Consider the following 55,569-nt stretch of genomic DNA (forward strand, 5'->3'; position numbering starts at 1 on the left):
ATGGACACACAGAAAGGGCAGCGGCCGATCGATGTGCAATCGGTTGCCGTTGCCAAATTCGCGGCGGATCGGCTTGCCGTCGCGGAAAAGCGCGTCGAGGTCCGCTTCGATTTGCACCAGTGGAGAGGTGGGCTCGACAAGCTTGGGATTCATCGCATGGCCCGCAGCGCCCCGACCAGAACGGGCATCGTCGACGCAAGGGCGGCGCGCAGTTGGTCGATTGCTGCCCAGTCGGGTTCGCCGCTCCATTCGTCCATGAAAATCTTCTTGAACTCCACCGCGATGGCACAGCCGGTCTCTGGAAAATTGGTGTGGACGAAACGCGTCTGTTCGCCCTTGCCCTGGAAGGACACGTTCTCGCGCACATCGATCGGCCCGCCGTTGAGAAGGTGGCCGCGAAGCGTCTCGATGAACGCGTCGACGATGGGCGCCCAGCGCTCGCGGTCCATGGAAGACGTGCCGATGTTGATGTCGGGAGCGAGGTCGCGAGACGTCGGCGCAGCCTGCGGCCCATCGCGGCGGTGATTGTAGCTGTGGACGTCGATGAGAACGAACCGGCCGTAGAGCTTCTCGATATCGGTGAGGACACGCTTCAGCTCGCTGTAGAAAGCGTCGTGAAAGGCGAGAGATTCCTGCACGATGGCCTCGGCCGGCGGCTCGCGCCAGACTTTGAGCCCCCACGACTGGTCCGGGGACAGGTAGATCGCAGCGTCGCGCGCGCGGTTCAGATCGACCTGGAAGCGCGATCGATGGACGATGATCTGGGTCGGAAAATCGGCGATGAAGCGATCGGTAAACGGGTCTTCTTCCCGAAGCCGGTCTGGATCGGAGAGAGACATGAGCGATCGAGAAGCGCTGCCAACGTCGGTGCCGCTGTGGATGGCTGTACCGATGACAGGACTGTCTCCGAGCTTGATCGTCCAGCCCGATCCACCCATGTCGGTGTTGGAAATCGCCTTGTCCATGCTCCGAAATGCGCGGAGCGTGCGGACGGTTCCGCTTCATCGAACAAGCGAGGCTTCAATCAAACGTCGCCAGCGGCTCGGCTTTGATCTCGACCCAGTCACAGCGCCGGCTGTCGTGGTAGAAGGACTGGAAGGGCGGCGGGAAGGACGGGTCGGCGAAGGCGCCGACGGGGATCGCGATAACACCGGGCTGCGTGTCGATGCGGTAGTGGACGCTGGTGCCGCACCCCGGACAGAAGCTGTAGATGACGCGGCCGCCCTGATCGCCGATGCGTGTGAACTGCTTCGCGCGTCCCTCGATCGATACATCGCCTTCCACAAACCGGACATTGTAGCTGAAGGCACTGCCGGTGCGGCGCTTGCAGTCCAGGCAATGGCAGACCGAGATGCGCACCGGTTCGCCCGAACAGATTGCCGACAGTTGGCCGCAGAGGCATTGCGCGCGGCGCGTGACCATGGCTTGCTCCTCCCGAGCCTGTTTCATCCCGATGGAATCGGAATGGGGCTCTATCTTTTGATCTTCTCCGAAACCGGGTTCCGCTTTTCGCTTCGCTGACCTTCGGTTCGGACACGTTATTGCGTGTCAGCGCCGGCCCTCAACTCCGTACGCTTCTCGTCCGACACGACAGCCAGATCCAGTACCTTTTGCAGTTCGGCGGCGTGGTGGAAAGACGGTTCGGCCTGCACGCCGCTCCTGACGGCATCGACGAAGCGCTGATAGTTGGTCGGCACAGTGCCGGCGTCGATCACCTGCCATTTGGCGGTCTCGATGTCGTCGCCGATGCACGCCTTCAGTTCCGAACCCTCGAGATTGTGCACGACCTCGATGCCGCCCTTGTCGCCATAGATGCGCAGGCGCAATTCGTTCATGTGGCCGGTCGCCCAGCGGCTGGCATGCACCACACCGAAGGCGCCGTTGGAAAAATCCATCGTCATGGCGAAACTGTCATTGGCGTCGAGGTCGTATTCGCCGATGCGGTTGCCCGGCGCCTTGTCGAAGGCGCGCAGCCGGCAGAACACATGGTCGATGTCGAGCGCCGCGCCATAGCTGGCGAAATCGAGGATATGGATGCCGACATCGCCCAACACGCCGTTGGAACCGTGGCCGCGCGACAGCCGCCACAGCCATTTCGGATCGGTGCGCCAGTCGCCCCAGAATTTCGACACCAGCCAGCTCTGCAGATAGGACGCCTCGACGTGGCGGACGGTGCCGATTTCGCCGGCCAGCACCATCTGCCGCGCCTTCTGCAGGGGAGCGACGTTGCGATAGGTGAGGTTGACCATGTTGACGATGCCGGCGGCTTCGGCGGCGTCAGCCATCTCGCTGGCATTGCCGAAGTTTTCGGCCAGCGGCTTTTCGCACAGCACCGGCTTGCCGGCGGCGATCAGAGCCATGGTGGTCGGGTGGTGAATGCGGTCCGGCGTGACGTTGGCCACCGCATCGAAGCTGCCCCAGCCGAGCGCTGCCTCCAGGGATGTGAAGCGCTTCGGGATCTTGAAGCCGTCGGCGAATTCACCGACGCGCTTTTCATCGACATCGACAGCGCCGACGATCTCGACGCCGTCGATGGCGCCAAAGCGGCGGGCATGCTCCTGCGCCATCCAGCCGGTACCCAATATCAAAAGCCGCATATTCTACACTCCGAGCGCAATTGGTTCGATTCAACCATATGGGACGAATGCGGTCTAGGCAAATCCATGGGGAGGCCGCAGCGCCTTTTCCTGGGTTTGTTTTAGCGGAAACCCGCCTCGCCGGAGGCATGCAGCTTGCCGCCGCGCTCGACGATCGGCTCCAGCGCCTTGTCGACCGGCACGTTCGGCGCATCGAGGATCGCGGACTTGGTACCTTGCGGGTTGTGCGCCCACTTCACCGCGTTGCGCAGCACCTTGTGCACAGTGGCGTCGTGATAGGTCGGATAGGTCTCGTGGCCCGGGCGGAAGAAGAAGACGTTGCCGGCGCCGCGCCGATAGGTCAGCCCGGAGCGGAATACCTCGCCGCCCTGGAACCAGGAAATGAAAACGGTCTCCAGCGGCTCCGGCACGGCGAACTGCTCGCCATACATTTCTTCGTTCTCGAGCTCGAAATATTCTCCCACGCCTTCGGCGATGGGGTGGCTGGGGCTGGTGACCCAGAGCCGCTCGCGCTCGCCTGCCTCGCGCCATTTCAGCGTGCAGGGCGTGCCCATCAGCCGCTTGAAGATTTTGGAGAAATGGCCCGAATGCAGAACGATCAGCCCCATGCCTTCAAAGACGCGGCGGGCGACGCGCTCGACGACCTCGTCGGCAACGGCGCCATGGTCCTTGTGGCCCCACCAGACCAGCACGTCGGTCTCGGCCAGACGATCGGCCGGCAGGCCATGCTCGGGCTGTTCGAGTGTGGCGGTCGAGGCGGAGATCGCCTTGTCAGTGTTCAGCGCCTTGGCGATGGTCGTATGCATGCCCTCGGGGTAGAGGGCGGCGACCACCTCATTGGTCCGCTCATGGATGTTCTCGCCCCAAACGACAGCGCGTATTGTCATTAATACCTCGTGGAATTCCAGGCCGACCCGCCGTGAGATCAGTCATAGACCGTCAGAGATGGAAAAGGGAATAGGGCAGTACGGCAGTAGGGGAATAGGTGAAAAAGAAGGGCAGAGAGCGCTCACTGCCCTACTGCCCTACTGCCCTATGCCCCCCGGCCGTCCTGAGCGACCCGCGTCAGCGGCTTCGAAAGCCGCGGCACGACGACGAGACGCTTGATCTTGCCCTTCTTGTAGGCGGAGAGGAAGCGGGCATAGTCCTTGAAAACGACGCAGCCATTGGATTCGGCACGGCCGCCGCGCAGCATGTAGGTGTGGGCGAGCAGGCCGTCGCGGCCATATTTGTTGCCGCCGCCGACCGGGGTGAGACGGATCGCCTCGACGCCGTGGAAGCGGGATTCGCGCAGCTTCAGATCATAGGTGTTGGGCGGCGTCGGGCCGACATTCTTCTTGTTGACGAAGCGTGGCTGGTCGACCATCGAGCCCAGTCCCGAATGCGCCTCCAGCCGCGAACCATCCGGCATGTAGACGGTCTTGGCCGAGATGTCGTAGACGGCGACGCCGCCGCCCATTCCGGGCGTGGCGAACAGATCCTTGAAGGCCCGGCCGACACCGCCACCCGGGACATCCGGTTTAGCATAGGCCAGCATCTCGCCGGACTGTGCCTTCACCCGCTTGCCCGGCTTGGTGCGGATGGTCTCGCTGCCTGGCACGCCCGGCAATGCTGCGACTTCAGAAGAACTCCGCGGCGAGCGCGGCGATGCAATGGCCGGTGACTGGGGTGCGGTAGTCTCAGCCGCCCGGTCGGCCTGTGGCTTGGCTTCCTTGGGTTTGCTGTCCTGGAGTTTGCTTGCCTGCGGCTTGCTTGCCTGGGGCGCCTCGGCAGGCTGAGCGGTTTCGGCGCGCGGACGCCGACCCGGCAGTGCAATGCTGTCCGGCAGATCGTCCTGCGGCGGCAGCGAGGCGACCTGAACCTCGGCCTGCTCAGCATCTTGCGCTCCGACGATTGCCGCGACGGCCGGCGGCGGCGCCAGCATGTCAGCGCCCTGATCCGGCAAGGTGTTGGCCAGCGCCAACGCCAGGCGGGACGAGCGTTCGATTTCAGCCACTTCCGGCCCAAAGCGCTCCGAGGCCGGCCCATGCTGGTCGGGCATGCGCACTTCGGCGAAACGGGCAGCCGCTGGAAGTCTGGCAAGCATGAAGGGCGCGTTCGAGGCCTTGGCGAAGGCGGCAGCCAGCTTTTGCGGCGACAGCTTTGCCTTGGCCACCACGCCGTCGAAGCGCATGCCGCGCGAAGTGGCGAGTGCGATGCTGGTGTTTGGCGCGATGGCGACACCGGCCACAGCAGGCGTAGCCGGCTTCAGCCGTGCCATCTTGCCATCATGCGCGAAGCTCGCGGCGGAATGCGCGCAGCCGGCGTCGCATTGGCTGAGCAGCGAGGCCTGTAATTTTTGCGCAGAAAGCCGCGGCGCCCACGAATTGGCAAGGTTGCGGCGTGAATCGGCAAGCGTGATCGTGCGCGGCAGAAGCAGGCTTTGCGGCAAGGAGTTGGAAGCGGCGGTGAGCGAGGTTCCCAGCGAATAGAGGCCGGCCATGGTCGCCACCGACCACAGCGCAAGGGCCGCGCCGACAGCCGGCACCACCACCCAGCGCTTGCCGGATCTCTTCGAAGTCAAATCCCGTTCAGGATTGTCGCCCCGGTCTTTCAAACGCAAAAACGCCATACAACCACTCTCAATCGGCATGCAGGCTTGCGACCCTCGCATCCGTGACATCCACAGTTCGCTGGTGCCCCCTGCACCTTTCGCGTCTGTTGCCGATTGAATCAAAAGATGGACAAAGTTGGTTAACCAATCCCTCCATCAGCCACCGATTACACGGTGCCCGATACGAAAAAAGAGCCCCTCCATGGTCTACGCCACGGTAAAAATGCTCTCCCTCACCCGCCTTGCTGCCCGTTTTTGTGATCCAAGTCAAGAAAACGCTACGTCAGTTTTCTGCAAGGTCAGGATGATCGCCCGGTGATCGGCCGTTTCGAGCGGTTGACCTTCCAGCAGCTGGAAGGTCTATGCGCAGTAAAATGGACACCTTCAATGATAGACATCGACCGATGAGCAGCGGCATCGCGACCGAAGAATTCAACCTGCGGGCGAAGTCCCGCTGCGCGCTTGTCGACGGATGGGTCAGCATGGGCGCCGTGAAATGGGCTCTGGGAGCGGCGTTGCTGTCGCTGGTCTGTGCCCTCGCGGTGGCCGCCTCTGCCGGCGACGGACCGATCGTTGCGGCACGCCAGGTGTCGATGAAGGAGATGGCGGCGGCGGCGAAAACCATCGCCGGCATGTTCGACGGCAGACAAGCCTATGACGCCGCGTCCTTCAAGGCGGCGGCGGACGCCCTTCGCGCACGCACCGGCCCTGTCCTGATCGGCGAGTTTCGGAGCGCATCGCTGGGGCCACCTTCGCAGGCCAGGCTGGAGATCGCTCCAGCGCGTGCGGAGTTCGAGGCGCTGGCAAATCACATCGGGATGCTGACCGACGCTCTCGCCGCCAAGGCCGAGCACGCACCGGCAGTCATCACCGACGACATGCGCATGGGTGCCGGTCTGGCAATGGGCGGCGGCAGCCTGCTCGGCAAACGGCCGGGCGCAGTGGAGGTCGACCCCGCCAAACTGCCGGCTGAGCATCTCCTGCATCTCATCCTGCAGGATTGCTCGAGCTGCCATTCGAAGTTCCGGCAGATGACCGAGTAAGGCTGCCGATCACGCCAGCCATTCCTTGATAGCCGGGCGGGCGAGAACGGCGCGCATCCGGTCTTCGGCGTCCTTGACGGCTGGCGCCATCGGCGCGCGGGTCGGGCCGCAATCGACGCTGATGACCCGGAAGGCCGCTTTCATACCCGGCAGCACGCCGGTTTCGAGCAGCGCCTCGACAAAATCCTGCGACACCATCTGCAGGGTTTTCGCCCGTGCCAGTTCGCCGGCACGGACCGCCCGGTCGATCGCCACATAGAGCCGTCCGAGCAGATTGTAGGTCGTGCCGATGCCGCCCTCGGTACCGAGCATTCCGGCGGCGGCGTAGATCTCATCAAAACCGTAGAAGAACAGCTTTTGCGGCTGCCGCTTGCGCAGCAGCGAATATTTGAACAGGTCGGTCGAGGTGTATTTGATGCCGACGACATTGCCGAGATCGAGCAGCCTGACCAGCAAGGCAAGCGGCAAGGGACGGCCGGTGCGCAAGGGGATTTCGTAGACGATGAGCGGCAGGTCGGTCGCCGCCGCCAGTGCCTGGTAATAGCCGAATACCTCCTCATCCGAGAAAGGATAGGAATGCGGCGGCAGCGCCGACAGCGCATGATAGCCAAGCTTCTTCGCGTGCCGCGCCAGGCGGATGGAATCGCGCAGGTTCGGCATGCCGACATGGGCGATCAGATTGATGCCCGACCCTGCGGCGCCGGCGAAGACCACCTCCTGCTGGGCCAACAATTCGTCCACCGTCAGCAGGCCGGACTCGCCGCTTGAGCCGCCGACATAGAGGCCGGCCAGGCCCTGCCGCAGCACGTACTCGTTGATGTTGCGCTGGCGTTCAGGGTCGAACTCGCCGGCGTCGCTGAGGCCGGTCATCAAGGCAGCGTACATGCCCGCCAATTCTCTGGTCATTGCTTACGTCCTCGGTGTTGTCGGGATTGTCTCGGGGAAATCGGCGCCTGAACCACTGATTCCGGTTCCGGCTCCATGGCGTTGTATCGGCATGATCTTTTTCGACAGCCGGCTTTTGCTCGGGCGCATTGATTACGCCTCGCCGGCATGGTGGCAGGCGACGAGGTGCCGGCCTGACGCGACCGATCCGAAATCGCGCGGTTGCGGATCCTCTTTGCTGCAGATGTCGGTCGCCTTCGGGCAACGCGGATGGAAATGACAGCCGGACGGCGGCTTCGACGGATCGGGCACATCACCGCCGAGCACGATGCGCCGGCGCGTGCCGCCGGCCTTCGGATCGGGCACAGGGATGGCCGACAGCAGCGCGCGCGTGTAGGGGTGCAGCGGGCTGCCGAACACCGCCGCCGTGGTACCGATCTCGACGATGCGGCCAAGATACATCACTGCGACACGATCGCTGAGATAGCGGATCATCGACAGATCGTGGCCGACAAACAGATAGGTCAGGCCGAGGCGCGACTTGAGGTCCTCGAGCAGGTTGACGATCTGCGCCTGGATCGAGACATCGAGCGCCGAGATCGGCTCGTCGGCGATGATGAATTTCGGATTGGCGGCCAGCGCGCGGGCAATGCCGACGCGCTGGCGCTGGCCGCCGGAGAGCTCGAAGGGGTAGCGGTTGCGCAGCGCTTCCCTCAAGCCGACCAGCGCCAGCAACTCGCTGACCCTGATATCGCGCGTGGCACGGGTGCCGATCTTCTGCGCACGCAGGCCCTCCCCGATGATGCGGCCGACGGTCATGCGCGGATTGAGCGAGCCGAACGGGTTCTGAAACACCATCTGCATGTCGCGGCGGTGCTGCTTGAGCTCTTCGCCGGTTGCGCCGGCATAATCCCTGCCCTCGAACACGATGCTGCCGGCGCTTGGCCGCTCGAGACCGAGCACGGCGCGGCCGGTCGTCGACTTGCCGCAGCCGCTCTCGCCGACCAGCGCCAGTGTTTCGCCGCGCAACACCTCGAAGCTGACGCCGTCGACGGCATGTACCGCACCGACCTGCCTCCGCAGCACGCCGCGCCGGATCGGGAAATGCACCTTGAGATCGCTGACAGTGAGCAGCGCTTCCTGCCCGGCCGCACCAACCGCCTTCACCACCGGTGCAGCCGCCGGTGACCGTGGCAAATGATCGACCTCCCGCCAGCGCCAGCAGGCGGTGGTGTGGCCAGCGTTTGCCGTTTCCAGCGGCGGCTTTTGCTCGCGGCAGCGTGCCTGGGCATAATCGCAGCGCGGCGCGAATGCGCAGAAGGTCGGCGGCAGCGTCACATTGGGCGGCGCGCCCTTGATCGGCACCAGCCTGGTGTTATCAGCCGTCAGCGACGGGATCGAATTCAACAGGCCGATCGTATAGGGATGCGTCGTTGCCGAAAACAGTGCATCGACCGGCGCGCATTCGACGATCGAGCCGGCATACATCACCGCAACGCGGTCGACGAAGCCGGCGACCAGGCTGAGGTCATGGCTGATCCAGATGATGGCCATGCCGAGCTGTTTTTGCAGGCGGCTGACCAGCTCGACGATCTGCGCCTGGATGGTGACGTCGAGCGCCGTGGTCGGCTCATCGGCGATCAGGATCGAGGGCTTGCAAACCAGTGCCATGGCGATGCCGATGCGCTGCAGCTGGCCACCCGAGAACTGGTGCGGAAACGCGCGCATGCGCTGTGGCCCGTTGGCGATGCCAACCAATTCCAGCATGTCGAGCGCCTGGCGTTCCGCCTCGGCTTCGCTCAGGTCCTGGTGCTCGCGCAGCGCCTCGGTCAGTTGCAGGCCGATGGTCAGCACCGGGTTCAGCGACGACATCGGGTCCTGAAAAATCATGGCGATGTCGCGGCCGCGTATCTCACGCAGTTCGCTGTCGGGCATGGCGAGGAGATCGCGGCCACGAAACAGCGCCCGGCCGGCGGTGACGCGGCCGGGTGGCTTGCGGATCAGCCCCATCAGCGTCTGCACCGTGACCGATTTTCCTGAACCGCTCTCGCCGACAATGGCCAGCGACTCGCCTTCGGCAAGCTCGAAGGAGACGTCGTTGACGGCGTAGACGGCGCTACCTTGCGGACCGAACTGGACGCTCAGTCCTTGCACCGAAAGCACAGGGGCTTGCCCCGGCGGTTCACCAGGCTGACGATGGGCCAGTTGGCCACTGGACAATGAATCCGGCCGCATCATTTGCGGCCCATGATGTGCTGGGGGTCGAGCGCATCGCGCAGGCCGTCACCGACGAAGTTGATGCTGAGCACGGCCATGGCGATCATGGCGCCTGGCGGGATCCACATCCAGGGCTGGCTCTCCAGGATCGATAGCGTGCGCGCATCGCGCAGCATGTTGCCCCAGCTGGCCGCCGGCGCCTGCGCGCCGAGGCCAAGGAAGGAGAGCGAGGCCTCGAGCAGGATGACGGTCGCCACATCGAGCGTGATCGCTACCAGGATCGGGCTCAGCACATTGGGCAATATGTGTTCGAGGATGATGGCCGATGGCGAAGTGCCGAGCGAGCGCGCGGCCAGGATGAATTCCTGGTTGCGCAGCGCCAGAATCTCGCCACGCGTCAGCCGGGCGATGGACGGCCAGCTGAGAAGCCCGATCACCACCATGGTGTTGAAAATGCTGGGGCCGACGACGGCGACGAAAGCGATGATGATGACCAGGCGCGGAAAGGTCAGTACCATGTCGATGAGGCCCATCAGCACGAGGTCGACCTTGCCGCCGAAATAGCCGGCGACGCAGCCGATGAAGATGCCGATCGCCGCCGAGATCGCCACGGCGACGAAGCCGACCGTCAGCGAGATGCGGCCGCCATAGAGGATGCGGGCGAAGATATCCCTACCGGTGCCGTCGGTGCCCAGCCAATGCATGCCGCCGGGCGGTTGGTTGCGGCCCCTGAGGTCGATGTCGTTCGGCCCGTAATGCGCAATCAACGGCGCCAGCGCACAGGCAAGCACGATGATGGCGAGCATGATCAGGCCAAGCGTCGCCAGCCGGTGTTGCAGGAAGCGGCGCGCCGCCTCGCCCCACAGGCCGCGCGAGGCGCCGGCAGTAATCGTCATGTCGGCGGCGGTGGCGTCAGTCATAGCTCACCCTGGGGTCGAGCACGCTGTAGGCAAGGTCTGTGGCGAGGTTGGCCAGCATGACGATGATAGCGGTGATCAGCACGTAGCCCATGATGACGGGGCTATCCCGGTTCACCACGGAATCGATGAACATCAAGCCGATGCCCGGCCACTGGAAAATGGTCTCGATCACCACCGAACCGCCGAACAAGGTCGGCAGTGCGAGACCGAAGACGGTGACCAGCGGGATCAGTGCGTTGCGCAGGCCATGGCGCAGCGTGATCGTGCTCGGGCGCAAGCCCTTGGCCTTGGCTGTGCGCATATAGCTCTGGTTCAGCACTTCGAGCATGCCGGCGCGGGCATAGCGCATGAAGATGGCGGCACGGAACAAGGCAAGGGCTGCCGCCGGCAGGATCAGGTGCTTGAGATTGTCGAGCAGCGAGAAGCTGTCGCCGGCGGTCGAGATACCCGACGACGGCAGCCAGCGCAGCTCCAGCGCAAAGACATAGACCAGCAGCAGGCCCATGAAGAAATCCGGGATCGAGACGCCGACGAAACCACCGAGCGTCAGCGAATAGTCGGTGAACTTGTATTGCCGCAGCGCTGAGATCACACCCAGCGTGGTGCCGATGAGGAAGGCCACGAGAAGTGCCACGCCCATCAGTTCCAGCGTCATCGGCAGCCGCTCGCCGATGATGTCGCCGACGCTGCGGCCGTTGACGAAGGAGCGGCCGAGATTGCCGTGCAGGATCTGGCCGATCCAGTTGAGGTACTGGATGTAGACCGGCTGGTCGAGGCCGAGTTCGCCGCGCCGCATGGCGATCAGTTGCTCGCTCGACGGCGCTTCCGCCGTGATCATCGCCAGCACAGCGTCGCCCGGCATGGCGTGCGCGATGGCAAAGACGATCACGGTGACGCCGAACAGCACTGGAATGCTGAACAGCAGTTTTCGCAGGAGATAGCTGAGCACCGGCCTCTCCTATGGCTGAAGGCGGCTCTGAGACATCGGATCGTGAGGCTCCGGCGGAGCTCCACGATCGGCAAGGGTTTGCGCGGCGGCTATTTCGCCACTTCCCACTTCTCGATTTCGTTGTAGACCGGGTGATTGAAGATCACGAGCGGCTGTTGCTTGAAGTGCTGGGCCAAGCCAACGATGCGGTTGTTGAAGGCGAGCGGCCGCACTTCGTTCCACAGCCAGGCCTTGGGCAGCTCCTGGTTGAGGATGCGCGAGGCCTCCTGGTAGCTCACGGCGCGCACCGCGCGGTCGTTCGATTCCAGCCCCTTGTTGAAGAGTTCGTCGACCTTCGGGTTGCAGTAGCCAAAGCCGAGCGGCTTGGCGCCGCAGACCACCAGCGGCGAGCCGAGCGAGGGATCGAGCCCCATGCCGTTGGCGAAGAAACCCATCTGGAAGCTGCCATCGGCATAGACCTGGTTGATCGCCGCCGGATCGAGCAGGCGCGGCTGGATGTTGACACCGACGGCGGCCAGGTAGCTCTGGATGGCCGTTACGGTGTCGACGTTCATCTGGTCGGAATAATAGTAGATGAAATCGACCGGCTGGCTGGCGTCCCAGCCGGCGTCGGTCAGCAGCTGCTTGGCCTTGTCGGGATTGAAATCGTAAGGCTCGAGGTCCTTGGCGCGCGCCCAGTCCTGCGGGAACAGTGTGTTCAAGAGTTCGCCGGCGCCCTGCTTGATCGTCTCGATGATGGCCTTGCGGTCGATGGCGTAGAGCATCGCCTGGCGCACCCGCACGTCGGCGAAGCGCTTGTTCTCCAGGTTGAACTGCAAATAGGTCGGCAGGCCGGCGGAGAATTTCGGCAGCACCGTCAGATAGTCGAGCTTCTGCAGACGCGGCAGTTCGGAGATCGGCACGCCGCCGCCCTCATAGGACATGGCGTCGACCTCCTGCGTCTCGAGCGCCGCGATGATCGGCGGCACATCCTTGTATATCTGGTAGATGATGCGGTCGAGCTTCGGCGCGCCGAGGAAATAGTCGGGGTTGCGGTCGACCTCGACATACTGGTCGCTCTCGTATTTCTTCCAGATGAACGGACCGGTGCCGACCCGGTTGACCCAGAAGGCGTTGCCCTTGATGTCGCCGGGTGCAACCTTGCCGAGGATGTGTTCGGGAAAGATGCTGATGGCGATAAGCTGCAGCTCGACCCAGAGCGGCTTGGCGCTGTCGAGCTCGATCTGGACGGTCATGTCATCGAGCGCTTTCACTCCGGCAAGCGAGGAGGCCGAGCCATCCTGGAAAGCCTTGTAGCCGGCGACCGCGCCAAGCTTCTGCGCCCAGGGCGAGCCGACCTTGGGGTTGGCGTAGAGGTTGAGGCTGAACACCACATCCTTGGCGGTGAAGGGCATGCCGTCATGCCATTTGACGTCATGGCGCAGGTTGAAGATGTAGGTCTTGCCTCCGTCGGGCGTCTTCCAGCTGTCGGCCAGCATCGGCTGCACGCCGTCGCCCGTCCATTTGATGTGGACAAGGCCCTGCAGAACCGTCTCGTCGAGCCTGTGGCCGCAAGTCGTGTGCAGCGTGCCCATCTCGATGCAGCCGGTGCGCATCGCCGAGCGGAACGTACCGCCATCCGCGGCCTTGGCGAGGCCGGCGGCAAACATCATGGCCAGAGCCGGCACAAGGCTCATCAGCAATCGTCTCATGGAATTCTCCTCCCTTGCGTTCTTCCTGCCGGCCTTTTGTCGGTCTTGGCCGAATATCGGGGCGCCCTCCTCCGGGCGGTACAGGGTCCAGACCCATCTGCGCGTTGCGATTGCCTCCAACCCTTGAGATCGGGCCTTGCGGGTCCGGCCACGTCAACCTAACGACCAAGTCATCGCTTGCGGCGACTGGTCTAATAGCTTAAAAGGTACACCATGCACAATATGCCGGTTCGAAAAAAATTGTCGGATGAAGTTCGTCTCCGCCTGGAGGCGATGATCCGCGACGAGGTCTATCCGGTCGGCGCCTCGCTGCCGTCAGAGCGCGACCTGATGTCGATGTTCGACGTCGGCCGCCCCTCGGTGCGCGAGGCACTGTTTGCGCTGGAGAAGATGGGGCTGGTGCGCATCAACAGTGGCGAGCGGCCGAAGGTGACGCGGCCGACGCCGAAGAACATGCTGGAACAGTTGACGGGTACGGCGCATCTGCTGATGGATCAGCCCGACGGCATCGGCCATTTCGAGCAATTGCGGCTGTTTCTCGAAGTCTCGATCGCCCGCCATGCCGCCGAGGTGGCGACACGCGAACAGATCGACGCGCTGGCCGCAGCCCTGGCCGAAAACGAACGCGCCATTGCGCGGGCGCGGGCCTTCGCCACCACCGACGTCGCCTTTCATCGCGTGCTGACCGTCATCCCCGGCAATCCGATCTTCCTCGCCGCGCATGAGGCGCTGGTCGAATGGCTGATCAACCAGCGCATCCACGTGGCCAATACGGAGATCGAAAACCGCAGGAGTTTCGCCGGCCACCAGGCGGTGTTCGAGGCGATAGAGCGCCACGAGCCCGAAGCGGCCGGCCAGGCGATGCGGGCGCATCTGGAAAACGCCCGGCGCAAATTCAATTCAGGTTCGGACAGACTGGACTAGCCGGCTGACGCCGCGGGTGGCTTTGCGCGACAGCGCTCTGGCGCAAAGCAAAAAGCCCGCCGTTCCAAGCCGGCGGGCTACTGTCAAATAATCGGTCCGGCTGTCACTAAAGCCAAGACAACCGAATTTCAGCCTTCAACGGCCGGCGGCTCAGGGGGCCGGCTTCGATGAGATCGAGGCGACCAGCGATCCGAGCTTTCCCGCCTTGGCCAGGCTCGGCTTTTCGTAGGCTTTTTTCATAGATTCCCTCCTCGAAATGTCGGTGCATGTTTCCATTGCCGGGCCTGCTTTGTCAAATATGCGGGGAAATAGCACTAACCGGTCAAGATTCCCGCCCTTACGCCGGCTCGCGCTTCAGCGCCTGCGCCATGCAATGGATGCCGCCGCCGGTTTTGGAGATCTCGCTCATGTCGATCGCCGCGACCTCGAAGCCCCGCGCCTTGAGCTGGCCGATCAGCGACTGGCTCGAGGTCGGCGCAATCACCCTGTCCTTGCCGAGCGACATGAAGTTGCAGCCGAGCGCCATCGTGTCCTGGAACGGCACGTCGATGATCTCATGGCCCTTGCCCTTCAGCCAGTCGACGATGCCGGGCTCGGTGCAGGCGAGGCAGACCGCGGTCAGCTTTTCAGCGATCGGCACCACCATCAGGTCGATATGGACGTAGTATTCGTCGATGAAGGCTAGCCGGGTTTCCCAGCCTTCCTTATCGAACCAGGCCTGCACCTGGCGGGCGCCCTCTTCCTGGGTGCGGGCGCCGCCGCAGCCGATCAGCACCACGCCCTCCTCGATGACATTGAAGTCGCCACCCTCGAAGGTACCGGCGGTGACCATGTCGTAGATCGGGATACCGAGTTTTTCGTAGGTGCGGATGGCGGCATAGTTCTCGCCGCGACGCCACCAATTGGCCATGGCGGTGATGAAGGCGCCATAGGGCGTCATGACGCTGGAGTCGCGCGAATAGACCTGCATCGGCAGTTCCGGGGTCGGCTCATGCCAGTGGATGTTGACGCCGAAATGCTCGTAGGCCGCGACCAGATCCTTGTGCTGCGCCTGCGCGATCTGGACGTTGCACGGCGCCTCGCGCAGGTGCTTGCGCGACAGCGAGCTGGTTGACAGATGCCGCAGGAAATTGGGCGAGCCGAGCAGCACGTCGGTCAGCACGTCGGTCTCGTTGGCGAACCCCCAGGCAGTCAGCGGCTTGGTGCCGCCATTGGGATTGCGGCGTTGCAAGGAAAACGGTTCGGCGACGATACGGTCATGGACGGTCATGGGGTTCTCCTCGTGGTGATATCAGTGGTGATCGGTGCCGGCGGAAGGGATCCACCAGTCGCGCCCGCGCGCGGTGGTGACATATTCCGGCCAGCGGAAACTGATCGGCGGGTCATAGTCGCAAAGCGGCGCGATCCAGTTCGAGCCGCCGATGCCGCCACCGGTTCGGGTGGTGAATTCGTCCATCGCCGCATCGCGCGCAGTCTTGTCCTCGAGCAGGCGAAGGGCGGCAAGCGCCACCGTCTTGGCGGCACAAATGACCATCGGATCGATGGTGGCGGCGATGCCGCCCAGCGCATTCATCGCCCAGGACGGATAGGCGTGGCCGTTTGAGGAGCGCAACGCCGGGCGGGCGACATAGAAGCGTGCGGTCGGCGCGTGCCAGCTCATATCGGTGTAGTCGTCGGAGGTCGAGTTGATCTGCGACGGTGGCAAATCGCGGCGCAGGATCGCCTCGGCCTCTCGCGGCGCAATCAATCGCTCCATTTCGTCGATGAACGGGTTTTCGGTCGCGGTGCCGCCGGCATTGACCTGCACCTCGCGGGCGATCGTCTTCGCCGCCTCATCCCAGTGCGGCGGGCCGACCGTGGACAGCGCTTCATAGGCAATCCCTGCCATGGCGTGGTTGGCGAGGCCGGGACGTGACTTCGACACCCAGTGCCGCTCGTAGCGGCAGCCGCTGATGGCGGCGGCCGCCGCCGCATTGCGGTCGAGCACTGATGTGACCTGCTCGGCCATGGCAAGGGTCGGCACCCGGATCATGTACTGGATCTCGGCCAGCCCTGCCGGCAGATTGTCGGCGGTCGCCTGCCCTGCAGTCAGGATCGCCTCGCTGATCGACCAGCCGCCCTGGTGCGGCAGCATGGAATCGCGCAGCGCCTTGGAGGCCATGTACATCGTCATCAGCGCATCGTTGGCGCCGGGCGCCCTGACAGCCGAATGCGCCTGCGGGATCGGCGCGCCGTCGCCGGCCCGCACCCAGCTTTCAGGTTCGTCGCAGATAAAGCGATAGATCATCGCATAGGCCGCGCCGCAGTGTGTGTCCCAGCGCGCCGTGTTGCAGAGCGGCAGCATGTAGAAGGGGTGGAAGGAGATCATGCCGGCAAGGCTGTCATAGTAGCCTTTGGCCGCATGGATCGGCTTCGAGCCCCTGACCTTCTCGGCCGGCTCGCCGGTGAAGCGCAACGTGCCCTCGATGCCGTGGCGCTGCATTGCCGCTTTGGCGGCCAGAAGGCCGCCGAGGCTGGCGATGCCAAGCCCGGAATGCGGATCGGTATGGCCGCCGGCCTCGCTGCCGAGGCCCGGGCGCGGCCGCTTCACCGTTGCCGCATCCTGGCAATTGCCGGGCACGGCGTCATATTCGGCGTACATGCCGATGGTCGGACCGGGACCGTTCGTCCAATGGGCGCAGAAGGCGGTCGGCATGCCGGCCGAGCCTTCCTCGACGGAGAACCCCTCATGCTTCAGCCGCGCGATATACCAGGCGGCCGACTGGTATTCGCGCCAGGCGGTCTCGCCGAAATCGAAAATGGTGCGCGTCCACGCCGACAGCGACGGCTGGATGCCATCGACACAGGCAAGCGCGGTGGCTTGCGCCGAGGTCGTCACCGGTTTCTCCATGCCATTCAAGAAAGCAGTGAAGCGGCTTTGCAAAAAGTGATATGTTTTCCCGGCTCGTGCAAATTCGGTTCACCTGAGGCCTCTTGCGAATACCTTCCACACAGGCACTGCGCGCCCTCGACAGTTTTGCCCGCCACGGCAGCGTCTGGCGCGCCGCCGATGAACTGCACCTTACCCGCAGTGCCGTCAGCCATCAGCTGCGGCTGCTCGAACGCGACCTCGGCTTCGACCTGCTCGAGCGCATCGGCAAGGGCGTGGCGCTCACCCCGCGCGGCCAGCGTTATGCCGCCGATGTGCGCAAAGCGTTGACCGTGCTTGGCGACGCGGTGACACGCCAGGCTGGCACCGGCGTGGGCGGCTCGTTCGCCGTCTCCTGCACGCCGGGCTTCGCCTCGCTGTTTTTATGTACCCATATCGGCGAGTTCCGGCAGATGTATCCGGATGTGGCGCTGTCGATCCTGACGCCACGGCGGCTCGACGATGTCAGCAATCCGGACGCTGATGCCTTCATTGCCTTCGGCGTCGGCAACTGGCCGAACCGGGCAGTCGAGTTGCTGTGCGAAATTTCGTTCACGCCACTCTGCAGCCCGACCTTGCTCAACAAGGTCGGCGGCTTTTCAAAACCGGCCGACGTGCTGCGCGCCAACCTCCTGCACCTCGGCGACACCGAGGACTGGGCGCGCTGGCTGGCGCTGTCCAAGGTGGAAAACCCCGACACCGAAGGCGGCATCTTCTTCTCGGACATGAACCTCGTCTTCTCGGCCGCAATCGCCGGCCAGGGCATCGCCATGGGCGACGAGCTGACCAGCCGCCGGGCACTGAGCGAAGGCCGACTGGTGCGTCCCTTCGACATCGCGATCCCCTCGCCGCGCTCGTATTTCCTGGTGTCCGAGCACGCCAAGGCAAGCCATCCGGTGCTGGAGGCCTTTGCGGGGTGGCTGCGGTCGAAGCTATCGGAGAACCGGATCAGCCCGTACTAGCCTTCCACCCGTGAATCAAATTTGCCGATCAGGCGAAAACTATTCGGTTGCGGTGAGCCGCCGCCCTGCCCTACGCTCAAGCCACGACCAAGGAAAGAGGCAGGATGCAGCAACCCGGCCGGGCCGCAGAGATCAAGGCAATCGGGATCGGCAAGAGCTTCGGCTCGTTCCGTGCGCTGGACAATCTGTCGCTCAACATCGGCCGCGGCGAGTTCCTGACCCTGCTCGGTCCCTCCGGCTCGGGCAAGACCACTTTCCTGATGATCCTGGCCGGCTTCGTGCAGCCGACCGAGGGCAAGCTTTTCAGCGACGGCGTCGACATCACCGAGCGGCCGGCCGAGCAGCGCGCCGCCGGCATGGTATTCCAGGGCTATGCGCTGTTCCCACATATGTCGGTAGAGGCCAACATCGCCTTCCCCCTCAAGGTGCGCAAGAAATCCGCAACCGAGATCAAGCGCCGCGTCGCCGAGATGATCGAGCGCGTCGGCCTGAAGGGCCACGAGACAAAGCTGCCTGCGCAGCTTTCTGGCGGCCAGCAGCAGCGTGTGGCGTTGGCTCGAGCTTTGGTGTTCGAGCCAGGCGTGCTGCTTCTCGACGAGCCGTTCTCGGCGCTGGACAAGAGCTTGCGTGGCCAGATGCAGGCCGAGATGAAACGGCTGCACCAGGAGACCGGCACCACCTTCGTCTTCGTCACCCACGACCAGAGCGAGGCGCTGGCGTTGTCGTCGCGCGTCGCCATCTTCAACCACGGCAAATTGCTGCAGGTCGGCGCGCCCGACGAGGTCTACGACCGGCCGGCCAATCGCTTCGTCGCCGAGTTTTTGGGCGAGATCAACATGCTGCCGCTGAAGGGCGTGAAACGCGCCGACAATGGCGCCACGGCTCTATGCGAGGACCGCGCGATCACGCTGCGCGGCAATGCCGAAGCGGTGAACGGCAACGCCATATTGGCGATCCGGCCCGAGCATATGTCGATCGCGCGCGAAGCAGCCGCCGACGAGAACGGCATTGCCGCAACCGCCGTCGGCTCGACCTATCTCGGCGCCGCAACCAAGCTCGATCTGACGACGCGGCAAGGCGCCAAGGTAACCGTGTCTGTGCCGAACGAAGTCGCGGCCGCGGCGCTGAGCAAAGGCAATTCCGTCTGGCTGACCTGGCCGGCGGAAAAAGGTTTCCTCCTTCCGGACGGAGGATGAGGACCAAACCGGCGAAGTCTTCCAGCAGAGAATCTGGAGCGCGCCACAACCACCGAAACTATCAACAACAAAAAGGGGAACTGACATGACAAACGAAACCAAAAAACAAGCCATGGACGGCCTGACCGCCAGGGCAGCGCGCGGCGAGATTTCGCGCCGGCAATTCACGCAGCTTGCCGCCTTTGTGCTGGCCGGCACGCCGATGCTGCTGCGCTCGAGCGGCGCCTTCGCGCAGGCCAAGGAACTGGTGCTGGTCAATTGGGGCGGCGACGCGCTGACCGCTTACGACGCAGCCTATGGCCAGGCCTTCACCAAGGAGACCGGCATCACCGTCAAGATGGACGGCTCAGGCCCGACCGAAGGCGCGATTGCCGCGCAGTTCAAGAGCGGCGCGCCGACCTGGGATCTCGTCGACGTCGACCCGTTCTCGGCCATCACGCTCGGCGCCCAGGGCGCGCTCGAGCCGATCGACTACGCCATCGTCGACAAGAAGAAGATGCGCGAAGGCTTCGGCTGGGAATACGCCGCCTCGACCTATTTCTTCTCCTATGTCATCGCCTATGACTCGGAGAAATACGGCAAGGACGCGCCGACCGGCATGGCCGATTTCTTCGACGTGAAGAAATTCCCGGGCAAGCGCTCGCTCTACAAATGGGGCGTGTCGAGCTGGGAAGCCGCGTTGCTCGCCGACGGCATCGCGCCGGCCTCGCTCTACCCGCTCGATTTGAAGCGCGCGCATGACAAGATCGCCGCCTTCAAGGAAAACGTCGTGGCCTATTGGGGCGGCGGCGCCGAGAGCCAGAGCGTGCTGCTCAATGGCGAGGCCTCGATGGCGATCGTCTGGTCGACCCGCGCCTCGCTGATCGAGCAGGACTCGGGCGGCAAGATCAAGTTCATCTGGGACCAGGGCCTGATCTCGCCCGGCGCGCTCGCCGTGCTGAAGGGCAATCCGGGCGGCAAGGAAGCGGCGATGAAGTTCATCGCCAGCACCCAGGATCCGCAAAAGGAGCTGGTCATGTTCGACAAGCTCGGACAGGGTCCGGCCAATCCGGCCGCCGACGCGCTGATCCCCGCCGACAAGAAGCGCATCAACCCGGTCGATCCCGAAAACATGAAGAAGCAGATCGCGCTCGACATGGATTGGTACGCCAAGAATTACGGGGCAGCGCTCGACGAATATACCAAGATCATCTCGGCCTGATCAGGCCGGGACGATCGGACCCAGATGAGAGGCATCCTCTCCGACAGGATGGGCGCGGCGCTGTTGATGGCGCCGCTGCTCCTGTTCCTTGTGCTCGCCTATGCATGGCCGTTCCTCGGCGTCGTCAAATGGAGCGTCACGCTGCCGACGCCGGGGGTCGGCCAGTATGGCGCGCTGGCCACCGACGCGCTGGTGCAGTCGGTGTTCATCCGCACGCTGCGCATCGCGCTGATCGTTACTGTGGTTTCGGTGGCGGCGGCGTATGCGATCACCATGGTATGGGTGCGCGGCAGCCCGGCACAGCGCGTGATCGCTGAATTCTGCATTCTCGTCCCCTTCTGGATCTCGGTGCTGACGCGCGCCTTCGGCTGGGTAGCGCTGCTCTCCAATCGCGGGCTGATCAACACCTGGCTGCAATCGATCGGCTTCATCTCCGAGCCGCTGGCACTGGTGCGCAACGAATTCGGCGTCATCGTCGGCATGACGCATTTTCTGATCCCCTTCGCGGTGTTTCCGCTGGCGTCGGCGATGCGAAGCCTCGACGAACGCGTGCTGCTGGCGGCGCGCGGGCTCGGCTCCAGCCGCATGCGCACCTTCTGGACAGTGTTCGTGCCGATGACGCGCTCCGGTATCATCGGCTCGGCGATGATCGTCTTCGTCTTTTCGCTCGGCTTCTTCGTCACGCCCGCCATCCTCGGCGGCGGCCGCAGCGTGATGATCGCCGAATTGATCTATCTCAGGATCTTCCAGAGCCCGGACTGGGGACTGGGCGCGGCGATCAGCGTCGTGCTGGTGCTGTTCGCCGGCGCGCTGATGGCGCTGCTGTTCCGCTATGTCAGACCGAAGCAGTTGATCTGATGCCGACCTATCGCCCCGGTCCCGTCTCGCTCGCCCTCGCCGTGCTGGTGGCGCTGTTCCTGCTGCTGCCGCTGCTGGCGGTCATACCTGTGTCGCTGACGCCGAGCCGCATGCTGGCGATGCCGACGGGCGCACTGTCGCTGCGCCACTACCGCTCGCTGATCGAGGACCCGCGCTGGCTCGACGCCATCCTGCTCTCGATCCGCATCGGCATCGTCTCAAGCGTCATCTCCACCGTGCTGGCTCTCTGCTTCAGCCTTGGTGTGTGGATGTTCCAGCCGCGCTTTACCGCCGCCCTGGTCGGCTTCGTGCTGTTGCCGATGGTGGTCCCGCCGGTGGTCTCGGCGATCACGCTCTACTTCCTGCTGACCTCAATCTCGGGCATGAGTTCGTTCTTCGGCTACGACACCTGGCTCGGCGTCGCCATGGCGCATTCGGTGATGACCGTGCCTTTCGCCACGGTGCTGATCCTGGTCTCGCTCAGCCAGCTCGACCGCCGGATCGATCTGGCCGCGCGCGGCCTCGGCGCCAGCGTGTGGGAACGCGCGACCCGCATCATCATGCCCAACATCAAGTTCGGCATCGTCACCGCTGCGCTACTGTCCTTTGTGCTGTCGTGGGAAGAAATTGGCGTCACTTTGTTCATCACCTCCGTCAACGCCATCACGCTGCCGCGGCTGATGTGGATGGGTCTGCGCGACAATATCGACCCGGCGATCGCCGCCCTTTCGGTGATCCTGATCATCATCACCGTTCTGGTGCTGGCGGTGCGGAGCGTGGTGGTCAAGGTGCGCGGCGGGCAATAGGTGAGCCCTCACGCCGCGAAGAATTTTGACAGCGCCGCCGCCGTCTCTTCTGGATGTTCCTCCGGGAAGAAATGCCCGCCCTTGACCGGCCCGCCTTCGACGCTGTCGGCCCATTGCCGCCAGATCGCCAGCGGACCGCCTTCATCCGCATACCAGTTCTGCAACCCGCCCTCGCCGCTCCACAGCGCCAGCAGCGGGCATTTTATGCGACGGCCGTCGGCCTGATCCGCTACATCATGCACGCGGTCTATACCGGCTGCGGCGCGATATTCCTCACAGATGGCGTGGAGATGGGCGGGATCGCGCAATGCCTCGATATAGGCCTTTCGGACTTCAGCGGGGAAAGCATCCGGAGCCGAACCCCAGCCGGCGATCGCGTTATCGACGACGGCATCGGGTGCGGCGGCCAGCAGACGCTCCGGTAGCGGTTCGGGCTGGGCAAGCAGGCTCCACGGCCAGAAGGCGAGCGCCAGCCTGGCATCGGCGCGATCCCACGCGGCGGCCGTCGGGATGATGTCGAGCACGGCGAGTTTCGACACGGTCTCGGGATGGTCGAGCGCCAGCCGGTAAGCAACGCGGCCGCCGCGGTCATGGCCGGCAACCATGAAGCGATCGAAGCCGAGCGCACGCATGACCGCCACCATGTCACGCGCCATCGCCCGCTTGGAATAGGCGGCGTGATCGGCAACGGAGGCTGGACAGCCGCTTTGGCCGTAACCCCTGAGATCGGCCGCAACCACGCTGAAGTTCGGTGCCAGAGCCACAGCGATGTCGCGCCACATCACATGCGTTTCGGGAAAGCCGTGCAGAAGCAACAGCGGCGGACCGTCTCCACCGACCCTGACAAAGATCGATGTCTCCTCCACCTCTACGGTTCTGGGTTCAAAACCTGCGAACATCAGACGTCCTTCAATCCTGCCGCTGTCCGATCACGCCATGACTGGGAGCGGATGCGAACCATCTGGACGCCCTTCGGCAATTCGATCAGGAACTCCTTGTCGCGATCGAGATGGTGGATATCCTTCGGGTCGCCGCCGGTGAAGGCCGCCATTGCCTCGACGCTCTCCCAGTAGGAGATGGTGACGAATTCCGAATGCGTCGGCGTGTCCTCGCGAAAGGTCTGCACGCCAAGCGCTTTCTCGATCAGCGGCTTGATGCCGGCCTCGTAATTGTACCGCTCATAGGCATCAGCCTTATCGGGCAAGGTCCTGCCGCGCCAGAAGCGGGCGATGGTCGGAGTTTTCGATGCCATCTTCCATAAACACCTGAGCGCGAGCCACGTTCCGATCATCCTGGCTGACGGCAGCCGGATCCCGTCTCGAGCCTGCGAGCGGAAGGTCAGCCAAGTTGACCAGGTGTCGCGGTCGCCAGGAAGCCATCCAGCATGGGGAAGCAGTCCGCGCGAAGGATGGTCGCCGTATAATGCCAATCATAGGCGACAACCAGAAGCCACGGCCAGTGGGTGCGAATGGACTATCCGATGCCGGTCTCAACCCGCTCCGAACCGAAGGTCAATGCAGCAAAATCGATACCGATATTCGCTCGCACGGATCTCCGGTTCGGGATCACGCGCTGCCGCCTCAAGCGGCGCGCTGGCTTTCTTTCGGCCGTAGATTCTGGTTCATGCGGAACAGGTTCAGCGGGTCGTAGCGCTGCTTGATTTCCAGAAGCCGGCGATAGTTGCCGCCATAGGCCGCTTCGACCCGGTCGACCTCGTCCTCCGGCATGAAGTTCACGTAAGCCGTGCCGGCGGCATAGGGCTTGACTGCTTCATAGAGACCGCGAGCCCAATCGATGCAGGCCTTGTCCATTGCCGGTTCGCGCCAGCGGGCGTGGACGTTCATGACGAAATGCGAGCTGCGCTGCGGAAACGCAGTTGCATCTGCTTTGACGCGGCCTGCCGCACCACCGACATGGCCAAAGAAAATTTCGCATTCGGGGCCTGGAAGCCTCGTAATCGCCGAAGTGGTGACGCCAATCGCGCTGTCGGAAAGCTCGGTCAGGTCGTGGCTCTTCCAATAGTTGCGGGCGCCCGGCGCCAGCAGCGGGTCGAAGGCCTGCTGCCAGCCGGTGAACGGGTTGGGACCGACAACATCGGCAATCGGCGTGCCGATGGCGCGAAGCTTCTGCGTCGCCTTCTCGCCCGCCTGGATGTCGCCGCAATAGCACATGGCCAGCACCAGCACCTCCTTGCCATGCCACTCGGCCGGCAGGAAGGGCAGCGGCGGCGCCTGCCGCATGACCACCCAGCAGGTCAGTTCGTCGGGCGCGGTTTCGAGCGCCTTGCGATAGTCCTGCAGCACCTTTTCGGCGTCGGCGAAGGGATGGACGACGAGCCCCGACAGAACCTGCGGACCCATCTCGTAGAGTTGGAACTCGAACGCCGTGACGATGCCGAAATTACCGCCGCCGCCACGCAGCGCCCAGAACAGGTCCGGATTGTCCTTCTGGCTGGCGCGCAGCAACTTGCCATCGGCGGTGACCACATCGGCTGAAACAAGATTGTCGATGGTCAGGCCGAATTTGCGGGTGATCCAGCCGAAGCCGCCACCCAGCGTCAAGCCTGATATGCCGGTGGTCGAGTTGATACCCGTCGGCACCACCAGGCCAAAAGCCTGTGTTTCCCGGTCGACATCGACGAGCGTGGCGCCGGGCCCGACCCATGCCCGCCGCCCCACGACATCGACCCGCACCGACTTCATCGCCGACAGATCGATCATCAGGCCGCCATCGCAGACGGCACTGCCAGCAATGTTGTGGCCGCCGCCGCGCACGGAGACGAGAAGCCTGTTTTCCCGGGCGAAATTCACGGCACTGATGACGTCGGAGGCGCCGACGCAACACACTATGAGACCGGGGCGCCGGTCGACCGTGGCATTCCAGACGGTGCGTGCTTCGTCGTAGGCGGCGTCGCCTGCCTGAAGCAGTGTGCCGCGCAATTTTGCCGAAAGCGCTTCAAGGACCGCAGCGTCGACGGTCGTCTTGCCGCGTTCAAGCGTGGTGAGGCTCATGCTGTTCATGGTTTCCTCCCGAATTTTTGCTTGTGAGCCGTTCTCCCTCAACGCTTCGAACTGTGCTCCTATATTAGAAGCCGCGCAAGTTTGGCACGGATCGGCGCAGCGCCCGTGTTGGCGCCCAACGAGGTGCGGTCCGGCCGGCATGGACGACCCAACGCCGGAGAGCCGCAAAAATCGTCGAAAATACTAGCGATCGGCGCCGGGATGGCGCCCATATCGCTTCGCGCGTTAGCGGCTAGGGGTCAATCAAATCAGGCGATGCCTGCCCTCAGGCTGCTCGCGCCCGGCGCAGCCTTTCGGCGACGTAATGCGGGCCCGGCCCCGTGAGCGGTCTTTCGGTCGCCAGGAAGCCATCCAGCATGGCAAGCAGTTCGCGCGCCGCACCGGACGAGCAGGAATAGTAGACCATCTGACGTTCGCGACGGGTGTCGACAAGGCCGAAGGCGCGAAGCTTGGCAAGATGCTGCGACAGGGCCGATTGGCTGAGCAGAACTCTCTCGGCAAGGATACCGACCGAGAGTTCGCCACCGGCCAGATGGTTCATGATCAAAAGCCGCTTCTCATTTCCCATCAAGTTGAGAAAGGCGGCGGCAGTTTCGGCATTGGCGGCAAGTTTTTTCGAAATCATCGATTCCACATACTTTCGCGCTCATCAGGCGACATGGGGCCATGGCGCCAGCAGACCTGTGTGTATGAACCGTTGCGATGATCTCGTCGCGTCACGCCCACTCAACCGAGGCGACATAAACGGCGAAAAACCCGCGCCAAGTCCCAGCTGGCACAAAACAAAAATCCAGCCAAATAGCCAGACTAAAGTCCTATCCAACATCGGACCAAAGCCTACCAGCGTCGCGTTCTTTCTACAAGACCATAACGTTACTGCCGGCGACCTGCTTCTCAGGCAGCACCCAAGGATGATGCTGCCGCCCACTTCGCGATCCGCGGAGACAAGGGTGAGATGTTGGATTTTTTGGAGCGGCACCTGAGCTAAGCCGTTGAATTATTGGCGATCCCGACAGGATTCGAACCTGTGACCATCGGCTTAGAAGGCCGGTGCTCTATCCAGCTGAGCTACGGGACCGCTGGCCGGCCGGGCCGGCTAATGTCTTTGCGACGACACTGTCCGCCGGTCAATGCGTCCAGGGTATCCTGCGGTCATAGCGGAAATTTTCCGCGTAGGAAATCTGCCGGCGCTTGGTCTCCTTCGGCTCCTCGACGCGGAAGGCCAGCCCCTGCTTTTCGGCATAGGCCACCGCCTCTTCCCTGGTCTCGAAGGTGAGCCGGATCTGGCTCAGCATGTCGCCAGACGTGGTGTAGCCCATCAGCGGATCGATCTTCTTGCGCTGGGCGGGATCGAATTCCAGCACCCAATGGCCGGTCTTGGCCTTGCCGGACTGCATCGCGGTTTTGGCTGGGCTGAAAATACGCGCGGACATGGGCACCTCGTGGCTGCGTTGGCGGTAGCGCCGCCTTATTTCAGTCAATACTGTGCAACACTGCCGACGGCAAGGCCGAAGCGGCCTGCAACCGCGCCGCCTCGGAAGCGGCATAGGCCCGATACACTGGCGTGGCATCAAAAGTCATGGTCATTATGGCGACACATAGAGGCATGGATACAGGGATTTTGTACGCTGAAGCCGGCCAGCAAGGGATTTTCGACGGCGTGATCGTGATCGGCGCCGGCGGTGCCGGGCTGACCGCAGCCCACGCGCTGCTCAAGGCCGGCGTACAAGTGATGGTGCTGGAAAAGGAAGCCCGGCTGGCCGAGCCATGGCACCGGCGCCATGCACAGCTTCACCTCAACACGCATCGCGATCTCTCGGCACTCCCGGGCGTCTCCTTTCCCGCCGGCACTCCTGCCTTTCCGCACCGAAGCGCCGTCATCCGCCATCTAAACGAATTCCGCACCATGCACCGGCTGCCGGTCGAGTTCGGGGTCTCGGTCGATGAGATCGCCTTCGACGGTGACCACTGGCTTGTGCGGACCGGCGCCGGACCGCGACGGGCGCGCCATGTCGTCATCGCCACCGGGCGCGACCGGCAGCCCTTCATTCCGGCCTGGAAGGGCGTGGAGGCCTTTGCCGGGCGCATTATCCATTCGGCAGAGTTTGGCGAAGCTGGTGACTATGCCGGCAGGAAAGTGCTGGTCGTCGGCGCCGGCAATTCCGGTTTCGACGTGCTCAACCATCTGGCGCGGGTGGACACGGCGCAGATCTGGCTGTCTGCACGAAACGGCCCGGCGCTGCTGCCCAAGCGCATCCGCCAGATCGCCGTCCACCGCTTTTCGCCGATGCTGGCGCGGCTGCCGTTCAAGCTTGCCGATGCGGTTATGGCAGCGACGCAGCGGCTGGTCTTCGGTGACCTCGCCGCCTTCGGCCTGCCACCGACGCCTTCGGGCGGGGCAAGCCGGCTGGCGTCGGATTATACGGCCATCGCCACCGATGACGGCGCCGTCGACGCCATCAAGGACGGCCGCATCATCGTGCTGCCGACGGTGCGGGAATTCACCCGCGACACTGTCATTTTCGACAATGGCGAGATGATCCAGCCCGATATCGTCATCGCGGCGACCGGCTACCGCACCGGGCTCGAGGCCATGTTGGGCAAGCTCGGCGTGCTCGACGACAAGGGCGTGCCGCTGTTCAACGGCGCCGACCGCGACCCGAAGCTGCCGGGCCTGTGGTTCACCGGGATGCGGCCGAGCATCCGCGGCTGCTTCGCCAATGCCCGCATCCAGGCCAAGGCGATCGCTGCCAGGATCGCGAGGGAGCGCAGACCGCCAGGTCCGGTTTGACGTTTTAGGGGTTGCGCCGCAGGGCCCGGAACCTTATACGCCGCAGGGCCTCGGAGTGTAGCGCAGCCTGGTAGCGCATCTGGTTTGGGACCAGAGGGTCGGGAGTTCGAATCTCTCCACTCCGACCATTTTTCTCCCCGTAAAGCCCGTCCCTGCCGATGATCGGCGAGACCCCGCCTCGTTGCTGAGTGGGTGGCGGCGAATCTGTGGGCCTGAGCAGTTTAGCTAGGCCACCGTGCCGGCGGTAAGCGCTGCAACCACGTCAGCCAGGCGTGTGGTGCCCTTGATCGTCCCTTCGCCATCGTCGGGGAATTCGATCCAGCCCTCGTTGAAGCCGTCGAGCATCCGCAGACGCGGCTGTGGGTTCTTCATGCCTTGCGAACGGAGGAGCGCCTCCCAGTTTTCGCGTGGTATCGCCACGGCACGTACCGGCCTGCCAAGGGCAGCGGCAAAAGCGGCCGCGATGTCATTTGGAGAGACACGACAAGGTCCCTCCATCTCGACGATTCGTATGCCCGTCCAGTTCTGCTGGATGAGTTCGGCGGCCAGCCGGCCGACATCGGCGGCGGCAACCATCGGCAGCGCCCTGTCCGTGGGCACTAGGAAGCTGTGGATGAGTCCGGTGTCGCGTGCCGATGCGACGTCCCAGGCGGCATTGTCGATAAACCAGGCCGGCCGAAGCAGGGTCAGCGCACGCGGAAGCTGGCGCAGCGCTGCCTCCATCATCGTGCGCTGCGACAACAGATTGTCGTGAGCCGCATCGGCACCGACAGTCGACAGGCAGACGACCCTGGCATGGCTGGCCGCTCGCAGCGCCTCCACGACACTGTCGATCACCGCTTGCGCTTCCGGGTAGCCGGGCTCCGGGTCGAATACCGGCGGCGGCAGGATGAACACCGCCGCGGCGCCGGCGAAAGCCTGCGTCAAGGCTACAGGATCCTCCATTGCCGCGACCGCGACCTCGCAGCCAAGCGCTGCCCATTGCCGGCCTTTGCCGGCGTCGCGAACTATGGCGCGGACGGGCTGGCCGGCGGCGAGCAAGGCGCGCGCCACCGCCCCGCCGACTTTGCCTGTGACACCGGTGATTGCATACATGATCCGTCTCCGCTTTTTGCTCAGCCGGTTGCCGGCTGTTTTTGGATGACGGGATGTTTAGCGCCAAACGCACTGTTGCGATGAGTGCCATTAAATCATAATATTGTTGACTCTGAATCAACGGACGAGCCTCGTGACCTTCGACGGACGCATCATCTCCAATGTCGGCGTGCTGGCGGCGATCGCCGAAGGCGGCAGCTTTGCAAGGGCGGCGGACGCGCTTGGCCTGTCGCGTTCGGGTGTCAGCCGCGCCGTGTCGCGCCTGGAAGCCCGCGTCGGCGTCCGGCTGCTCGACCGCACGACGCGCGCGGTGGCGCTGACCGACGAGGGGCGCCGGCTTTATGCCGAGGTCGCCCCGCTGCTGTCGGGCATCGAGGACGCGGTGACGGTGACGTCGGGCACATCGATTGCGGTGCGCGGCCGGCTGCGGGTCAATGTGGACGCGTTCTTCTCACGCCTGCTCTTGACGCCGCACATCCACGAATTCCTGGCGCTCTATCCCGACCTGTCGCTCGAACTGGTCGCCCGCGATCAGTTGGGCGATCTGGTGGGTGAAGGTTTCGACATCGCCATCCGGTTCGGAACGCCGCCAGTGTCGTCGCTGGTGGCGAGGAAGCTGAGCGACACCCGAACCGTGACCGTTGCCGCGCCGGCCTATCTCGAGGATTACGGCCACCCACAGGTCCCCTCCGATCTTGTCAACCACGCCTGCATCCAGGTCCGGGATTCGCTCACCGGCCAGCCCATCGAGGAATGGCGGTTCCGCAGGAACAACGAAATCGTCGACGTCAGGACAACGGGCCGCCTGATGGTCACCGAGTTCGGCACAATGCTCGGCGCGTGCCTCGGCGGCGTCGGCATCGCCCGGATCAAGGCGGTCGGCGTGCAGCACCTCATCCGGCAAGGCGCGCTGGTCGAGGTTCTACCCGACTGGCTCGGCGAAAGCTTTCCGCTCTATGCGCTCTACCCGTCCCGCCATCTGCCGGCGGCCAAGGTGCGCGCCTTCATCGATTTCGTTCAGTCGCGTCTGGATTGAATGCAGTGCGCCCAGCTTGGATTGAAATACAATGAGCGACCGACCAACCAATGTCTGCGATGAATGCCGCAGCACATATTTCGCCGACAGCAGCGAAATGCTCAGCCTCTGTCCCGAATGTGCGTTCCATCTTTATGGGTACCCGCCCTGCGGACATCAGTTTCAAAATAACCGATGCACACTCTGCGGATGGGACGGATCCCGCTCTCGATTTATCGCCAGTCTGATCTCGAAGAGCGATCCTGGCTAACAGACCTGCTGCCCATGCCGCAAATCCCCTGCGTGTCTGCCAACAGCTTGTCCTAACGTTGGTTCTGCGCATTGCCAGCGCAAATCGGCGGGGGTCGACATATCATGCAAGCACTGTCCGCGATCCTGATTGTTTTCGGGTTCATTGGCTGGGCGGTGGCGATGTGGGCGGCGCTGGCGGTATGGCGCGTCTCGCCGCCGGGGGAGAAATTCGGCAACTACGTCCGCCTTGGATCCTGGCGCTTTGCCGCGCTGGAAGCCCGACTCGGCCCTGGCATCCGCCAGGCGTTGTCCCGCTTCCGGCTCGGAATCATCGTCTTTCTGGCATGCCTGGTTATCGCGATTGCCACCGGCCTGATGACAGCCGGCGATCTGGTGTCGCAGTGCGCCTGCAAGCCACGTCGGGGCGCCACGGGCTCACGTCGACGGCCCATATCTAACGCCGGACGCGCGCCTGACGGATAATCCCCTCGCTTCCATCACCGTTGCCGGTCTAGACTTCGGCAAAAAGGGGGTGCGGATGCTTGGTCTCGAGGCATGGCTGTCGCTGATAGGCCCTGCCTACTTCGCTTATCTCGGCATCGCGATCCCGTTCGTGGTCGTCTGGGCCATTATTTGTGCTGCGCTGTGGATCTGGAACAACCGGCCGAGCAAGAGGCAGGGCCCACCCCGGTCGTGGCCCGCCAGCCTGGCGTTCTTTGTCGTCGTCGCCGCGTCCTACGTGGCGGCGCATACGGCGGTCTACCTGCTGGTGCGGTATCTGGCCCCGTTGTGGGCGTAAAGGGAGCGCGCCCTTCTGCTGAACATTCTGGCGATCATTCTGCCTGAAGGTAAGCTCGCCGGGCGAGAACCCCAATCATCACTCCCGGCGAGCCTACAACCCGATCAGGAACGTGATCAGGACCGGGGTCAGCCGGCAGACGCAGTTTTGCAAGATGGATGCCAGCATATGTTTTCCCGAAATGGGACAGGCGCGGAGTTCTTCTCCCTCTACAGCCTTAAATCTCGAACTCGCCCTGCCCCTCGTCCATGGCACTGACGATCTCGGCGGCGAGCGCCCTTGTGATCGGCGTCTTGCGCTCGAGCGCGGTGCGGTCGAGCCGTTCGACCACACGCATGGCGGTGGCCAGTGAGCGCTCGATGCGGCGCACGAGATATTGCACGACATGCTGCTCGACCTCGACCTGGCGGTCGGCGAACAGTTTGGTGATGACGCCGGCCAGAAGCAGGTCGTCCGGCTCATGGATCTCGACGGTTGCCGCCGCCTTCAGCCGCGAGGCGAGATCGGGCAGCGTTACCCCCCACGCCGCGGGGAAGCGCCGCGCCGTCAACAGCAAGGTGGACCCAGCGCCGCGCACTTCATTGATCAGGTGGAACAGGCCCGCCTCGTCGATCGCTGTCTTGTCGACATCGTCGATCAGCGCCGGCCTGCCGCCAAGCCCGGTGATGACAGCGCCGATGCGCTGGGCATCGACCGCCATGGCGTTGGCCCGCGCCTGCCAAATCGAGCCTAGATGTGTCTTGCCGGAACCGGCCGGGCCGGCCAGCACGATCACCGGGGAGGGCCAGTCCGGCCAGCGGTCGACCAAGGCCACCGCCTCGCGATTGGTGGCCGACACCACCAGCTCGTCGCGCGAATAGCCGGTGCCGTGGCCAAGGTCGAGCGGCAGCTGGCACGGCGGTTCGGTCTTTTGATCAGCCACGTTCAGCCGCGCGGCGAGCGGTGGCCCCCGCCGCGATTGGCGGGGAGCGGCGGGACGGGCTCGGTAGAGTGTCCCTTGTAGAGCGGCGATTCCAGATACCTGGCGATGGCAAAGCGCACCAGCACGGCAACCGCGGCCGAGGCCGGCACAGCAATCAGCAGGCCGACGAAGCCGAACAGGGCGCCGAAGGCAAACAGCGCGAACATCAGCCACACCGGATGCAGGCCGACGCTTTTTCCGACCAGCCTTGGCTGCAGGATGTTGCCCTCGATGAACTGGCCGATGAAGAACACCACCGCGACGGCGACGATCATGGTCCAGTCCGGCCAGAATTGGACGAAAGCAACGCCGACCGCCAGCACCAGGCCGGTCAGCGAGCCGACATAGGGAATGAAGGAGATCAGCCCGGCGAACAGGCCGATGAGGATGGCGAAATTCAACCCGGTCAGCGTCAGGCCGGTGGCGTACATGGCGCCGAGCACCAGGCACAGTGTGCCCTGGCCGCGCACGAAGCCGGCGGTCGCGGTGTTGATGTCCCTGAAGATCGCCCTGACCGTGCCGACATAGTCGCGCGGCACCCAGCTGTCGACGACCGCCACCATGCGGTCCCAGTCGAGCAGCATGTAGAAGGCAACGACCGGGGTGACCACGAACAGGCTGACCACCGAGACCAGCGCAACGCCGGAACTCCAGATCGAGGTGAAAACGGTGCTCAACAGACCGAAGCCCGAGGTGAGCAGCGAATTCAGCCCGTCGCGCAGGCCATTGGCATTGACGCCGAATTTCTGCTCCAGCCATTTCGGGTCGAAGCTGGTGATCAGCGACTGCAGCCGGGTCAGATATTCCGGCAGCTTGCTGGCGAAATCAGCCATCTGCGTCGCCAGCACCGGAATCAGGATGACAAAGGCCAGCACCAGCACGACGATGAAGGCAATGAGGATGACCACAGTTGCCATCAGCCGGGAAAGGCCGAGGCGCTGCAGCCGGTCGGCAACCGGGTCGAGGAAATAGGCAAGCACCATGCCGGCGACAAACGGCAGCAGGATGCTGGAGAAGATGTAGAGGAACAGCGCCAGGAATACGGCCGTACCCAGCCAGAAGAAAATCTGGCGACGAAACGCTGCCGACGCAGCCGCATCTGCTACCGCTGCAGTCGCGGCACTGTTATCAACTACCCGGGGTGGAGCCTTCGCCATAGCCGCTCATATGCCTCAGCCAAGCCACGAGATAGGCTGCGGCCGAAGCCACGGTCAAGACCCCGGACAGCAATATGAGCGCGGGCCTGAGCGGGTCGAGGTGGAGGCCAAGGGCAAGTTCGCCCAGCACCACGGCCGCCAACACGATCTGGGCGGCGGTGTTGGCCTTCGACACATAGAGCGGCTTCATCTCGACCGGGTGTGCCATAACCGTGGATAAAAGCACGGCGCAGATGATCAGCGCATCGCGCGACACCATGGTGACCACCAGCCACAGCGGCAGCTCGCCGATAAAGCCCATGACCACGAACACCGAGACCAGCAGCACCTTGTCTGCCATCGGATCGAGATAGGCGCCGAGTTTCGAATGCTGGTTGAAGCGGCGGGCGATAAAGCCGTCGACGCCATCGGAAATGCCGGCAACGAGAAAGCCGGCAAACGCCCAGTCCCAGCGCATGTTCAGCATCGCCAGCACCACGGCCGGGACCAGAACAAAGCGCATGATGGTGATCAAATTGGGGATGGTCAAAGGCATGTCCCGCCATGTCTTGTTCCGCTGATAGATGATGGAGACGAAGAATGGGCGCAAGTGGCGAAGCTGCCGATCTCCCCCCTTGCGGGGGAGATGCCTGGCAAGGCAGAGGGGGGGCTGTCCCGCCGGCGTGTCAGCGCACCATTTCTGCGCGCTGGTGATTATACGGGACAGGCCGGTGATCCTTCACACCCCCCTCTGTCCTGCCGGACATCTCCCCCGCAAGGAGGGAGATTGGCAGCTTCGGCGCTTCGCCCACTTTCCACGGTTTTGTCTGCGGAAGCAGCCCTTGTCCTTGCCCCCCGAAATCATTCATGCGAAGAGCCCGCAACGGAAACAGGGATGCGCCGACGATGAGCAAGGGCGACCGGGCCAAGCGCAAGAACGGGCTCACCTATGCCGAGGCGGGCGTCGACATCGATGCCGGCAACCTCATGGTCGAGAAGATCAAGCCGCTGGTGCGCGCGACGCGCCGGCCGGGCGCCGATGGCGAGATCGGCGGCTTTGGCGGCCTGTTCGACCTCAAGGCCGCCGGTTTCACAGACCCGGTGCTGGTTGCCGCCAATGACGGCGTCGGCACCAAGCTGAAGATCGCCATCGATGCCGGCAAGCATGACACGATCGGCATCGACCTCGTCGCCATGTGCGTCAACGACATTGTCGTACAAGGGGCGGAGCCGCTGTTCTTCCTCGACTATTTCGCCACCGGCAAGCTCGACCCCGAGCAGGGGGCGGCGATCGTCGGCGGCATCGCGACGGGCTGCCGGCAGGCCGGCTGCGCGCTGATCGGCGGCGAGACGGCCGAAATGCCCGGCATGTATCATGGCAACGATTACGACCTTGCCGGCTTTGCCGTGGGCGCGGCTGAACGCGGCCAGTTGCTGCCGACCGACGATATTGTCGAGGGCGACGTGCTGCTTGGCCTTGCCTCGTCGGGCCTGCATTCCAACGGTTTTTCGCTGGTTCGCCGCATTGTCGGCGTCAGTGGGCTTGCCTGGAGCGATCCGGCGCCGTTCAACGACGAGGCGACGCTGGCCGAGGCGCTGCTTGAGCCGACGCGCATTTACGTGAAGTCGATCCTCAAGGCGATCCGCGGCACGCATGGCATCAAGGCGCTGGCCCACATCACCGGCGGCGGTTTTCCCGAAAACATCCCGCGCGTCCTGCCGAAGGACTTTTCCGCCGAGCTCGACCTCAATGCCATCGATGTGCCGCCGGTCTTTTCCTGGCTGGCGAAAACCGGTGGCGTGGCGCCGGAAGAGATGATGCGCACCTTCAACTGCGGCGTCGGCATGATCCTCGTCGTCGCCTCCGGCCAGGCCGCGCAGGTCGCCGCCGTGCTGCAGGAGGCCGGCGAGACGGTGACGCCGATCGGCCGCATCGTGCCGCGCCGCGACGCCGGCGTCATCTATCGGGGCTCGATCGGCCTATGAGCAGGAAACGCACGGTTGTCTTGATCTCGGGACGCGGCTCCAACATGACGGCGCTGATCGCCGCCGCCAGCGATCCGGCCTATCCGGCCGAGATCGTCGGCATCATTTCCGACAGGGCCAACGCCGCCGGCCTCGGCATCGCCGCCGCGCGGGGCATTCCAACCAAGGTCATCGTGCGCGCCGACCATGCCAGCAAGGAAGCGCATGATGCGGCGATCGACGCCGCGCTGATTGCGTTCAATGCCGAGATCGTGGCGCTGGCCGGCTATCTGCGCATCCTTTCGCGTGGCCTGGTCGAGAAATGGCAGGGGCGCATGCTCAACATCCACCCTGCCCTGCTGCCGGCTTTCAAAGGGCTGGACACACACGCGCGCGCCTTGCGCGCCGGCATGCGCATCCATGGCTGCACCGTGCATTTCGTCACACCCGAGATGGATGACGGCCCGATCATCGCACAAGCCGCGGTGCCGGTGATGGTCGGCGACAATGAGGACACACTTGCCGCCCGTGTGCTGAAGGCCGAGCACCGGCTCTATGCACTGGCGCTCGGCCTCGTCGCCGACGGCAAGGCGCGCATGGAAGGCGGCCGCACCGTGCTGGCGCACTTCGCCGACGACGCCGACAACGGAACTTCGGTGGTGATGGCGCCCGACCCGCTGCGCGAGGAGCGCGACCTCGAACAGCTGGCGCGCATCACGCCCTGAGGCGGCTCCAGGGTCGCCAATATGTCGTTGCGCGTGGTAGAAAACCTAGCCATGGACGTTTTCGATAGCGCTATCCGGACAAAGGGCGATCTGGCCGGTGTATTCGAGTATGACGAGGCAGGTGAGCCGCAAGATGCCACGGCATATTTCTACCTTTACCGAATCCAAGACGGAAATGTAGGAGCGGTGATTGATGCAATTCACATTCGATCGGGCGTCTGGGCGATCACCGAGAAGGACATAGCGGTGAGATGGGATACGGACGGACGGCGTGCAGGCGTTTTCATCTTCGGCGTGCTCTGGGCGGCCTTCGACACTGCAACTGGTACGAAGCATGGCGGCCAATACGGCACCGACTTCCAGCCTGACATCCCGTGGTCGTGAATCGAGACTGATGAGGCAGTTGCTCCTGCTGCTTCATGCAAATCGGCTCGCCGATTTCGGTCGGCCAATTCCTGTCGAGAACCGGAGTGAAACAGTGAATGCGATGACCTACAAGGGCTATTCCGCCCGTGTCGAGTATGACGATGACGACGAGATTTTCTTCGGCCGGATTGCTGGAATTCGCGACGGCGTATCGTTCCATTCGGAAACTGTCGCGGGGCTGAAAGCAGCCTTCCACGAGGCTGTGGACGACTATGTCGAAACCTGCGCAAAAATCGGCAAATCGCCGCAAAAACCCTATTCCGGAAATCTCATGCTTCGCGTCGATCCCTCGGTCCATTCGAAAGTCGCGCTGGCAGCGGAAGTCGCAGGCAAGAGCCTGAACCAGTGGGGAGAAGAGGTCTTGCGCGAGGCCGCCGACAAGCAGATCGCTTGAGGTGAAATCGATGAAACAGCTGCTCCTGCTGCGCCACGCCAAGTCGAGCTGGGACGATCCGGCGCTCGGCGATTTCGACCGGCCGCTTGCCCCGCGCGGACTGAAGGCAGCGCCGCTGATCGGGCGCGAACTGACCAGGCGTGACTGGCTGCCTGACCTGGCGCTGGTGTCGCCGGCGCTGCGCACGCGTGAGACATGGCGGCTGGTCTCGGCAGAACTACCGGCGAAAGTATCGGTGGAGTTTGCCGAAGCGCTCTTCGGGGCCACTGCCGGTGACATTCTGGCCGAGGTGCAACAGGCCATCACATCGGCTGGCTGTCTCCTGGTGCTAGGCCATAATCCCGACATGGAGGATTTTGCGCGCCGGCTTGCCAGTCCGCGATCGGATGCCGGAGCTCTGAGGAAGCTCGAAGAGAAATTCCCGACCGGCGCCCTTGCCCGCTTTGTCGTCGATGATGGCTGGGCGGATCTCGCCCTCGGCACAGCCCGGTTGACGCATTGCATCAGGCCGAAGGATTTGGGCTGACGCCGAAGCTGCCAGTGCCCAAACGCGCTCAGTGGACGGAAACGGGCCGGCCGCGAACGAAGATCGCCAAGCGCGGCCTAGAAAGATGACGTGCAAACAAGAAGATAGAATGGATCGCTGCCGCGTTGATTCAGACCGCGCGGAACCCAGGCCGGCTCCGCAAAAACAAGAGCGACGGGCCAAGCCCGCCGCTCTTTGTGGTCGACGATTTGCCAGAAATCAACGGCCCCAGATGCCCTGGCCGGATTGCGGCTGGTTCGAGTCGCCCTTGATCGTGAAGCCGCCGAAGGTGCCCGGCTGGCCGATCGAGGCCGTATAGCTGTGGTCGATGTTGCCGGCCTGAGCGGTCGACGCGGTCACAGCAGGCTGGTTGACACCGTCAGAGCCGTAGTGGTCGCTGCTTGCGAAAGCGGTGCCTGTGGCAACGAGGAGGGCAGCAGCGGTAAGAGCGATCTTGGTCATTTTAAAATACTCCAGATATCTGGTCCTGTCCGTCTAGTGGCGTGCCTTGGGAGGAGTTCGCGTCGCTCGGACCACCCCGATTTGGGTCTGCCTTGTTGACATTACCAATCACAAAAATGTGCGAACCGAACCGTTCGGTTCGTTCTTGAAATCCGCTGAATGACGCGGCGGCGGAAATTTTCTATCGTGATATCAAGTAGTTAATCTATAGCACTGGCTATACGACACGACCAATCGCTGAGCCGGCGCTCATCGGTCACGATACGGTGCGTCGATGGCGGGAAAGCAGCGACAACCGCAGCCCTGCAAGGGATTGGCAGGGTCAGTGCCCGGCGCTTTTGTCGAACCCCAGAACGCCGCGCATGTCGTATTCGCCCGGCGGCCGGCCGGCGACCCAGAGCGCCGCCGCTATGGCGCCGCGGGCGAACATCGAGCGGTCGCCGGCGGAATGCGAAAGCGTGAGCGTCTCGCCTTCACTGAGAAAGCTCACACTGTGCTCGCCGACGATGCTGCCGCCGCGCAGCACGGCAAAGCCGATCTCGTCGGCGGGGCGCGGACCGGTGACGCCGTCGCGAGCGCGTCTCGCGACATCGTCGAGATCGACGCCGCGTCCGCGCGCGGCCGCCTCGCCCAGCATCAGCGCCGTGCCAGACGGCGCATCGACCTTGAAGCGGTGATGCGCTTCGAGGATTTCGACATCGCAATCGTCGGAACCAAGCCCCCGCGCCGCCTGCTCGACCAGCCCGGCCAGCATGTTGAGTCCGAGCGAATAGCTGCCGGAGCGCACGATGGCGACGGACTTCGAAGCGGTGGCGATGGCGGCGAGCTCGGCCGGCTCGAAGCCGGTCGAGCCGATGACCAGCGCCGGGCCACCGCGCGCGGCGCAAGCCTGCGCCAGTTCGAGCGAGGCAGCCGGCGTGGTGAAGTCTATGACGACATCGGCAAGCGCCAGCGCCTCGTCACGATCGACCAGCCCCTCACTGGTGTTGCCCGGCCGATGGAACCGCGCCACGAGCTGTAGCCTGGGATCAGCCTCGACGGCATCGACCATCTGCCGTCCCATGCGGCCGAGCGTCCCGGCTATGGCAATCTTCAATAGCTGCGGCATGCGGCTCTCACTGGAAATGCTTTACCGAACAATCGTCTGGCATGCCGCCTTGCCAGATTGAATCAAGCTGCGCCATGCGTCTTGATCATCATGCCGGCGATCTCTTTCACCAGCTTGGCGGCGACCAGCGCGGTCAGGTTGGAGACATCCTGGTTCACATTGTATTCGACGACATCGGCCCCAACGATCGGCTGATCGATCCGCTGGATCAGGTTGATCACTTGCCGGGTTGTAAGACCACCGGGTTCGCGGTGCGAAACGCCGGGCGCACAGGCCGGGTCGAGGCCGTCGAGATCGACGGTGAGATAGACCGGCGTCTTGAGATCCAGCCGCAGATCCTCGCTGAAATGACGCGCCTCGATCACCTCGACGCCAAAGTGCGCGAGCCGGTCGCGAATCCCGTCGTTGAGCGTGCGCAAGCCGATCTGGATCACCCTGTCGGCGAGCCCCTCCTCGAGGATGCGCGCGAAAGACGACGTGTGCGAGCGTTTGTTATCTTGATACGCATCGTAGATGTCGGGATGGGCATCGATCTGGACGATCGTCAGCCTGGGATGGCGGTGACGCACGGCGCGCAGCACCGGCCAGGCGATCGCGTGGTCGCCGCCGAGGCTGATCAGCGGATGGCCGACGTCCAGCGCGCGGCCGACCTCGGCTTCGATCCGTTCCCACGGGTCGCCGGTTCCGGAAAAGTCGATGTCGCCATGATCGAGAAAACTGTCCGCCACATCGAAGCCGGTTTCACTCCACGAGGAGTGGGCATCGCTGCCGAGTTCGCGCCGGATCAGCGCGGGCGCCGCGGCCGCGCCCTTCAGATAGGACGAGTTCTCATCATGCGGTATTCCCAGAAGCGAAACCCTGGCCATTGGCGTGCGATCTCCGGCTACAGCTCATGTCCCCTAAACCCGGGAGCTGGCTGGGACCAGCGCAGCCGTTTGGGCCAACAGCGAAGCCGGACCCGCAATCAGGCCGCGGTCATTTGCCGGCTTCGCCGCCTAGTCTTTGCCTGACGATGGCGGCGTGGAAATTCGTGCCATGCAACAGCCCGTCATCGTTGAAGTCGTAGCTGGAATTGTGCAGCGGGGCTGAGGCCTCGCCATTGCCGAGGAAAACGAAACAGCCCGGCACGTGATCTAAAAAGCGGGCGAAATCCTCCGAGCCGGTCATCGGCTCCGCCGCGACGCCGACGGCGTTGTCGGCCAGCACGCGCCTGGCGGCGGCGAACGCCTCGTCGACGAGCTCGGCATCATTCTGCAGCGGCACGAATTCCCTGCTGTAGGTGATCTCGGCGGCAACATTGTAAGCGGCGGCCGTGCCGGCTGCGATGACCCGCATCTGGCGCTCGATCTCGGCGCTGACTTCAGGACGGAAAGAGCGGGCATCACCGAGGATGCGGGCAAGACCAGGCAGCGCGTTACGGGTGCCGTCGGTGATCAGCTCGGTCACTGAAACCACCGCAATGTCGGCGGGGCTCAGCCGGCGCGAGACGATGGTCTGAAGATTGGTGACCAGCGCGCAGGCGGCGACCAGTGTCTCCTTCCCGGAATGCGGCCGCGCCGCATGGCCGCCGACCCCCTTGAGCACGATCTCGAAATTGTCCTCCGCCGACATCATCGGGCCGGCACGGGTTTCGAAATGGCCGATGGGCAGGCCCGGTATGTTGTGCAGGCCAAAAATCTCGTCGAAGGGAAAGCGCTGCATCAGGCCGTCATCGAGCATCGCCAAGGCTCCTTTGCCCCACTCCTCGGCCGGCTGGAAGACGAAACGCACGGTGCCATCGAACCCGCCCTCAGTGGCCAGCAGCTTCGCGGCGCCAAGGAGCATAGTGGTGTGGCCGTCATGGCCACAGGCATGCATGAAGCCGGGGTTTTGCGAACGATAGCTTGCGGCCGACTGCTCGGTGATGCGCAGCGCATCCATATCGGCCCTGAGCGCAATCGCCCGGTTGCCGCTGCCGCGCTTCAGCGTGCCGACGACGCCGGTGCCGCCGACGCCCTCCGCGACGTCGTCCAGCCCGAATTCACGCAGCTTGGCGGCGACGAATGCCGCCGTGCGCCTTTCCTCGAAACCGAACTCGGGATGGGCGTGCAGGTCCCGCCGCCAGCCGGTCATCTCCCGCTGCAGCGCATCACGATCGAATTCGGTCATTTTTCTCGGACCTATCTTGCAAGCTGGGTGGCGACATCAAGCAGGATGTTGGCGCCGGCGACAAGCTCGGCATCCTCGGTATGTTCGAGCGGACTATGGCTGATGCCGCCGGCGCTTGGCACGAAGATCATCGCCGCCGGCGCGATGCGCGCCATCATTTGCGCGTCATGGCCGGCGCCGGAGGTCATGCGCCTCACAGCGAGACCACGGTTTTTCGCGGCCGCCTCGATCCGTTCGACGATGCCGATGTCGAACAGCACCGGCTCGAAGCGAGCGAGCCGCTCGACCGAGATCGATACATTCTCCGAAACGGCAAGCTCTTCGAGATAGGCATCAAGGGCTGCCTCATGCGCCTGCAGGCGCTGTTCGTCGGGATCGCGCAAATCGATGGTGAACACGGCGCGCGAGGGGATGACATTGATGGCATTCGGCTCGAAGCGCATCGTGCCGACCGTAACCACGGTCGGCCCGTTGGAAGCCGTGGCCCGGTCGTGCAGGAAGGTGATGATCCGAGCGGCGGCGTGGCCAGCGTCGCTGCGCATCGACATCGGCGTGGTGCCGGCATGGTTGGCGGCGCCATCGATGGTGATGCGCTGCCAGGAAATGCCTTGCAAATTCTCGACCGCGCCGATCGCCACGCCTTCGCGTTCCAGCACCGGTCCCTGCTCGATATGCAGCTCCAGATAGGCGTGCGGCTCGAGGAAGCCAGGTTCCTTGTGGCCGGCATAGCCGATGCGGGCGAGTTCCTCACCGAGCACGCTGCCGTCCGTGCCAATGGCGGCCAACATCGCGTCGGCGCTAGCGCCACCGGCATGGACCAGCGATCCCATCATGTCGGGCGTGTAGCGAACGCCTTCCTCATTGGTGAAAGCGGCGACCGCGATGGGACGCGAAGGCGAGAACCCAGAGGCCTGCAGCGTCTCGATCACCTCCAGCCCGGCAAGCACGCCATAGCAGCCATCATAGATGCCGGCATCGATGACGGTGTCGATGTGCGAACCGATGAGCAGCGGCGCCTGCCCGGCATTGTCGGCACTTTGCCAGATGCCGAAGATATTGCCGACCCGGTCGATGGCGACTTCCAGCCCGGCCTGTTTGAGCCAGCCGACGAAGAGGTCGCGGCCTTGCCTGTCAGTGTCGGAGGCGGCGAGCCGGATCAGCCGGCCGTCATCGTCACGGCCTATGCCGCCAAGCTCACGGATACGGCCAAGCAGGCGCTGTTCATCGATCCCGATCATGCCAATGCCCCGGCTGCCGTCCTGCCGACCATCACATCGGCCGGTGTCATGCCGACCAGCTCGGCATAGCGATGCGGGTCCGTGGCGCCTTCGGTGTTGATCAGCAGCACACGCGAATTTCCGTCGAGGCCAAGCTCCGCCTTGTTGTCGGCCACCGCGCGGACCAGCCCGGCAAGGCCGACGCCGCCACTCTCGCCAGCGACAATCACCGGATCGCCGCCAGCCGGTCGGGCAAGCCGCCGCATCACCGCGACGGCCTCGTCCTCGTCCACCGTCATGAAAGCATCGGCAACCCGCGCCAGCACGCGCCAGGCGACCGCCGAGGCCTCATAGCATTCCAGCATCGCCATCACCGTCGGCTGATCGTGCGCAACCTTGACCACGCGGCCCGCCTGGGCGGCCGCGACAACGCAGGCTGCGCGCGCCGGCTCTACCACGATGAAGGTCGGCCTGGCATCGCCGAGCACGATGGCGAAATGGCCTGCCACCGCGGCGGCAATGCCGCCGACACCGGCCTGCACGAAGACATGGGTTGGCGGGCGCGGCAACTGACGCAAGGCTTCGCGCACGATCGCCGTATAGCCCTGCATGACGAGACCGGGGATGCGCTCATAGCCTGGCCATGAGGTGTCGGACACCACCGTCCAGCCCTTCTCGGCCGAAACCTGCGCGGCTTGCCTGACCGAGTCATCATAATTGCCGTCGACTCGGATCATCTCGGCGCCATAGCGGGCGATGGCTGCTATGCGCTCCTCGCTGACGCCGGCGTGAACGAAGATTGCCGCCTTGGCGCCAACAAGCTGCGCCCCTTGCGCAACCGAGCGGCCGTGATTGCCATCGGTGGCGCAGGCCACCGTCATGCCGGCAGCGACCGCCCGAATTTCGGGCCGGTCGAGATCCGCAACGTCAACGGGTCGGCCGAGCGACCGGCTCGCCTGCTCCAGCACCAGGCGAAACACGGCATAGGCGCCACCCAGCGCCTTGAAGCTGCCGAGGCCGAGGCGATGACCCTCATCCTTGATGTGAACAGCGCCGAGGCCAAGTTCGTCGGCCAGCGCCGGCAGCGCATGCAGCGGCGTCGGCTGGTGATTGTCGCGATGGGCAAGAAAGCACTCGACCGTGTCGGCGCCGGCAATCCCCAGCGTTTCGGCATCGGCCGGATCGAGCGGACGGCGGTGCAAGGCATTGCTGTTGAGCTGGAACACGGGCGGCCCTCCTTGGGATCAGACGAAATCATATTGCAGCCGAGGCGCAAAAGGCGCTGTAATTGGCGTTACAAAATGCAAGTTTGTTTCGCCGGGATAACGCTTTGCCTCAATCGCCTTCACTCGACAGTTTCGACCTCGCCATCCTTGCCATCCTGCAGCTGGATAACACGACGCCGCAGCGGCTGATCGGCGAAGCCGTCAACCTGTCGGCGCCGGCAGTGCAACGGCGCATCAAGCGCATGGAACAATCCGGCGTCATTGCCGGTAACGTCGCGGTCATCGAGCCGGCGGCGATCGGCCAGCCCATCACCATCTTCGTCGAGGTGGAGCTGGAGAGCGAACGCTCGGACCTGATCGACGCGGCCAAGCGGCAATTCGCGGCGGCGCCCGAAGTGCAGCAATGCTATTACGTCACCGGCGAGGCCGATTTCATCCTGGTCATCACCGTGGCCGACATGGGCGCCTATGAGGCGCTGACACGCAAACTGTTCTTCGACAGCAAGAATGTGCGAAAATTCCGCACCTTTGTGGCCATGGACCGGGTCAAGGTCGGGCTGACGGTGCCGCTGCCGGGATAGTTCAGCCGGCTGGTCGCAGCCAGACCTTGTTGTCGTGGAAGGCAGCACCGCCATAGGGCGCCGGCGCATCAGTGCCGGTGAGCACGTTGATGCCCTCGCCGCGCTCATGGGCGCTGTTCGGCCAGATGCCTTCGGCGATAACCACGCCACGCTTGATGCCGTCGAACAGCTTTGCGTGCAGCACCACTTCGCCCCGCCGGTTGCCGACCTCGATACGGTCGCCATCGCCCAATCCGAGCGCTGCGGCATCGTCCGGATGCAACAAGAGTTCCGGCCGGCCCTCCTTAGCCCTCGACACTGGTGTTTCCGAAAATGTCGAATTGAGGAAGTTGCGCGCCGGTGATGTCGTCAGCCGGAACGGATGCTCGGCGTCCGCGACCTCGATCAGGTCGACATGGTCGGGGAATTCCGGCAGCTCGGCCACTGGGCCGAACAGGCCCATACTTTTCGGAGGCCGATTGGGCGCTTGCTGCCCGCTCCAGTTGGCGCGGAAATGGAACTTCTTGTCGGCATGGCCGAAGCCAGTGACGAAGTGTGCCGCCTCGAAATCCGGTTGCAAGTCGACCCACTTGTCTTCCTTAAGGCTGGCAAAGCTGCCCAGTCCGCGCTTGCCGAGGATGATGTCGATATGCTGCTGCTCGGTCAGGCCAAAACCCGAGCGGTCGGCAACGCCGAGACGCTCGGCCAGTTGCTCGATGACGAAATGATTGGTGCGCGGGCCTTCCGGTGGCTCGATCAGTTTGGGCCCAAGCGTGATGTGCTGGTTGCCACCACCCTTGTAGACATCGTCATGCTCCAGGAACATCGTTGCCGGCAGCACGACGTCGGCAAGTTTTGCCGTGTCGGTCATGAACTGCTCGTGCACGCACGTGAACAAATCGTCGCGCAGGAAACCCTGCTTCACCAGCCGCTGCTCGGGCGCGACATTCACAGGGTTGGTGTTCTGGATCAGCATCGCCGTCACCGGCGGACCGCCATAGAGCGCGTCCGCGGCACCGGTCAGCACCGGGCCAATGCGCGAATGGTCGAGATGGCGGATCGAGGGGTCGCGCATCTTCGTGCCTTCCAGCACCTCCTGGTTCAGCTTGAAGATGCCGGAGTTGGAGTGGAAGGCGCCGCCGCCTTCATACTGCCATGCGCCGGTGACGGCGGCGATGCAAGACGCCGCATGCATGTTGACCGAGCCATTGCGCTGGCGGGAAAAGCCGTAGCCAAGGCGGAAATAGGTCTTCTTCGTCGTGCCGACGAGGCGGGCAAAGGCCTCGATTTCGGCGGCGGCAAGGCCGGTAATGGAGGAGGCCCATTCCGGCGTGCGCGTCTTGAGATGTGCCTCCAGACCCTTGGGATCGTCGGTGTACTGTTCGAGGTAAGCGCGGTCGGCCATGCCTTCCCTGAACAGAACATGCATGACCGCGCAGGCCAGCGCGCCGTCCGTGCCGGGCTTCAGCACCAGCCCCATATCGGCCTGCTTCATCGTAGCGTTCTCGTAGACGTCGATGACGACGATCCTGGCGCCGCGTTCCTTGCGCGCCTTGATGGCGTGGGTCATGACATTGACCTGCGTGACCACGGCATTGGTGCCCCAAATCACGACGCAGTCGGACTTCGCCATTTCGCGCGGGTCGGGACCACGCAAGGCACCCGCCCCCATCATCCAGCCGGTCCAGGCCAGGTTGGTGCAGATCGACCCGAAGAAGCCGGAATACTTTTTCGCATGGCGCAACCGGTCGATGCCGTCGCGCTGCACCAGCCCCATCGTGCCGGCGTAGTAATAGGGCCAGACGGTCTCCGATCCGTATTTTTCCTCGGCCGCGATGAATTTTTCGGCGACGAGGTCGAGCGCCGCTTCCCAGCTGGATTCCTTCCAGAGGCCGTCGCCCTTGGCGCCGGTTCGCACCAGCGGCTTCAGCAACCGGTCGGGGTGATGGACGCGGTCGGCATAGCGCGCAACCTTGGCGCAGACGACGCCGGATGTGTAGGTGTTGGCCTTGGCGCCATGGACGCGGCCGATGCGGTTGCCATCAAGAAGTTCGACCTCGAGTGCACAGGTCGACGGACAATCATGCGGACAGGCGGAGTGGCCGATTCTGAGCTTGGCGTGCTGGTTCATGGCAGTTGTGTAACGGGTTTCAGGCGCGGCGTGTAGGGCCAGCTCTTGCCCTTCCCTTGATGGGGAGGGTCGGCGCGCAGCGCCGGGGTGGGATGGACTTGGCGCTGCCGCCACCCCGGTCCGCTTGGCGGAGGCCAGGCCTTATCGCTAGTCGAGACTGATGTTCTTGTAGAGCGCATTGTAGGCACCGCATTTCGAGCAGCGCATGTGGCGCTCGATATGATCCTCACCCGCCTTGGCGTCGAAGATGTCTAGATCTGCGTCCCCACATTCAGGGCATTTGACGACAGCTTTGGGATCAACCGCCAGTATCTTCCCGGCTTCGATCCACAATTCCTTCGACATGCCCTACTCCCCCGTGCCTTCCTCATACTCCGCCGACATGGTCAGCCACTTCTCTTCATGGCCGGCCAGTTGCTGTGCCAGTTGCGAGCGCTCCTTGGCGAGCCGGGTCGCCGTCGACGGGTCCTTCTCATAGACGGCCGGATTGGCGAGTTCGTCCTCGATCAGATCGATGCGCTTGCGGATGCGGTCCATCAGCGCCTCGGTGGCGCGGATCTCCTTGGCCAGCGGCTCGAAGGCGGCGCGGCGCGCGGCCGCATCGCGGCGGCGATCGGCCTTTGATGCCTTCTCGGCCTCGCGCTTGCCTCGGCGGTCTCCGGACACGCCGGTGACCAACGTCTTGTAGTCCTCCAGGTCGCCATCATACGGATTGACCGCGCCGTCCTTGACCAGCCACAGCCGGTCGGCCGTAGCCTCCAGAAGATGCCGGTCGTGCGAGATCAGGATGACGGCGCCGGGAAATTCGTTCAGCGCATGGATCAGCGATTCACGGCTGTCGATGTCGAGATGGTTGGTCGGTTCGTCGAGGATGAACAGGTTTGGCCCCTCGAAGGCCGACAGGCCCATCAAAAGGCGCGCCTTCTCGCCACCGGACAGATCCTTGGCGGCGGTGTTCATCTTCTCGGTTGTGAGACCGAACTGGGCGACGCGACCACGCACCTTGGATTCCGGCGCCTCCGGCATCAGCCGGCGAACATGCTCATAAGCGTTTTCATCCGGCCTGAGATCGTCAAGCTGATGCTGGGCGAAGATAGCCACTTTCAGCCCAGGCGCAACTGTCATGGTGCCGGTTTCCTGTTTCAGCCGGCCCGACAGAAGCTTGGCGAAGGTCGACTTGCCGTTGCCATTGGCGCCGAGCAGCGCGATGCGGTCGTCGGCATCGATGCGCAGCGTCATCTTCTTCAGGATCGGCTGGCCCTCGGTGTAGCCGACATTGACGTTGTTCAAGGCAATGATCGGCGAGGCAACGGTCTTCACCGGCTCGGGGAAGGAGAATGGCCGCACCGTGTCGTTCACGATCGCGGCGATCGGCTTCATCTTCTCCAGCGCCTTGATGCGCGACTGCGCCTGCCTGGCCTTCGAAGCCTTGGCGCGGAAGCGTTCGACGAAGGACTCCATATGCTTGCGCGCGGCTTCCTGCTTGACGCGGCCCTTCTCCTGCAACTCCTTCTGCTCGGTGTACTGGCGCTCGAACTGGTCGTAGCCGCCGCGCCAGAAGGTCAGCTTCTTCTGGTCGAGATGGACAATGGAGTTGACGGCGCGGTTGAGCAGGTCGCGATCATGCGAGATCAGAAGCACGGTGTGCGGATATTTCGACACATAGTTTTCCAGCCACAGCGTGCCTTCGAGATCGAGATAGTTGGTCGGTTCGTCGAGCAGCAGAAGGTCGGGCTCGGCAAACAGCACGGCGGCGAGCGCCACACGCATGCGCCAGCCGCCAGAGAAGGACGAGGCCGGGCGGCGCTGCGCGGCGTCATCGAAGCCAAGGCCGGCAAGGATGGTCGCGGCACGGGATTCCGCCGAATGCGCGTCGATATCGGCCAGTCGCATATGGATGTCGGCGATGCGGTGCGCGTCGGTGGCGGTCTTTTCTTCCTCGAGCAGCGCTGAGCGCTCGAGATCGGCCTTGAGCACGATCTCGATCAAAGGCTCCTCGGTGCCCGGCGCTTCCTGCGCCACCTGGCCGATGCGAGTATTCTTGGGCAGGCTGATCGAGCCGGTCTCGGAGGGGAAATCGCCGGTGATCGCCTTGAACAAGGTCGTCTTGCCGGTGCCGTTGCGGCCCACGAGGCCAGCCTTGGTGCCTGCCGGCAAGGTCAGCGAGGCATGGTCGAGAAGCAGGCGCCCGGCCATGCGGAGCGAAAGGTCGTTGATGATAAGCATGCCGGGGCTTTTGCACGGGAGGGCGGCGCTTCGCAAGGGCTTGGGGGCCGGCGGGGGCATAAGGCATGAAAACGGCGCGCCTGAAGCGCGCCGTCCATGACTGCAAACTGATAACTTTCAGAGACGACCTGGGTCAGGCCTTCGTCTTGCGCTTGGCCGCGGCCGGGACGGCCGGCTTGCGGCCGAGGCCCGAGGATTTGGCCAATGCCGAACGGGTCGCGGAATAGTTCGGCGCAACCATCGGATAATCCGACGGCAGGCTCCATTTGGTGCGATACTCGTCCGGGCTGAGCCCATGATCGGTCATCAAGTGCCGCTTCAGCGACTTGAATTTCTTGCCATCCTCAAGGCAGACGATGTGGTCAGGAAACACCGAACGCTTCGGATTGACGGCCGGGTTAAGCGCAGGGCTCTCCACGGCAACCGCACTGCCCAACTTGCGAACCGATGCGCTGACGCTTGCGATCAAATCCGGTAGGCTAGAAGCTGGCAGTGGATTGTTGCCGACATAGGCCGATACAATGTCGGCGGTCAGTTCAATAGCAGTCTTATTGTCGAGAGTTTGCAATTTGTTTTTCTCCCGCCGGTGATGCAGTTGCCGGCCTTTTTTTGAAGAGTGTTCTCGATGTATCCACTTAACAGCACCCCCCCAGTGGGTCGTTAAGGGTCAATAAATCATCAAGAATCGGTACAGGAGGATGTTTCCACATCAGGTTGCAACGTTGCAAATTAGAAAATCTAATACTTCGAAGCGGCCAATTTCGCCGTTGCGGAGCTGACGGGTCTGGAATCGGCCAATATCTCCAGAATACGTTTCCAGCGGGCGCATCGCCCGAAATCCTTTTGCTCAATCGCCTTTTCGGCTTTCATCGCGGCATAGAGCGGCGCCTCGGCGCCGAACTCCTTGATCAGCCAGTATGCTTCCTGTCTGGCGAGGCGTTCATCGTCGTCAAGCATGGTTTTCAGCCTCCGAGCGTTCAATGCCCACCGCAATGCAACTGCCGATGACGAGGACCGCACCGGCAATCGCGGTCAGCGTCAGCCTTTCACCGGACAGCGTCAGCAGCAGCGTCGAGGCGATCGGCGTCAGATAGGCGACAACCGCAACCTTGCCGCCACCTTCGAGCTTCAAGGCGCGCGACCAGAAATAGTAGCCCAGCCCCATCGGACCGGCGCCGAGATAGAGGCCAAGCAGAAGGTCCGCGCCAGTTGGCCAAGCCGCGCCGTCGTGAACACACCAAAGCAAGGTCAGGCCGACGCCGACCAGTGCCGAAGGCAAAAGCAAACGCTCCGACGATGTGGCCAGGCGAGCGACCGCGATCGAATAGAACGCCATGCAAAGCGCCGAGCCGAAGGCGGCGAGATAGCCGACGATGCTGCCCTGGAGAAAAGACGGGCCGCGACCACCCGAAATCACCAGCGCCACGCCGACAAAGCCGACCACGGCAGTCAAGCCGAGGAGCACGGGGCGCTGTGGCTTGCCCAGCACGATGACCGCCGCCGCGACCATCAGCGGCCAGGTGTAGGCAACGAGGTTGGCCTCGATCACCGGCATGGAGGCAAAGGCGATGTATTGCAGCACCATGGTGCCGACCAGACCGATGACGCCGACCGCGACCGCGTGGGCGGTCGTGGCCGCGTTTTCCGGCGCCGCATTCCTGCGGCTGGCCAAATGGATCACGGCGAACACCAGCGCCGCTCCGCAAAACTGCAGCAACTGCACCAGCGACACCGGGTGGCTGGCCAGCAGGGATTTGCCGACCAGCGCGTTGGTCGACCACAGCGCGACCGCGCCAACGGCAAAAACCAGCGCCGATGGCGAGCCCGACCCATCCCGGGAAGGCCGGGATGGCGCCCTGCCCGTGTCGCCGACCATGATTTCTTCCGAACCGACGGTCAAACCGGTGTCCACTTCTATGCTCTGGCTACCATGATTCTGGCTACCATGATTCCCTTGAGCCGCCCGGGAACGGCGCATCGGTCGCTGCCGCAACCGGACGTTCTTCCTCGAAGCGGCGATAGGCCGGCAGCTGGTTTGTCCAGACGTCTTCGGCCAGCTCGTTGACCCATGCACGATCTTGGTCATTGTCGGCTGCGAGATAAAACATGCGGTTGTCATCGACATAGGGCTTGGCCACCGAGCGCTGGTTGAGCACCAGCGTGACGCGGTCACCGAACTGGATCGGCGCCGTCCGGTGCAGAACGCCAAGAAACTGTCCAAGCGTTGCGTAGTTCATCTTATGATCGATACGCATGATACGGTTGCGCGGGATCTCGCTGCCGGATTCGAGGATGGCGCGGCCGGTCTCGGAATCGTCGCAGTAGATTTCGAGATGGCCGCCAACCAGCGGATTGCTGATCGACAGCGGAATGAGTTCGGTGACCGGAACGCCGTCGCAATGCCAATCGACGGCGCCGTCCTTGGGATTCATGAAAGTGACGGTTGAGCCGACGATCGACAGCGGGTAAGGCTCGAGCTTGGTGCCCATCATGTCGGACAGACGTTCCAAGCGCAGCTTGTCATGCAGCAGTTCCCTGATCTCCGGAATGAAGCGGTCGGCGCCGGTGATGAAGGTCAGATCGAGATGCTTGTGGACGGCGTGGCTGGACTTGAGCTTCAACGCCGCTTCCTCGATCGCCGCCAGCAACGCCGGGTCGTAGCCGTGCAGATACTGCGCAACGCCAAAACTCGACACTTTCCAGGCTGTTTCGTGACCGATAATGGCTTCACGGCTCATCGCATAGCGCAAATCGGGAATGGTATGGGCGTTCATTCTACTTCTCCAGGGTGGGGGCGTCACTTGGTAAACAGTCGATTAATTTCCCCACCCCTGTAAAATTAGGAATGCTGGTGCTACTGTAAGCCCAGCTTAAGGTCGAAACCCGTGCGTCTGCTCAGTCAGGTCAACCTCAATTCGCTGAAGATCGTCGAAAGTGCCGCGCGGCACCGTAACTTCACGCGCGCCGGAGAAGAGCAGTTCATTACTGCTTCCGCGGTCAGCCAGCGGGTCAAAAGCCTCGAGGACCAGCTGCGTTTCAAGATCTTCGAGCGCGGCGGCAATGCGGTTTCTCTGACGCCCGAGGGCGAGACCTATGTGTCGCGCGTTCGCGAGGCGCTGGAGCGGATCGTGGCAGCCAGCATGGAAGCGACCGGACAGTCGCAGGCGCATGTGCTGAAGATTTCGGTGCTGCCGACTTTCGCCGCGCGCTGGCTGTTTCCGCGCCTGCCGCTGTTCCAGCGGCAATATCCCGAAATCGAGATGCGGGTCTCGACCTCCTATGCCACGCATGAGTTCGCCACCTCCGAGTTCGACCTGGAGATCCGCTATGGAGACGGCAGCTTTCCCGACCTGACCGCGGATCTCTTGTTCAAGGAGGATTTGACGCCGGTATGCAGCAGGAGGCTGTTCTACGAGATTCTCGGCGACAAGCCCCTGTCAAAGGTGACGCCGGACGACCTCAGGCATTTCACACTGCTGCATTCCGACACTTGCACACAGAACTGGCAGTCGTGGCTGGGTTTTGCCGGCGCGAGTTCCGTGCTCGGCGAGGCCAAGAGCATCTTTTTCGATTCCTGCATGATGTCCTATGAGGCGGCCAATGCCGGCATGGGCTTTGCAGTTGCCAACCGCGCCTATATGGCGAGCGACATCCGCGCCGAGCGGCTGGTGGCGCCGTTTGCCGTCCATCACCCCAACACCGCCGGCTGGTATTTCGTCAGCCCGGTCACCGCGCCCTACGCGCGCAAGGTGGAACTGTTCAAGCAGTGGATCATGGCCGAGGCTACGCTGACGCAGTGCCAACTGGACGCCGAGATCGCCAGCGGCCCGGTGCTGCGGCAGGCGATGGCCTGAGGTCGCTCCTGCCGAGGGCTCAGCGCTATGATCTCTTCCAGGGTCTTTCTGCCAATTTTGAGCAGGAGCGCCGTCATGAAGCGGGGCGATGCGGCTCACCTCATGACGCAGAGGAAAGACTCAGCTATATTCGGTCGCGCGGCGGGCCTGTTTCCCCGCTTGGCCGGCGCTTTCAGCTTCCTCCCAAGCGGCGCCGGCCTTCTTCCCTCAGGCGCCGTTTCGCTTCACCCCCTATTTTGAGACGATCATTGCGCCGGTGACGGTTGATCGCCACCAGTTGCCGGCTTTGGCGCCGACTCCGTCTGCGGGGTTTGATCGAGCACCGGAGCCTTGGTTGGCTGGATGTCGCCGTCGCAGGCCGCCAGCGTCAGGCCTGCGGCAAACAGAATTAGAAGCCTCTTCATGGCAACCTCCTGGGTTTGCCCTCTCCTCCGTAAAGGCAACGAGGTGGTTCGGCTTTGGTTGCACACCGCATCGGGCCGCGTCACCGGCTGGAACAAAACGCCGCCTCTGCGGTTGGTTGAAGCAAAGGAGATCGCGCCATGATCCGTCTGCTCATTGCCGGCCTTGTCGCCTATGCTACCTATCGCCTCGCCAAGGAGGTGATCGACGCCGTGCCTGACGATTTCGAACCGCTGCCGATGCCCGGTGACGAACGCGCCTTGCGACGCCAGTCGGCGGCAATGGGCGTCGCTCCGCGGAAATAGGCCAGCCATCCCCACAGGGATAATGGCCCGGCAGAGACCGGGGGCAGCGCTAGCCCGTTGCGAACAAAGCGGAAACGATGCTTGATGGGCGATGACCATCGCCATCAATGATTCGACCCTGCAGCCCGCCTATCTCGCCAAGCTCAACGCCGAGCAGCGGCTGGCGGTCGAGCATGGTGACGGGCAGATCGCCGGGCCGTTGCTGGTGATTGCCGGTGCAGGCTCCGGCAAGACCAACACTCTGGCCCATCGGGTTGCGCATCTGATCGTCAAGGGCGCCGATCCGAGACGCATCCTGCTCATGACGTTCTCGCGCCGCGCCGCCACAGAAATGGCCAGGCGGGTCGAACGCATTACCACCGAGGTGCTGGGCCGCGATGCGTCCGTCATCGCCGACGCGCTGGCCTGGGCGGGCACGTTTCATGGCATCGGTGCCCGGCTGCTGCGCGACTATGCACTGACGATCGGCCTCGATCCGGCCTTTACCATCCACGACCGCGAGGATTCCGCAGACCTGATGAATCTTGCTCGGCATGAGCTCGGCTTTTCGAAGACCGAAAGCCGTTTTCCGACCAAGGGTACGTGCCTGGCGATCTATTCGCGCACTGTTAACGCGCAGGTGCCGCTCGGCGAGGTGCTGGGTTCGGCGTTTCCCTGGTGCGCGGGGTGGGCAGAACAGCTGAAAGAGCTGTTCGCCGGATATGTCGAGGCCAAGCAGGCGCAGAATGTGCTCGATTACGACGACCTCCTGCTCTACTGGGCGCAGATGGCCGCCGAGCCTGAAATCGCCGCGCATCTTTCCTTCCGTTTCGACCATGTGCTGGTCGACGAATACCAGGACACCAACAGGCTGCAGGCCTCGATCCTTTCGGCGCTGAAGCCGGACGGCGCCGGACTGACGGTGGTCGGCGACGACGCGCAGTCGATCTATTCGTTTCGCGCCGCCGAGGTGCGCAACATCCTGGATTTCCCCCAGCAATTCGCGCCAGCCGCTGATGTCATCATGCTGGAGCGCAACTACCGTTCGACCGAGACCATTTTGGCTGCGGCCAACGCGGTTATTTCCGAAGCGTCGGAGCGCTTCACCAAGAACCTCTGGTCGGAGCGCAAATCCTCGCAAAAGCCAAAACTGGTCAGCGTGCGCGACGAGGCCGAACAGGCAAATTATGTCTGCCAGGCGATCCTTGCCGAGCGCGAGGCCGGCACGATGCTCAAATCGCAAGCGGTGCTGTTTCGCGCCTCGCATCACAGCGGGCCGCTGGAGATCGAGTTGACGCGCCGCAACATCCCGTTCGTCAAGTTCGGCGGGCTGAAATTCCTCGACGCTGCCCACGTCAAGGACGTGCTGGCGGTGCTGCGCTTTGCCGAGAACCCACGCGACCGCGTCGCCGGCTTTCGCGTGCTGCAGCTACTGCCCGGCATCGGCCCTTCAGCGGCCAGCGCCGTGGTAGAGACCATGGCGACGTCGCTCGACGAAGCGATGGGGCTGGCCCGCTGCCGGCCGCCGCAACGCGCGTCGGAAGACTGGCCGGCCTTCGTTGCGCTCTATTCCGGCCTGCGCGCCCGGACAGGAAAATGGCCGGCCGATCTCGAACAGATCAGGCTGTGGTACGAGCCGCATCTCGAGCGCATGCACGAAGACGCCACGACGCGGCGAGCTGACATCATGCAGCTCGAGCAGATCGCCTCGGGCTACGCCTCGCGCGAGCGCTTCCTGACCGAACTGACGCTGGATCCGCCGGATGCGACCAGCGACCAGGCCGGGCCGCCGCATCGCGACGAGGACTATCTGATCTTGTCGACCATCCATTCAGCCAAGGGCCAGGAGTGGAAGAATGTCTTCGTGCTCAACACCGTCGATGGCTGCATCCCGGCCGATCTCGGGGTCGGCACCAGGGAAGATATCGAGGAAGAACGCCGGCTGCTTTACGTCGCGATGACGCGCGCCAAGGACGGCCTGCACCTGGTGACGCCGCAGCGCTTTTATCCGCACAACCAGCCGGCGCGCGGCGACCGCAACGTCTATGCCTCGCGCAGCCGCTTCATCCCGGCCTCGATCCTCGGCGCCTTCGAACAGACCTCGTGGGCGAGCGTCCACGCAAAGGACGATCCGCGCCACAGACCTGAAGTCCGGGTCGACCTCGGCGCCCGCATGCGCGGCATGTGGAAATAGCCGCCGGCCGGCGCCACCCAGGGAACGGCGTCGAAAGCAAAATTCGCTGTCAGGGAACCTCGGGCCGCCAGGCGCGTTTTTCGGCGTCCCACCCGCGATCGGAGAGCGACCGTCGCTCTTACGCCCATCCAGAGAGGCCAGAATGCACGACGCAATGTTCTTCACCCCGGTTGCCGTCACCGTTGGCGCCGGCCACAAACGCATGCTCTCCTCGCTGTTCGAAATGCACGATTTCCTGACCGAGTTTCCGCCGTCGCGCCGGCGCCTGAGCTATGGCGCCGCGGTGAAGGCCTGCGAGGCGGCACGCGCCGGCGAAATCTCGACTGAAGCCGCGCGCGATGCCTTGATCACCTTTGCGGTCACGGCGGGCATCCTCTGGCCCGCAGTCCAGCCGATCATCTCGGTCAAGCCGGTCGCGCGCGGCTATGGCGGCTACGCCGCCTGAGCGTGGCTGGACCAAGCCTGACCAGCGAAAAGATCAATCGGACTTGCCGGCCGTCGTCGGGGAGGCTTCGGCCAGCCTCGCCGGCTGCGCGAGCCGTTCGGTGCTGCCGACAAAGAGTTGATCGGCTTTGCCGACAAAGGGATAGGCAAGCTGCTGATGATAGAGCGGCGGGAGCGGGCCATCGGTGCCGGATTTCTGCGGCATCCTGTCGGGCATGAACAACGTGCCCCCCAGCATGTCGAGCAAAGGCAGCTGCCCGGCGAATTTCTGCGGCATCCTGTCGGGCATGAACAACGTGCCCCCCAGCATGTCGAGCAAAGGCAGCTGCCCGGCGAAATTCTTATCCCAGGCTTCACGCTCATTGGCATGATGCCAGTGATGAAACTGCGGTGACGCCAGAAGCCATTTCAACGGTCCGACCCTGATGCGCGTGTTCGAATGGACGAACAGCGACTGC

At 63.7% G+C, this 55,569-nt stretch carries 58 protein-coding genes and 2 tRNA genes (2 of these 60 only partly in view); 22 read left to right on the forward strand and 38 right to left on the reverse strand.

Going from position 1 to position 55,569, the window contains the following annotated elements:
• The 6 genes from ACWGTI_RS17265 to ACWGTI_RS17290 form a co-directional block, all read right to left on the reverse strand.
• On the reverse strand, positions 1-153 hold the 5' portion of the coding sequence (locus ACWGTI_RS17265) for a flavohemoglobin expression-modulating QEGLA motif protein (protein ID WP_454588226.1). Its footprint begins 1,710 nt before the window's first position; 153 of the gene's 1,863 nt are visible here — the first part of the coding sequence; its start codon is at positions 151-153; the stop codon falls past the left edge of the window.
• Positions 150-965, reverse strand: a complete 816-nt coding sequence (locus tag ACWGTI_RS17270) for an N-formylglutamate amidohydrolase (RefSeq protein WP_454588227.1) — start codon at positions 963-965, stop codon at positions 150-152. The genes ACWGTI_RS17265 and ACWGTI_RS17270 overlap by 4 nt, the downstream gene beginning before the upstream one ends.
• A 55-nt stretch (positions 966-1,020) precedes the next feature.
• Positions 1,021-1,422 carry a GFA family protein gene (locus ACWGTI_RS17275; RefSeq protein WP_454588228.1) on the reverse strand — a complete coding sequence of 134 codons (402 nt, stop codon included), beginning with the start codon at positions 1,420-1,422 and terminating at the stop codon, positions 1,021-1,023.
• A gap of 116 nt (positions 1,423-1,538) precedes the next feature.
• The gene (locus ACWGTI_RS17280; protein WP_454588229.1) at positions 1,539-2,597 is read right to left on the reverse strand and encodes a Gfo/Idh/MocA family protein; all 1,059 of its coding nucleotides are present in this window, start codon (positions 2,595-2,597) and stop codon (positions 1,539-1,541) included.
• 101 nt (positions 2,598-2,698) lie between these two features.
• Complete coding sequence (locus ACWGTI_RS17285) at positions 2,699-3,484, reverse strand: ThuA domain-containing protein (protein ID WP_454588230.1); 786 nt, start codon at positions 3,482-3,484, stop codon at positions 2,699-2,701.
• A gap of 146 nt (positions 3,485-3,630) precedes the next feature.
• Positions 3,631-5,160, reverse strand: a complete 1,530-nt coding sequence (locus ACWGTI_RS17290; protein WP_454588231.1) for a tlde1 domain-containing protein — start codon at positions 5,158-5,160, stop codon at positions 3,631-3,633.
• A gap of 434 nt (positions 5,161-5,594) precedes the next feature.
• Here ACWGTI_RS17290 and ACWGTI_RS17295 point away from each other — a divergent pair, with 434 nt between their 5' ends.
• Positions 5,595-6,233 carry a cytochrome c gene (locus ACWGTI_RS17295; protein ID WP_454588232.1) on the forward strand — a complete coding sequence of 213 codons (639 nt, stop codon included), beginning with the start codon at positions 5,595-5,597 and terminating at the stop codon, positions 6,231-6,233.
• Between the two features lie 9 nt (positions 6,234-6,242).
• On the opposite strand, the gene ACWGTI_RS17300 is transcribed toward ACWGTI_RS17295, so the two are convergent.
• The 5 genes from ACWGTI_RS17300 to ACWGTI_RS17320 form a co-directional block, all read right to left on the reverse strand.
• Complete coding sequence (locus tag ACWGTI_RS17300; protein ID WP_454588233.1) at positions 6,243-7,139, reverse strand: dihydrodipicolinate synthase family protein; 897 nt, start codon at positions 7,137-7,139, stop codon at positions 6,243-6,245.
• A 132-nt stretch (positions 7,140-7,271) separates the two neighbouring features.
• Entirely contained in the window at positions 7,272-9,272 is a 2,001-nt protein-coding gene (locus ACWGTI_RS17305; RefSeq protein WP_454588234.1) for an ABC transporter ATP-binding protein, read from the reverse strand.
• 80 nt (positions 9,273-9,352) lie between these two features.
• Positions 9,353-10,255 carry an oligopeptide ABC transporter permease gene (opp4C, locus tag ACWGTI_RS17310; protein WP_454588235.1) on the reverse strand — a complete coding sequence of 301 codons (903 nt, stop codon included), beginning with the start codon at positions 10,253-10,255 and terminating at the stop codon, positions 9,353-9,355.
• Entirely contained in the window at positions 10,248-11,204 is a 957-nt protein-coding gene (locus ACWGTI_RS17315) for an ABC transporter permease (RefSeq protein WP_454588236.1), read from the reverse strand. Before ACWGTI_RS17315 ends, opp4C begins: the two co-directional genes overlap by 8 nt.
• A gap of 89 nt (positions 11,205-11,293) precedes the next feature.
• The gene (locus ACWGTI_RS17320; RefSeq protein WP_454588237.1) at positions 11,294-12,895 is read right to left on the reverse strand and encodes an ABC transporter substrate-binding protein; all 1,602 of its coding nucleotides are present in this window, start codon (positions 12,893-12,895) and stop codon (positions 11,294-11,296) included.
• A 222-nt stretch (positions 12,896-13,117) separates the two neighbouring features.
• Between ACWGTI_RS17320 and nanR the strand changes: the two genes are divergently transcribed.
• A complete protein-coding gene (gene nanR / locus ACWGTI_RS17325) occupies positions 13,118-13,819 on the forward strand; it encodes a transcriptional regulator NanR (RefSeq protein ID WP_454588238.1) in 702 nt (233 codons plus the stop codon).
• 337 nt (positions 13,820-14,156) lie between these two features.
• Here nanR and ACWGTI_RS17330 read toward each other — a convergent pair whose 3' ends face one another.
• Positions 14,157-15,089, reverse strand: coding sequence for a dimethylarginine dimethylaminohydrolase family protein (locus ACWGTI_RS17330; protein ID WP_454588239.1), 933 nt, complete (start codon positions 15,087-15,089; stop codon positions 14,157-14,159).
• A gap of 21 nt (positions 15,090-15,110) precedes the next feature.
• Positions 15,111-16,709: an amidohydrolase gene (locus ACWGTI_RS17335; protein WP_454588240.1), complete on the reverse strand. Its 1,599-nt coding sequence runs from the start codon at positions 16,707-16,709 to the stop codon at positions 15,111-15,113.
• A gap of 83 nt (positions 16,710-16,792) precedes the next feature.
• On the opposite strand from ACWGTI_RS17335, the gene ACWGTI_RS17340 reads away from it, so the two are divergent.
• From ACWGTI_RS17340 to ACWGTI_RS17360, 5 genes are all read left to right on the forward strand, one after another.
• Entirely contained in the window at positions 16,793-17,689 is an 897-nt protein-coding gene (locus tag ACWGTI_RS17340) for a LysR substrate-binding domain-containing protein (RefSeq protein ID WP_454588241.1), read from the forward strand.
• Positions 17,690-17,793: 104 nt separating this feature from the next.
• Positions 17,794-18,885, forward strand: a complete 1,092-nt coding sequence (locus tag ACWGTI_RS17345; RefSeq protein ID WP_454588242.1) for an ABC transporter ATP-binding protein — start codon at positions 17,794-17,796, stop codon at positions 18,883-18,885.
• Positions 18,886-18,970: 85 nt separating this feature from the next.
• Complete coding sequence (locus tag ACWGTI_RS17350) at positions 18,971-20,086, forward strand: ABC transporter substrate-binding protein (RefSeq protein ID WP_454588243.1); 1,116 nt, start codon at positions 18,971-18,973, stop codon at positions 20,084-20,086.
• Positions 20,087-20,110: 24 nt separating this feature from the next.
• Entirely contained in the window at positions 20,111-20,944 is an 834-nt protein-coding gene (locus ACWGTI_RS17355) for an ABC transporter permease (RefSeq protein WP_454588244.1), read from the forward strand.
• Complete coding sequence (locus ACWGTI_RS17360; RefSeq protein ID WP_454588245.1) at positions 20,944-21,750, forward strand: ABC transporter permease; 807 nt, start codon at positions 20,944-20,946, stop codon at positions 21,748-21,750. Before ACWGTI_RS17355 ends, ACWGTI_RS17360 begins: the two co-directional genes overlap by 1 nt.
• Positions 21,751-21,758: 8 nt before the next feature.
• Here the strand turns inward: ACWGTI_RS17360 and ACWGTI_RS17365 are convergent, their stop codons facing one another.
• The 6 genes from ACWGTI_RS17365 to ACWGTI_RS17390 all read right to left on the reverse strand — a co-directional run bounded on the left by ACWGTI_RS17365 (position 21,759) and on the right by ACWGTI_RS17390 (position 26,203).
• Positions 21,759-22,649, reverse strand: coding sequence for an alpha/beta fold hydrolase (locus ACWGTI_RS17365; protein ID WP_454588246.1), 891 nt, complete (start codon positions 22,647-22,649; stop codon positions 21,759-21,761).
• Positions 22,649-23,002 carry an antibiotic biosynthesis monooxygenase family protein gene (locus ACWGTI_RS17370; protein WP_454588247.1) on the reverse strand — a complete coding sequence of 118 codons (354 nt, stop codon included), beginning with the start codon at positions 23,000-23,002 and terminating at the stop codon, positions 22,649-22,651. Before ACWGTI_RS17370 ends, ACWGTI_RS17365 begins: the two co-directional genes overlap by 1 nt.
• Before the next feature lie 328 nt (positions 23,003-23,330).
• Positions 23,331-24,770 carry an FAD-binding oxidoreductase gene (locus ACWGTI_RS17375; protein ID WP_454588248.1) on the reverse strand — a complete coding sequence of 480 codons (1,440 nt, stop codon included), beginning with the start codon at positions 24,768-24,770 and terminating at the stop codon, positions 23,331-23,333.
• A 265-nt stretch (positions 24,771-25,035) separates the two neighbouring features.
• Positions 25,036-25,395 carry an ArsR/SmtB family transcription factor gene (locus ACWGTI_RS17380; RefSeq protein WP_454577788.1) on the reverse strand — a complete coding sequence of 120 codons (360 nt, stop codon included), beginning with the start codon at positions 25,393-25,395 and terminating at the stop codon, positions 25,036-25,038.
• A 376-nt stretch (positions 25,396-25,771) separates the two neighbouring features.
• Positions 25,772-25,848 (reverse strand) — tRNA-Arg (locus ACWGTI_RS17385).
• 49 nt (positions 25,849-25,897) lie between these two features.
• Positions 25,898-26,203, reverse strand: a complete 306-nt coding sequence (locus ACWGTI_RS17390) for an ETC complex I subunit (RefSeq protein ID WP_454588249.1) — start codon at positions 26,201-26,203, stop codon at positions 25,898-25,900.
• A gap of 173 nt (positions 26,204-26,376) precedes the next feature.
• On the opposite strand from ACWGTI_RS17390, the gene ACWGTI_RS17395 reads away from it, so the two are divergent.
• Positions 26,377-27,561 carry a flavin-containing monooxygenase gene (locus ACWGTI_RS17395; protein ID WP_454588250.1) on the forward strand — a complete coding sequence of 395 codons (1,185 nt, stop codon included), beginning with the start codon at positions 26,377-26,379 and terminating at the stop codon, positions 27,559-27,561.
• A 51-nt stretch (positions 27,562-27,612) separates the two neighbouring features.
• Positions 27,613-27,689, forward strand: a tRNA-Pro gene (locus ACWGTI_RS17400).
• A gap of 97 nt (positions 27,690-27,786) precedes the next feature.
• On the opposite strand, the gene ACWGTI_RS17405 is transcribed toward ACWGTI_RS17400, so the two are convergent.
• Positions 27,787-28,656: an NmrA family NAD(P)-binding protein gene (locus ACWGTI_RS17405; RefSeq protein WP_454588251.1), complete on the reverse strand. Its 870-nt coding sequence runs from the start codon at positions 28,654-28,656 to the stop codon at positions 27,787-27,789.
• Between the two features lie 133 nt (positions 28,657-28,789).
• On the opposite strand from ACWGTI_RS17405, the gene ACWGTI_RS17410 reads away from it, so the two are divergent.
• The 3 genes from ACWGTI_RS17410 (at position 28,790) to ACWGTI_RS17420 (ending at position 30,722) form a co-directional block, all read left to right on the forward strand.
• Complete coding sequence (locus ACWGTI_RS17410) at positions 28,790-29,692, forward strand: LysR family transcriptional regulator (protein WP_454588252.1); 903 nt, start codon at positions 28,790-28,792, stop codon at positions 29,690-29,692.
• Between the two features lie 354 nt (positions 29,693-30,046).
• Positions 30,047-30,406 (forward strand): hypothetical protein, encoded by a 360-nt coding sequence (locus tag ACWGTI_RS17415; RefSeq protein ID WP_454588253.1) that lies wholly within the window; start codon positions 30,047-30,049, stop codon positions 30,404-30,406.
• 55 nt (positions 30,407-30,461) lie between these two features.
• Entirely contained in the window at positions 30,462-30,722 is a 261-nt protein-coding gene (locus ACWGTI_RS17420) for a hypothetical protein (protein WP_454588254.1), read from the forward strand.
• A 217-nt stretch (positions 30,723-30,939) separates the two neighbouring features.
• On the opposite strand, the gene hdaA is transcribed toward ACWGTI_RS17420, so the two are convergent.
• From hdaA to ACWGTI_RS17435, 3 genes are read right to left on the reverse strand one after another with little or no spacing between them, the layout of a single operon-like run.
• Complete coding sequence (hdaA, locus tag ACWGTI_RS17425) at positions 30,940-31,644, reverse strand: DnaA regulatory inactivator HdaA (RefSeq protein ID WP_454588255.1); 705 nt, start codon at positions 31,642-31,644, stop codon at positions 30,940-30,942.
• 2 nt (positions 31,645-31,646) lie between these two features.
• Positions 31,647-32,840, reverse strand: coding sequence for an AI-2E family transporter (locus ACWGTI_RS17430; protein WP_454588256.1), 1,194 nt, complete (start codon positions 32,838-32,840; stop codon positions 31,647-31,649).
• Positions 32,812-33,369 (reverse strand): CDP-alcohol phosphatidyltransferase family protein, encoded by a 558-nt coding sequence (locus ACWGTI_RS17435; protein ID WP_454588406.1) that lies wholly within the window; start codon positions 33,367-33,369, stop codon positions 32,812-32,814. Before ACWGTI_RS17435 ends, ACWGTI_RS17430 begins: the two co-directional genes overlap by 29 nt.
• A gap of 356 nt (positions 33,370-33,725) precedes the next feature.
• On the opposite strand from ACWGTI_RS17435, the gene purM reads away from it, so the two are divergent.
• From purM to ACWGTI_RS17460, 5 genes are all read left to right on the forward strand, one after another.
• Positions 33,726-34,805 carry a phosphoribosylformylglycinamidine cyclo-ligase gene (gene purM / locus ACWGTI_RS17440; RefSeq protein ID WP_454588257.1) on the forward strand — a complete coding sequence of 360 codons (1,080 nt, stop codon included), beginning with the start codon at positions 33,726-33,728 and terminating at the stop codon, positions 34,803-34,805.
• Complete coding sequence (gene purN, locus ACWGTI_RS17445; protein ID WP_454588258.1) at positions 34,802-35,509, forward strand: phosphoribosylglycinamide formyltransferase; 708 nt, start codon at positions 34,802-34,804, stop codon at positions 35,507-35,509. Before purM ends, purN begins: the two co-directional genes overlap by 4 nt.
• Before the next feature lie 51 nt (positions 35,510-35,560).
• Positions 35,561-35,893 carry a hypothetical protein gene (locus tag ACWGTI_RS17450; RefSeq protein WP_454588259.1) on the forward strand — a complete coding sequence of 111 codons (333 nt, stop codon included), beginning with the start codon at positions 35,561-35,563 and terminating at the stop codon, positions 35,891-35,893.
• A gap of 94 nt (positions 35,894-35,987) precedes the next feature.
• Positions 35,988-36,329 carry a type II toxin-antitoxin system HicB family antitoxin gene (locus tag ACWGTI_RS17455; protein WP_454588407.1) on the forward strand — a complete coding sequence of 114 codons (342 nt, stop codon included), beginning with the start codon at positions 35,988-35,990 and terminating at the stop codon, positions 36,327-36,329.
• A 10-nt stretch (positions 36,330-36,339) separates the two neighbouring features.
• Entirely contained in the window at positions 36,340-36,855 is a 516-nt protein-coding gene (locus ACWGTI_RS17460) for a SixA phosphatase family protein (protein ID WP_454588260.1), read from the forward strand.
• A gap of 219 nt (positions 36,856-37,074) precedes the next feature.
• On the opposite strand, the gene ACWGTI_RS17465 is transcribed toward ACWGTI_RS17460, so the two are convergent.
• From ACWGTI_RS17465 to ACWGTI_RS17490, 6 genes are all read right to left on the reverse strand, one after another.
• A complete protein-coding gene (locus ACWGTI_RS17465; RefSeq protein ID WP_454588261.1) occupies positions 37,075-37,317 on the reverse strand; it encodes a DUF680 domain-containing protein in 243 nt (80 codons plus the stop codon).
• Between the two features lie 322 nt (positions 37,318-37,639).
• Positions 37,640-38,425, reverse strand: coding sequence for a 4-hydroxy-tetrahydrodipicolinate reductase (gene dapB, locus ACWGTI_RS17470; protein WP_454588262.1), 786 nt, complete (start codon positions 38,423-38,425; stop codon positions 37,640-37,642).
• A gap of 62 nt (positions 38,426-38,487) precedes the next feature.
• Positions 38,488-39,291 (reverse strand): arginase family protein, encoded by an 804-nt coding sequence (locus ACWGTI_RS17475; RefSeq protein ID WP_454588263.1) that lies wholly within the window; start codon positions 39,289-39,291, stop codon positions 38,488-38,490.
• 109 nt (positions 39,292-39,400) lie between these two features.
• Complete coding sequence (locus tag ACWGTI_RS17480; protein WP_454588264.1) at positions 39,401-40,573, reverse strand: M20 aminoacylase family protein; 1,173 nt, start codon at positions 40,571-40,573, stop codon at positions 39,401-39,403.
• A gap of 11 nt (positions 40,574-40,584) precedes the next feature.
• Positions 40,585-41,811 carry an allantoate amidohydrolase gene (locus ACWGTI_RS17485; RefSeq protein WP_454588265.1) on the reverse strand — a complete coding sequence of 409 codons (1,227 nt, stop codon included), beginning with the start codon at positions 41,809-41,811 and terminating at the stop codon, positions 40,585-40,587.
• A complete protein-coding gene (locus tag ACWGTI_RS17490; protein ID WP_454588266.1) occupies positions 41,808-43,016 on the reverse strand; it encodes a diaminopropionate ammonia-lyase in 1,209 nt (402 codons plus the stop codon). Before ACWGTI_RS17490 ends, ACWGTI_RS17485 begins: the two co-directional genes overlap by 4 nt.
• Before the next feature lie 104 nt (positions 43,017-43,120).
• On the opposite strand from ACWGTI_RS17490, the gene ACWGTI_RS17495 reads away from it, so the two are divergent.
• Entirely contained in the window at positions 43,121-43,597 is a 477-nt protein-coding gene (locus ACWGTI_RS17495) for an Lrp/AsnC family transcriptional regulator (RefSeq protein WP_454588267.1), read from the forward strand.
• A gap of 1 nt (position 43,598) precedes the next feature.
• Here ACWGTI_RS17495 and ACWGTI_RS17500 read toward each other — a convergent pair whose 3' ends face one another.
• The 7 genes from ACWGTI_RS17500 to ACWGTI_RS17530 all read right to left on the reverse strand — a co-directional run bounded on the left by ACWGTI_RS17500 (position 43,599) and on the right by ACWGTI_RS17530 (position 50,707).
• The gene (locus tag ACWGTI_RS17500) at positions 43,599-45,707 is read right to left on the reverse strand and encodes a molybdopterin-containing oxidoreductase family protein (protein ID WP_454588268.1); all 2,109 of its coding nucleotides are present in this window, start codon (positions 45,705-45,707) and stop codon (positions 43,599-43,601) included.
• 147 nt (positions 45,708-45,854) lie between these two features.
• The gene (locus ACWGTI_RS17505; protein ID WP_454588269.1) at positions 45,855-46,052 is read right to left on the reverse strand and encodes a hypothetical protein; all 198 of its coding nucleotides are present in this window, start codon (positions 46,050-46,052) and stop codon (positions 45,855-45,857) included.
• Between the two features lie 3 nt (positions 46,053-46,055).
• Entirely contained in the window at positions 46,056-47,933 is a 1,878-nt protein-coding gene (locus ACWGTI_RS17510) for an ABC-F family ATP-binding cassette domain-containing protein (RefSeq protein ID WP_454588270.1), read from the reverse strand.
• Between the two features lie 133 nt (positions 47,934-48,066).
• Positions 48,067-48,501: a MucR family transcriptional regulator gene (locus ACWGTI_RS17515; protein ID WP_454588271.1), complete on the reverse strand. Its 435-nt coding sequence runs from the start codon at positions 48,499-48,501 to the stop codon at positions 48,067-48,069.
• A 170-nt stretch (positions 48,502-48,671) separates the two neighbouring features.
• On the reverse strand, positions 48,672-48,890 hold the full coding sequence (locus ACWGTI_RS17520) for a hypothetical protein (RefSeq protein ID WP_454588272.1): 219 nt from the start codon (positions 48,888-48,890) through the stop codon (positions 48,672-48,674).
• A complete protein-coding gene (locus tag ACWGTI_RS17525; RefSeq protein ID WP_454588408.1) occupies positions 48,883-49,809 on the reverse strand; it encodes a DMT family transporter in 927 nt (308 codons plus the stop codon). Before ACWGTI_RS17525 ends, ACWGTI_RS17520 begins: the two co-directional genes overlap by 8 nt.
• A gap of 64 nt (positions 49,810-49,873) precedes the next feature.
• A complete protein-coding gene (locus tag ACWGTI_RS17530) occupies positions 49,874-50,707 on the reverse strand; it encodes a hypothetical protein (protein ID WP_454588273.1) in 834 nt (277 codons plus the stop codon).
• A gap of 111 nt (positions 50,708-50,818) precedes the next feature.
• Between ACWGTI_RS17530 and ACWGTI_RS17535 the strand changes: the two genes are divergently transcribed.
• A complete protein-coding gene (locus ACWGTI_RS17535; RefSeq protein ID WP_454588274.1) occupies positions 50,819-51,787 on the forward strand; it encodes a LysR substrate-binding domain-containing protein in 969 nt (322 codons plus the stop codon).
• A 245-nt stretch (positions 51,788-52,032) separates the two neighbouring features.
• Here the strand turns inward: ACWGTI_RS17535 and ACWGTI_RS17540 are convergent, their stop codons facing one another.
• Positions 52,033-52,191 carry a hypothetical protein gene (locus ACWGTI_RS17540; RefSeq protein ID WP_454588275.1) on the reverse strand — a complete coding sequence of 53 codons (159 nt, stop codon included), beginning with the start codon at positions 52,189-52,191 and terminating at the stop codon, positions 52,033-52,035.
• A gap of 138 nt (positions 52,192-52,329) precedes the next feature.
• Between ACWGTI_RS17540 and ACWGTI_RS17545 the strand changes: the two genes are divergently transcribed.
• From ACWGTI_RS17545 to ACWGTI_RS17555, 3 genes are all read left to right on the forward strand, one after another.
• Positions 52,330-52,494: a hypothetical protein gene (locus ACWGTI_RS17545; protein WP_454588276.1), complete on the forward strand. Its 165-nt coding sequence runs from the start codon at positions 52,330-52,332 to the stop codon at positions 52,492-52,494.
• A gap of 91 nt (positions 52,495-52,585) precedes the next feature.
• A complete protein-coding gene (locus ACWGTI_RS17550) occupies positions 52,586-54,667 on the forward strand; it encodes an ATP-dependent helicase (protein ID WP_454588277.1) in 2,082 nt (693 codons plus the stop codon).
• Positions 54,668-54,809: 142 nt separating this feature from the next.
• The gene (locus ACWGTI_RS17555; protein WP_454588278.1) at positions 54,810-55,112 is read left to right on the forward strand and encodes a DUF982 domain-containing protein; all 303 of its coding nucleotides are present in this window, start codon (positions 54,810-54,812) and stop codon (positions 55,110-55,112) included.
• 33 nt (positions 55,113-55,145) lie between these two features.
• On the opposite strand, the gene ACWGTI_RS17560 is transcribed toward ACWGTI_RS17555, so the two are convergent.
• Positions 55,146-55,569 carry the 3' portion of a sterol desaturase family protein gene (locus tag ACWGTI_RS17560; protein WP_454588279.1) on the reverse strand. 227 nt of this gene lie beyond the right edge of the window, so the window shows 424 of its 651 coding nt (coding positions 228-651); the start codon falls outside the window, past its right edge — the gene reads right to left on this strand; it ends in the stop codon at positions 55,146-55,148.

It is taken from the genome of Mesorhizobium sp. ArgA1, assembly GCF_053714375.1.

Bases quoted from the DNA above. Each gene is read 5' to 3' on its own strand.
- nanR (WP_454588238.1), top strand. From the start codon at position 13,118: ATGCCGGTTCGAAAAAAATTGTCGGATGAAGTTCGTCTCCGCCTGGAG.
- ACWGTI_RS17510 (WP_454588270.1), bottom strand. From the start codon at position 47,933: ATGCTTATCATCAACGACCTTTCGCTCCGCATGGCCGGGCGCCTGCTT.
- purN (WP_454588258.1), top strand. From the start codon at position 34,802: ATGAGCAGGAAACGCACGGTTGTCTTGATCTCGGGACGCGGCTCCAAC.
- ACWGTI_RS17280 (WP_454588229.1), bottom strand. From the start codon at position 2,597: ATGCGGCTTTTGATATTGGGTACCGGCTGGATGGCGCAGGAGCATGCC.
- ACWGTI_RS17270 (WP_454588227.1), bottom strand. From the start codon at position 965: ATGGACAAGGCGATTTCCAACACCGACATGGGTGGATCGGGCTGGACG.
- ACWGTI_RS17550 (WP_454588277.1), top strand. From the start codon at position 52,586: ATGACCATCGCCATCAATGATTCGACCCTGCAGCCCGCCTATCTCGCC.
- ACWGTI_RS17505 (WP_454588269.1), bottom strand. From the start codon at position 46,052: ATGTCGAAGGAATTGTGGATCGAAGCCGGGAAGATACTGGCGGTTGAT.
- ACWGTI_RS17370 (WP_454588247.1), bottom strand. From the start codon at position 23,002: ATGGCATCGAAAACTCCGACCATCGCCCGCTTCTGGCGCGGCAGGACC.
- ACWGTI_RS17405 (WP_454588251.1), bottom strand. From the start codon at position 28,656: ATGTATGCAATCACCGGTGTCACAGGCAAAGTCGGCGGGGCGGTGGCG.
- ACWGTI_RS17475 (WP_454588263.1), bottom strand. From the start codon at position 39,291: ATGGCCAGGGTTTCGCTTCTGGGAATACCGCATGATGAGAACTCGTCC.
- ACWGTI_RS17345 (WP_454588242.1), top strand. From the start codon at position 17,794: ATGCAGCAACCCGGCCGGGCCGCAGAGATCAAGGCAATCGGGATCGGC.
- ACWGTI_RS17520 (WP_454588272.1), bottom strand. From the start codon at position 48,890: ATGCTTGACGACGATGAACGCCTCGCCAGACAGGAAGCATACTGGCTG.
- ACWGTI_RS17480 (WP_454588264.1), bottom strand. From the start codon at position 40,573: ATGACCGAATTCGATCGTGATGCGCTGCAGCGGGAGATGACCGGCTGG.
- ACWGTI_RS17360 (WP_454588245.1), top strand. From the start codon at position 20,944: ATGCCGACCTATCGCCCCGGTCCCGTCTCGCTCGCCCTCGCCGTGCTG.
- ACWGTI_RS17555 (WP_454588278.1), top strand. From the start codon at position 54,810: ATGCACGACGCAATGTTCTTCACCCCGGTTGCCGTCACCGTTGGCGCC.
- ACWGTI_RS17320 (WP_454588237.1), bottom strand. From the start codon at position 12,895: ATGAGACGATTGCTGATGAGCCTTGTGCCGGCTCTGGCCATGATGTTT.
- ACWGTI_RS17350 (WP_454588243.1), top strand. From the start codon at position 18,971: ATGACAAACGAAACCAAAAAACAAGCCATGGACGGCCTGACCGCCAGG.
- ACWGTI_RS17460 (WP_454588260.1), top strand. From the start codon at position 36,340: ATGAAACAGCTGCTCCTGCTGCGCCACGCCAAGTCGAGCTGGGACGAT.
- ACWGTI_RS17380 (WP_454577788.1), bottom strand. From the start codon at position 25,395: ATGATTTCGAAAAAACTTGCCGCCAATGCCGAAACTGCCGCCGCCTTT.
- ACWGTI_RS17390 (WP_454588249.1), bottom strand. From the start codon at position 26,203: ATGTCCGCGCGTATTTTCAGCCCAGCCAAAACCGCGATGCAGTCCGGC.
- ACWGTI_RS17450 (WP_454588259.1), top strand. From the start codon at position 35,561: ATGGACGTTTTCGATAGCGCTATCCGGACAAAGGGCGATCTGGCCGGT.
- ACWGTI_RS17430 (WP_454588256.1), bottom strand. From the start codon at position 32,840: ATGGCGAAGGCTCCACCCCGGGTAGTTGATAACAGTGCCGCGACTGCA.
- ACWGTI_RS17395 (WP_454588250.1), top strand. From the start codon at position 26,377: ATGGATACAGGGATTTTGTACGCTGAAGCCGGCCAGCAAGGGATTTTC.
- opp4C (WP_454588235.1), bottom strand. From the start codon at position 10,255: ATGACTGACGCCACCGCCGCCGACATGACGATTACTGCCGGCGCCTCG.
- ACWGTI_RS17525 (WP_454588408.1), bottom strand. From the start codon at position 49,809: ATGGTCGGCGACACGGGCAGGGCGCCATCCCGGCCTTCCCGGGATGGG.
- ACWGTI_RS17330 (WP_454588239.1), bottom strand. From the start codon at position 15,089: ATGACCGTCCATGACCGTATCGTCGCCGAACCGTTTTCCTTGCAACGC.
- ACWGTI_RS17485 (WP_454588265.1), bottom strand. From the start codon at position 41,811: ATGATCGGGATCGATGAACAGCGCCTGCTTGGCCGTATCCGTGAGCTT.
- ACWGTI_RS17365 (WP_454588246.1), bottom strand. From the start codon at position 22,649: ATGTTCGCAGGTTTTGAACCCAGAACCGTAGAGGTGGAGGAGACATCG.
- ACWGTI_RS17300 (WP_454588233.1), bottom strand. From the start codon at position 7,139: ATGACCAGAGAATTGGCGGGCATGTACGCTGCCTTGATGACCGGCCTC.
- ACWGTI_RS17415 (WP_454588253.1), top strand. From the start codon at position 30,047: ATGCAAGCACTGTCCGCGATCCTGATTGTTTTCGGGTTCATTGGCTGG.
- ACWGTI_RS17500 (WP_454588268.1), bottom strand. From the start codon at position 45,707: ATGAACCAGCACGCCAAGCTCAGAATCGGCCACTCCGCCTGTCCGCAT.
- ACWGTI_RS17540 (WP_454588275.1), bottom strand. From the start codon at position 52,191: ATGAAGAGGCTTCTAATTCTGTTTGCCGCAGGCCTGACGCTGGCGGCC.
- ACWGTI_RS17375 (WP_454588248.1), bottom strand. From the start codon at position 24,770: ATGAACAGCATGAGCCTCACCACGCTTGAACGCGGCAAGACGACCGTC.
- ACWGTI_RS17420 (WP_454588254.1), top strand. From the start codon at position 30,462: ATGCTTGGTCTCGAGGCATGGCTGTCGCTGATAGGCCCTGCCTACTTC.
- ACWGTI_RS17530 (WP_454588273.1), bottom strand. From the start codon at position 50,707: ATGAACGCCCATACCATTCCCGATTTGCGCTATGCGATGAGCCGTGAA.
- ACWGTI_RS17335 (WP_454588240.1), bottom strand. From the start codon at position 16,709: ATGGAGAAACCGGTGACGACCTCGGCGCAAGCCACCGCGCTTGCCTGT.
- ACWGTI_RS17275 (WP_454588228.1), bottom strand. From the start codon at position 1,422: ATGGTCACGCGCCGCGCGCAATGCCTCTGCGGCCAACTGTCGGCAATC.
- dapB (WP_454588262.1), bottom strand. From the start codon at position 38,425: ATGCCGCAGCTATTGAAGATTGCCATAGCCGGGACGCTCGGCCGCATG.
- purM (WP_454588257.1), top strand. From the start codon at position 33,726: ATGAGCAAGGGCGACCGGGCCAAGCGCAAGAACGGGCTCACCTATGCC.
- ACWGTI_RS17465 (WP_454588261.1), bottom strand. From the start codon at position 37,317: ATGACCAAGATCGCTCTTACCGCTGCTGCCCTCCTCGTTGCCACAGGC.
- ACWGTI_RS17355 (WP_454588244.1), top strand. From the start codon at position 20,111: ATGAGAGGCATCCTCTCCGACAGGATGGGCGCGGCGCTGTTGATGGCG.
- ACWGTI_RS17545 (WP_454588276.1), top strand. From the start codon at position 52,330: ATGATCCGTCTGCTCATTGCCGGCCTTGTCGCCTATGCTACCTATCGC.
- ACWGTI_RS17285 (WP_454588230.1), bottom strand. From the start codon at position 3,484: ATGACAATACGCGCTGTCGTTTGGGGCGAGAACATCCATGAGCGGACC.
- ACWGTI_RS17295 (WP_454588232.1), top strand. From the start codon at position 5,595: ATGAGCAGCGGCATCGCGACCGAAGAATTCAACCTGCGGGCGAAGTCC.